Origin of the sequence: Citrobacter sp. Cf132, assembly GCF_030333885.1 — a bacterium.
Lineage (GTDB): Bacteria > Pseudomonadota > Gammaproteobacteria > Enterobacterales > Enterobacteriaceae > Citrobacter > Citrobacter freundii.
In genome coordinates this window covers 1-41,990 of record NZ_JAOWFA010000050.1, presented here as the reverse complement: position 1 = coordinate 41,990, position 41,990 = coordinate 1, and the positions used below count along the sequence as shown (strand labels likewise).

The 41,990-nt window shown below is 50.2% G+C and carries 41 protein-coding genes and 3 pseudogenes; 18 read left to right on the top strand and 26 right to left on the bottom strand.

The window, feature by feature from the left end; all coding sequences use genetic code 11:
- Positions 1-1,095, top strand: a pseudogene (locus tag OGV85_RS08750) (ISNCY-like element ISKpn21 family transposase); the annotation flags it as partial.
- On the opposite strand, the pseudogene OGV85_RS08745 reads toward OGV85_RS08750, so the two are convergent.
- Positions 1,091-1,841: pseudogene (locus OGV85_RS08745) on the bottom strand (hypothetical protein); the annotation flags it as partial. The pseudogenes OGV85_RS08750 and OGV85_RS08745 sit on opposite strands and share 5 nt — an antisense overlap.
- A gap of 84 nt (positions 1,842-1,925) precedes the next feature.
- Here OGV85_RS08745 and OGV85_RS08740 point away from each other — a divergent pair.
- Positions 1,926-2,225, top strand: a complete 300-nt coding sequence (locus OGV85_RS08740; protein WP_003032444.1) for a hypothetical protein — start codon at positions 1,926-1,928, stop codon at positions 2,223-2,225.
- Between the two features lie 35 nt (positions 2,226-2,260).
- Here OGV85_RS08740 and OGV85_RS08735 read toward each other — a convergent pair whose 3' ends face one another.
- On the bottom strand, positions 2,261-2,782 hold the full coding sequence (locus OGV85_RS08735) for a GNAT family N-acetyltransferase (RefSeq protein WP_003032443.1): 522 nt from the start codon (positions 2,780-2,782) through the stop codon (positions 2,261-2,263).
- A gap of 110 nt (positions 2,783-2,892) precedes the next feature.
- Between OGV85_RS08735 and tam the strand changes: the two genes are divergently transcribed.
- Both tam and OGV85_RS08725 read left to right on the top strand, forming a co-directional pair.
- Positions 2,893-3,651 carry a trans-aconitate 2-methyltransferase gene (gene tam / locus OGV85_RS08730; protein ID WP_003843653.1) on the top strand — a complete coding sequence of 253 codons (759 nt, stop codon included), beginning with the start codon at positions 2,893-2,895 and terminating at the stop codon, positions 3,649-3,651.
- A gap of 132 nt (positions 3,652-3,783) precedes the next feature.
- On the top strand, positions 3,784-4,161 hold the full coding sequence (locus OGV85_RS08725; protein WP_061548260.1) for a GFA family protein: 378 nt from the start codon (positions 3,784-3,786) through the stop codon (positions 4,159-4,161).
- Here the strand turns inward: OGV85_RS08725 and OGV85_RS08720 are convergent.
- The 7 genes from OGV85_RS08720 to sad all read right to left on the bottom strand — a co-directional run bounded on the left by OGV85_RS08720 (position 4,158) and on the right by sad (position 11,871).
- Positions 4,158-5,072, bottom strand: coding sequence for a bestrophin family protein (locus OGV85_RS08720; protein ID WP_048218940.1), 915 nt, complete (start codon positions 5,070-5,072; stop codon positions 4,158-4,160). The two genes, OGV85_RS08725 and OGV85_RS08720, sit on opposite strands and share 4 nt — an antisense overlap.
- Before the next feature lie 215 nt (positions 5,073-5,287).
- Positions 5,288-6,739: a tagaturonate reductase gene (locus OGV85_RS08715; RefSeq protein WP_048218941.1), complete on the bottom strand. Its 1,452-nt coding sequence runs from the start codon at positions 6,737-6,739 to the stop codon at positions 5,288-5,290.
- A gap of 106 nt (positions 6,740-6,845) precedes the next feature.
- A complete protein-coding gene (locus OGV85_RS08710) occupies positions 6,846-7,373 on the bottom strand; it encodes a GNAT family N-acetyltransferase (protein WP_048218942.1) in 528 nt (175 codons plus the stop codon).
- Positions 7,374-7,453: 80 nt separating this feature from the next.
- The gene (locus OGV85_RS08705; protein ID WP_061548259.1) at positions 7,454-7,813 is read right to left on the bottom strand and encodes a DUF4186 domain-containing protein; all 360 of its coding nucleotides are present in this window, start codon (positions 7,811-7,813) and stop codon (positions 7,454-7,456) included.
- Positions 7,813-8,739: a glutaminase B gene (gene glsB / locus OGV85_RS08700; protein ID WP_003032436.1), complete on the bottom strand. Its 927-nt coding sequence runs from the start codon at positions 8,737-8,739 to the stop codon at positions 7,813-7,815. Before glsB ends, OGV85_RS08705 begins: the two co-directional genes overlap by 1 nt.
- Positions 8,740-8,801: 62 nt before the next feature.
- On the bottom strand, positions 8,802-10,379 hold the full coding sequence (locus OGV85_RS08695) for a methyl-accepting chemotaxis protein (protein ID WP_061548258.1): 1,578 nt from the start codon (positions 10,377-10,379) through the stop codon (positions 8,802-8,804).
- Positions 10,380-10,482: 103 nt separating this feature from the next.
- Entirely contained in the window at positions 10,483-11,871 is a 1,389-nt protein-coding gene (gene sad, locus OGV85_RS08690) for a succinate-semialdehyde dehydrogenase (protein WP_048233721.1), read from the bottom strand.
- 103 nt (positions 11,872-11,974) lie between these two features.
- On the opposite strand from sad, the gene ptrR reads away from it, so the two are divergent.
- On the top strand, positions 11,975-12,850 hold the full coding sequence (gene ptrR / locus OGV85_RS08685) for a putrescine utilization regulator PtrR (RefSeq protein ID WP_061548257.1): 876 nt from the start codon (positions 11,975-11,977) through the stop codon (positions 12,848-12,850).
- Between the two features lie 222 nt (positions 12,851-13,072).
- Entirely contained in the window at positions 13,073-14,269 is a 1,197-nt protein-coding gene (locus tag OGV85_RS08680) for a sugar transporter (RefSeq protein WP_003032430.1), read from the top strand.
- Positions 14,270-14,305: 36 nt separating this feature from the next.
- Here the strand turns inward: OGV85_RS08680 and OGV85_RS08675 are convergent, their stop codons facing one another.
- Positions 14,306-14,971, bottom strand: coding sequence for a MarC family NAAT transporter (locus OGV85_RS08675; RefSeq protein ID WP_003032428.1), 666 nt, complete (start codon positions 14,969-14,971; stop codon positions 14,306-14,308).
- 257 nt (positions 14,972-15,228) lie between these two features.
- Here OGV85_RS08675 and marR point away from each other — a divergent pair, with 257 nt between their 5' ends.
- From marR to marB, 3 genes are read left to right on the top strand one after another with little or no spacing between them, the layout of a single operon-like run.
- On the top strand, positions 15,229-15,663 hold the full coding sequence (marR, locus tag OGV85_RS08670) for a multiple antibiotic resistance transcriptional regulator MarR (protein WP_003032426.1): 435 nt from the start codon (positions 15,229-15,231) through the stop codon (positions 15,661-15,663).
- 18 nt (positions 15,664-15,681) lie between these two features.
- Entirely contained in the window at positions 15,682-16,065 is a 384-nt protein-coding gene (gene marA / locus OGV85_RS08665) for an MDR efflux pump AcrAB transcriptional activator MarA (RefSeq protein ID WP_003032424.1), read from the top strand.
- 30 nt (positions 16,066-16,095) lie between these two features.
- Positions 16,096-16,314: a multiple antibiotic resistance protein MarB gene (gene marB, locus OGV85_RS08660; protein WP_003032422.1), complete on the top strand. Its 219-nt coding sequence runs from the start codon at positions 16,096-16,098 to the stop codon at positions 16,312-16,314.
- A gap of 30 nt (positions 16,315-16,344) precedes the next feature.
- Here marB and eamA read toward each other — a convergent pair whose 3' ends face one another.
- Entirely contained in the window at positions 16,345-17,244 is a 900-nt protein-coding gene (eamA, locus tag OGV85_RS08655) for an O-acetylserine/cysteine exporter (RefSeq protein ID WP_003032420.1), read from the bottom strand.
- A 198-nt stretch (positions 17,245-17,442) separates the two neighbouring features.
- Between eamA and ydeE the strand changes: the two genes are divergently transcribed.
- Positions 17,443-18,630 carry an efflux MFS transporter YdeE gene (gene ydeE, locus OGV85_RS08650; protein ID WP_032949271.1) on the top strand — a complete coding sequence of 396 codons (1,188 nt, stop codon included), beginning with the start codon at positions 17,443-17,445 and terminating at the stop codon, positions 18,628-18,630.
- A 43-nt stretch (positions 18,631-18,673) separates the two neighbouring features.
- Here ydeE and urtE read toward each other — a convergent pair whose 3' ends face one another.
- Genes urtE through urtA form a run of 5 tightly spaced genes read right to left on the bottom strand, consistent with a single transcriptional unit; the run spans position 18,674 to position 24,141 of the window.
- Positions 18,674-19,372: an urea ABC transporter ATP-binding subunit UrtE gene (gene urtE / locus OGV85_RS08645; RefSeq protein WP_003032416.1), complete on the bottom strand. Its 699-nt coding sequence runs from the start codon at positions 19,370-19,372 to the stop codon at positions 18,674-18,676.
- A 9-nt stretch (positions 19,373-19,381) separates the two neighbouring features.
- Entirely contained in the window at positions 19,382-20,179 is a 798-nt protein-coding gene (urtD, locus tag OGV85_RS08640; RefSeq protein WP_061548256.1) for an urea ABC transporter ATP-binding protein UrtD, read from the bottom strand.
- The gene (gene urtC / locus OGV85_RS08635) at positions 20,179-21,252 is read right to left on the bottom strand and encodes an urea ABC transporter permease subunit UrtC (protein ID WP_003843623.1); all 1,074 of its coding nucleotides are present in this window, start codon (positions 21,250-21,252) and stop codon (positions 20,179-20,181) included. The genes urtD and urtC overlap by 1 nt, the downstream gene beginning before the upstream one ends.
- Entirely contained in the window at positions 21,252-22,826 is a 1,575-nt protein-coding gene (gene urtB, locus OGV85_RS08630; RefSeq protein WP_061548254.1) for an urea ABC transporter permease subunit UrtB, read from the bottom strand. The genes urtC and urtB overlap by 1 nt, the downstream gene beginning before the upstream one ends.
- A gap of 43 nt (positions 22,827-22,869) precedes the next feature.
- A complete protein-coding gene (gene urtA, locus OGV85_RS08625) occupies positions 22,870-24,141 on the bottom strand; it encodes an urea ABC transporter substrate-binding protein (protein ID WP_061548253.1) in 1,272 nt (423 codons plus the stop codon).
- Positions 24,142-24,627: 486 nt separating this feature from the next.
- Here urtA and mgtS point away from each other — a divergent pair, with 486 nt between their 5' ends.
- The gene (mgtS, locus tag OGV85_RS08620; protein ID WP_003032406.1) at positions 24,628-24,723 is read left to right on the top strand and encodes a protein MgtS; all 96 of its coding nucleotides are present in this window, start codon (positions 24,628-24,630) and stop codon (positions 24,721-24,723) included.
- 283 nt (positions 24,724-25,006) lie between these two features.
- Here mgtS and OGV85_RS08615 read toward each other — a convergent pair whose 3' ends face one another.
- The 3 genes from OGV85_RS08615 to dcp all read right to left on the bottom strand — a co-directional run bounded on the left by OGV85_RS08615 (position 25,007) and on the right by dcp (position 28,683).
- Entirely contained in the window at positions 25,007-25,933 is a 927-nt protein-coding gene (locus OGV85_RS08615; protein ID WP_003032404.1) for a diguanylate cyclase, read from the bottom strand.
- A gap of 197 nt (positions 25,934-26,130) precedes the next feature.
- Positions 26,131-26,349: a hypothetical protein gene (locus tag OGV85_RS08610; protein ID WP_061548252.1), complete on the bottom strand. Its 219-nt coding sequence runs from the start codon at positions 26,347-26,349 to the stop codon at positions 26,131-26,133.
- A 288-nt stretch (positions 26,350-26,637) separates the two neighbouring features.
- Positions 26,638-28,683, bottom strand: a complete 2,046-nt coding sequence (gene dcp, locus OGV85_RS08605) for a peptidyl-dipeptidase Dcp (protein WP_286553416.1) — start codon at positions 28,681-28,683, stop codon at positions 26,638-26,640.
- Positions 28,684-28,820: 137 nt separating this feature from the next.
- On the opposite strand from dcp, the gene ydfG reads away from it, so the two are divergent.
- The 3 genes from ydfG to ydfZ all read left to right on the top strand — a co-directional run bounded on the left by ydfG (position 28,821) and on the right by ydfZ (position 30,723).
- Positions 28,821-29,567 (top strand): bifunctional NADP-dependent 3-hydroxy acid dehydrogenase/3-hydroxypropionate dehydrogenase YdfG, encoded by a 747-nt coding sequence (gene ydfG, locus OGV85_RS08600; RefSeq protein ID WP_003032398.1) that lies wholly within the window; start codon positions 28,821-28,823, stop codon positions 29,565-29,567.
- Between the two features lie 86 nt (positions 29,568-29,653).
- The gene (locus OGV85_RS08595; protein WP_003032396.1) at positions 29,654-30,340 is read left to right on the top strand and encodes a GntR family transcriptional regulator; all 687 of its coding nucleotides are present in this window, start codon (positions 29,654-29,656) and stop codon (positions 30,338-30,340) included.
- A gap of 179 nt (positions 30,341-30,519) precedes the next feature.
- Positions 30,520-30,723 (top strand): putative selenium delivery protein YdfZ, encoded by a 204-nt coding sequence (gene ydfZ, locus OGV85_RS08590; RefSeq protein ID WP_003032393.1) that lies wholly within the window; start codon positions 30,520-30,522, stop codon positions 30,721-30,723.
- Between the two features lie 75 nt (positions 30,724-30,798).
- On the opposite strand, the gene OGV85_RS08585 is transcribed toward ydfZ, so the two are convergent.
- The 5 genes from OGV85_RS08585 to OGV85_RS08565 all read right to left on the bottom strand — a co-directional run bounded on the left by OGV85_RS08585 (position 30,799) and on the right by OGV85_RS08565 (position 36,544).
- On the bottom strand, positions 30,799-32,265 hold the full coding sequence (locus tag OGV85_RS08585; RefSeq protein ID WP_061548250.1) for a mannitol dehydrogenase family protein: 1,467 nt from the start codon (positions 32,263-32,265) through the stop codon (positions 30,799-30,801).
- Positions 32,266-32,429: 164 nt separating this feature from the next.
- Positions 32,430-33,809: an MFS transporter gene (locus OGV85_RS08580; RefSeq protein ID WP_057063241.1), complete on the bottom strand. Its 1,380-nt coding sequence runs from the start codon at positions 33,807-33,809 to the stop codon at positions 32,430-32,432.
- Between the two features lie 52 nt (positions 33,810-33,861).
- Positions 33,862-34,881, bottom strand: coding sequence for a Zn-dependent oxidoreductase (locus tag OGV85_RS08575; protein ID WP_061548249.1), 1,020 nt, complete (start codon positions 34,879-34,881; stop codon positions 33,862-33,864).
- A 13-nt stretch (positions 34,882-34,894) separates the two neighbouring features.
- Positions 34,895-36,109, bottom strand: a complete 1,215-nt coding sequence (gene rspA / locus OGV85_RS08570; protein ID WP_003032386.1) for a starvation-sensing protein RspA — start codon at positions 36,107-36,109, stop codon at positions 34,895-34,897.
- A gap of 108 nt (positions 36,110-36,217) precedes the next feature.
- On the bottom strand, positions 36,218-36,544 hold the full coding sequence (locus OGV85_RS08565; RefSeq protein ID WP_286553413.1) for a YnfA family protein: 327 nt from the start codon (positions 36,542-36,544) through the stop codon (positions 36,218-36,220).
- Positions 36,545-36,697: 153 nt separating this feature from the next.
- Between OGV85_RS08565 and OGV85_RS08560 the strand changes: the two genes are divergently transcribed.
- A complete protein-coding gene (locus OGV85_RS08560; protein WP_003032382.1) occupies positions 36,698-37,039 on the top strand; it encodes a DUF1283 family protein in 342 nt (113 codons plus the stop codon).
- 35 nt (positions 37,040-37,074) lie between these two features.
- Complete coding sequence (gene speG / locus OGV85_RS08555) at positions 37,075-37,635, top strand: spermidine N1-acetyltransferase (protein WP_003032379.1); 561 nt, start codon at positions 37,075-37,077, stop codon at positions 37,633-37,635.
- Between the two features lie 7 nt (positions 37,636-37,642).
- Here the strand turns inward: speG and OGV85_RS08550 are convergent, their stop codons facing one another.
- Positions 37,643-38,353, bottom strand: coding sequence for a YnfC family lipoprotein (locus tag OGV85_RS08550; RefSeq protein WP_080971890.1), 711 nt, complete (start codon positions 38,351-38,353; stop codon positions 37,643-37,645).
- 102 nt (positions 38,354-38,455) lie between these two features.
- Here OGV85_RS08550 and OGV85_RS08545 point away from each other — a divergent pair, with 102 nt between their 5' ends.
- Positions 38,456-38,764: a DUF1161 domain-containing protein gene (locus tag OGV85_RS08545; protein ID WP_085951541.1), complete on the top strand. Its 309-nt coding sequence runs from the start codon at positions 38,456-38,458 to the stop codon at positions 38,762-38,764.
- Between the two features lie 148 nt (positions 38,765-38,912).
- A pseudogene (locus tag OGV85_RS08540) lies at positions 38,913-40,886 on the top strand (DMSO/selenate family reductase complex A subunit); the annotation flags it as partial.
- A gap of 6 nt (positions 40,887-40,892) precedes the next feature.
- On the opposite strand, the gene OGV85_RS08535 reads toward OGV85_RS08540, so the two are convergent.
- Positions 40,893-41,990 (bottom strand): IS30-like element IS30 family transposase (locus OGV85_RS08535; RefSeq protein WP_074526864.1); only part of this gene is annotated, 1,098 nt, incomplete at its 5' end.

Here is a 41,990-nt window from a genome sequence, read left to right as displayed (position 1 = left end):
GTCATTGAACGTCGCATCACAACGCGCCGTGCGGCCGAGCACCTCGGTATCAGCGACAGGCAATGCCGCAGACTTCTTGCCCGTTACCGTGAAGGCGGACCGCTTGGTATGGCCAGCAGACGATGTGGCATGCGTGGTAACCGCCAGTTGCCACCCGGGCTCGCAGATCAGGCTCTGGAACTGATCAAGACGCGTTATGCTGATTTCGGTCCGACTCTGGCGCGTGAAAAGCTCGAAGAACTCCACGGACTGTTTCTTGGCAAAGAAACTGTCCGGCGCATCATGGTGCGGGCTGGCTTATGGGTTCCCCGTAAACAACGTGCCGCAAGGATCCCTCAACCACGGTACCGGCGTCCGTGTACTGGTGAGCTGATACAAATAGATGGCTGTGATCACGACTGGTTTGAAGGCCGTGGCCCGGCCTGCACCGCGCTGGTCTATGTTGATGATGCAACCAGCAAACTGATGGAACTGTTGTTTGTTAAATCGGAGTCCACGTTTTCTTACTTCGAAGCCACGCGGCGCTATATCGATAAGCATGGTAAACCGCTGGCACTGTACAGCGATAAAGCCGGTGTTTTTCGTGTTAACAATAAACACGCCACAGGCGGAGACGGGCATACTCAGTTTGGGCGAGCCATGCATGAACTGAACATCCAGACTATCTGTGCAGAAACCAGTCCCGCCAAAGGGCGTGTAGAACGAGCTCACCTCACTTTACAGGATCGTCTGGTCAAAGAGCTGCGGTTACAGGGCATTTGTTCAATGGAGGCTGCAAATGACTTCGCTGAGGCCTATATGGCTGACTATAACCGCCGTTTTGGCAAAGTACCGCGACATGATTTTGACGTACACCGTGCTGTAGAACATGATGAGGACCTGGGGCTTATTTTCACTGTTCGTGAAAAACGTAAAGTCTCAAAATCGTTGACGATACAATATGATAAAATGTTGTACCTGATTGAAGACAGCGAACTGAGTCGCCGTGCAATAGGTAAATATATCGATGTGTATCACTATCCTGATGGCAGAAAAGAGCTGCGCCTGAACGGTACGCTACTTCCCTACTCTACCTACGACCGACTGTCAGAGGTTGCAGCACAAAGTTTGGAGACATGATCTGTACATTGAACTCATTGAAGACGTCCTGAATATTACTGTGCAGTTCGTTACGCGCATCAGCCAGCGGCACCTCCGGCAGTAAACATACCTGCAGTTCATATGCAATGTACCAGTCCATCAGACTCAACTGACGCACCAATGGCGGCTGAGAAAGATCGATTCCTTTCGCCCGTTTGGCCGCTAACTCCAACATTGCGTGCACTTGCCGCCACGGTGTGTCATAGCCAATGGTGACGCCAATTGTCAGGTTGACGCCGCCGTTTGCGCTTTGCGCACTTAGATTAGTAATTTTCCCGCTGACGACAACTGCATTTGGTCGCGCCGACTGTATCTGGATGGATCCCCGGCAATTGTAAACGCCCCGCTTCTACTTGGTTGAGCACAGCTTTAAGTAGTTTCAATATTACTACGGTGATAACGAAAATGATTAGCACGATCATTAACCCAGGAAGAGCCGAGACAATCGACAATGCTATATCGCGCACCACTCGAACAAACCAATCACCCAATGACTCTCCCCAAACGCGCGTCCAGGGAAACAGACTAAAGGTCCAGCTGAGCCAGACATACAGTGAGACGATACCCAAGAGGATCATCAATGCTGCAAACAGGCGTATAAGCCTTCCCGACTGGTTATAGCGGGTGACTGACTCGATTTGTAGAGGCTCACGCACATCGGCTTCGGTGAAATTGCGTAATGTATTGCGGATGCGTATCATCAGACAATGCCTAACAAAAACGACAAGATCATCCTGCGCTTTGTGTGCTTACTACTCTTTACCTGTACGCTAACGGGTTGCATATTGACACGCGTTTCCGACAGCGCACATGCCAAAGAGGTCGACAGTTTGAATGTTGTTGGTCTGAGTCTGGATGCCGCAAGAAAAAGAGCAACCGAAAAAGGTTTTGAATGCAGCGAATATAGCAACCTGAATACGGTTGTAACTGACGATGGTGAACATCGATGGCTGCAAACTGAGTGCAGCAAGAAGAGCGCAGAGATGTTTTGCCCGCAAATGCGTTTTGTGGTGCTTAATATCGATCCTAAAACGAATACCGTCATTGAGGTGGGTAAATACATCGATCAACACACATGCTTTTAAAGACTAAAAGGTATCTGCTCTAATAATCTGGTTAATTATCGACAAAGACGATACAGGACATGTTGTGCTAACCGATGATCTGACGGCAGCGCGGGATGAACAAACTCTTCTGCTTTATTCATACCAAGTCGTATCATCAGTTTCTCTGACGGTGTGTTCAGCACTGAAGTGAATGAAACCACCTCACTTAACGCCAGCTCTTCGAAAGCAAACGTCAGGCATGCTTCGGCGGCTTCCAATGCTACTCCCTGGTGCCAGTATGCTTTAGCAAGACGCCAGCCTATTTCAGTACAGGGTGAAAAATGAAATTTATCAGGTTGTGGATGCAACCCCACACAGCCCACAAACTGGTGTGTTTCTTTTAACTCTACGGCCCAAAATCCCCAGCCGCGCGCTGCAATACCTTCACTAAACCTATCGACCAGGTTATCGCTTTCAGCCTTCTGTAGCGGTGCCGGGAAAAAGCGCATCACGTCAGAATCGGCATTGAGTGCAGCAAAAGGGGCTCGGTCTTTAGCTTCCCACTGTCGTAATATCAACCTTGGTGTTTCCAGCATATTCCTGCCCTTATCATTCATTTTCGTATAATCTTCTAAAATAAGTGGATCATCGGCAAGGGTTTATATCGTCCTTTTCCGACTTTTCCTCTCATACTGGAGATTTATACATGGCCGACTGGAACCCTTCGCTTTATCTGCAATATGAAACTGAACGTTCAAGACCCGCAGCGGAATTACTCAGCCGTGTGGCGTTAGAAAATGTCCGCTCAGTTGTTGATCTTGGTTGTGGCCCTGGTAACAGTACGGCATTGCTGCATCAGCGCTGGCCCACGGCAAAGACAACAGGAGTCGATTCCTCTCCTGCTATGCTGAATGAAGCGCGCAACACGTTACCTGACTGTCATTTTATCGAAGCGGATATAAGTCTGTTTCACCCCGAGCATCCCGTGGATCTGCTTTATGCAAATGCGTCGTTACAGTGGGTACCCGATCACTATGAATTATTCCCGCACCTGGTCTCACAACTGAGTCACAATGGCGTTCTGGCCGTGCAAATGCCAGATAACTGGCTGGAGCCAACGCATGTATTGATGCGCGAAGTGGCTTATGAACAAGATTACCCAGACCGTGGCCGTGCTCCGCTTCCTGGCGTTCACGCCTACTATGATATTTTGACCGAAGCGGGTTGTGATGTAGATATCTGGCGTACAACGTATTATCACATTATGGATTCGCATCAGGCAATTATCGACTGGGTTAGCTCAACGGGCCTGCGCCCCTGGTTGCAGGATTTGAGCGAAAGCGAGCAACGTCATTACCTGGCGCGCTACCATGAACTGCTCCAGGAACAATATCCGTTGCAGGAGAACGGCAAAATTTTACTGGCATTTCCGCGATTGTTTATTGTTGCCAGACGCAATAGTTAAGCGTTTATCATCTGGCAGATCACAGGAATAAACTATCAGCCATGCGTACCCTCGCCTTTTTATCATTAGGATCTAGTGGCTATGTCTGGCTTCTGTTAGTGTCTTGCAACATGTTTCTGACGGAGGGTTGTTATGTCTAAAGTCTACATTGGTGGGTGTCTGTGTGGCTCGATCCGTTTCACAGCCAGCAGTCCTAATAATTCCCATACCTGCTCCTGCGATATATGCCGGAAACATACGGGCGCCCCTACCGTCGTCTGGATTGAGTTTGATGCAGAAAATGTAGAATGGACGGGAAAAGCCGGAAAACCGACAACCTGGCGCTCATCAGAAACGACCAGTCGGGCCTTTTGCTCTCAGTGCGGCAGTTCCGTGGGCGCCATCGATGACGCCCCGGTCATTGCGCTTTTAGCCGGTGCTTTTGACGATCCTAACGATGAAGACCTTGCACCGGAGTTTCATTCGTTTTCCGATATGCAGCCCGCGTGGTGGCAAAACGAACGTCGCTAAGTGAGTTGATAGTGCTTATCCGGCATATGTTTTGCTGGCACATTTGTTTCATCATTCATTTGCAGTAAATCGATTTCGATTGCATTGCAAATCGCATCCAGCGGCAGGTCATTGTTCTCAGTACCAAACGGATCTTCAAGTTCTTCCGCAAGCGTATCGAGCGAGATAAAAGTATAGGAAATAAGCACTGAAATAAACGGTGTCATGTAGTGCAGATCCACCACCAGGGCGAATGGCAGCATGATACAGAACAGGTACACCGTGCGATGAAGGATCAAAGTATAAGCAAACGGGACCGGAGTATTCGCAATCCGCTCGCAACCTGCCAATACTGCCGACATATCATTTAATCTGTTGTTTAAACTATGAAATAATATATCGGACAGCTGCCCATCACGTCTGCGCACGGCCAACCACTCCCCCATCAGCAACAAAATACGGTTTGCCGGGGATTGTGCGGCAAATACCGTTTGCAAATCTTTCTCGCTAAGATATTTCGCTAACGGCTTCGCCTGTGGGTTTCGACGTAACGTCATGCGTAAACAGTGAGCAAATGCAATTTGCAGACGCACAAACTGTCCCAGTTCTGCATCGTCAGGTAACGTGGTTTTTACCTCACGCAGAAGCGATCGGGAAGAAATCATCAACTGCCCCCACAGGTGTCGGGCTTCAACGTAACGTGAGTAGCAGGCGTTATTGCGAAAACCTAAAAAGATCGCTATCGCCACGCCGAGAATGCTGAACGGCGCAAGGGTAAACTTAATGCCCAGCATCGTATACCAGGGCAACATGATAATAACGGCGATGGAAAGCAGGAAGTTCAGCAGCAGACGTGAAAAAATCTTGGATAATACGGAACCGTGCCAGACGAATATCAGGCGCATCCAGTGTTGTTGGGGACGAACGATCATGGTTATCTTCGGGAAAATGTGAAATCCGTCACATTAGACGCGATAGCGATCAATGTTGCAAGTTAATCGCAACATTATCCAAACAACTTTTGCCCTGCTTAAAACGAAGCCGCACGGAAGTCACAGACTGGGTTTATGACATAAATAACACAGTATGTTGTAACTAACTTATATCCAGAAAAAACCCGGCCTGAGCCGGGTTGTCGGTAGTCGTTTTAGCACAGTGGCTTAACGGCTTCCCGCATACCTTTTGCCAGAATGGTATCCAGATCGGTAGAAACCTGTTCCACCAGTCCAGAAACTTGTGTCAGGTCTTGCTCCCAGTGTTCTTTAACACCCAGTACAGATTTGACCAACGCTTCGGTGCTTATCTGGCGATCGCGATGCTGGGACCACAGCTGTTGAAAACGTTCTATCCAGTGCGCATCATCCTGAACCGGATAAGACTCACCGTGACGCTCTCCACGATAGAAAGCAATCAATGCGGCAAGCGCAAACGTCAAACGCGCTGGCAGTTTACCGCTGGCCTGTTGCCCTGCCAGCAGTTGCGGCAATATACGGGTGCGGAATTTGGTCATGCCATTCAGGGCAATAGACAACAGCTGATGTTTTATATAGGGGTTGCAGAATCGACCGGTTACCGCGCTGGCAAAAGACGCCAGCTCATCACGAGGTAAATCCAGTACCGGAATGATCTCTTCATAAATAGCTTTTTCAACGAAGGCGCAAATTTCTGCGTCATTCATCGCCTCGCCTACGGTGTCCAACCCTGCCTGCCAGGCAACAGGAACCAGCGCAGTGTGAGCACCGTTGAGAATCGCCACTTTGCGCTCTTTGTACGGTTTGATGTCATCCACAATCAGGACATTCAGCGGATACTTATCCAGACGTAGTTCTGCGGCTAATGACTTCGGCCCCTGAATGACAAACAGATAGAAATGTTCTGCCGTGTCGAGGAACGCATCATGATAGCCCAGTTCAGCTTCGAGCTTAGCTACCTCATCACGCGGATAGCCGGTAACAATACGGTCCACCAGCGTAGAGCAAAATGCATTGGCCTGATCCAGCCACTGAATAAACGCTTCCGGCAGCGTCCATTCCTGAGCGTAGCGCAGAACCAGTTCACGCAGCGCATCACCGTTATAATCAATCAGTTCGCAAGGGATGATAATCCAGCCTTTATCCAATGCGCCGTTAAAATAGCTGAAGCGTTCGAACAGCAAACGCGTCAGTTTAGCCGGATAACTTACCGCTGGCGCGTCGTCAAACTTATCGCCCGCGTGGTAACTGATACCTGCTTCCGTGGTGTTAGAGAACACAAAACGCATATCAGGATTATGTGCCAGCTTCAGGAACTCATCGTATTCGCTATAGACGCTGATTTCACGGTTAACTGAACGAATTAGACGAGCATCGCTGACAGCCTCGCCCTTCTCATTCAAACCACGAATGATAGTAGTATAGAGGCCATCCTGCGTACTCAGCGATGGCGGGAAGGTACTTTCGATAGGACGAACAATGACCACACCAGCGTTCAGATCGGTATGTTCGTTCAGCAGATCAACCTGCCAGTCTACAAAGGCGCGCAGGAAGTTTCCTTCACCAAACTGAATAATGCGTTCAGGATACTGAGCACCGGGGAAATCGCGACGATTTAGTGTTTGCACAATGGGTTCCCTTTATGATTAGTCATACAACCTGATTGAATTGGTCCAATAGGTTAGCAAACTTTAATACATTGAAACCCTGTTTTGATCAATCCCCGGCGACAAATTAGAGCGTTTTATAGAAAAGTGTGGTCCCGGTCAGCGTCCCATCGGGCATTTGGGCATAGTCAGGTATCACCCCTACCTTTTTCCACCCGCAATTGTGGTAGAACAACTCCGCGCCACTGCCCGTCGCCGTATCAAGCACCAGCAGCGTTTTACCTTGTTGACGCGCGCAACTTTCCAGTTCGTTCATCAATTCACGAGCCAGGCCACCGCGTCGCGCTGAGGGGTGAACCAGCAGTTTGGCAACATCAGCACGATGAGGTTGATTTTCAGGTTGATCGATAATGAGTTGGACGGTACCGACAAGCGTCCCCTGCGCGTTCTGCGTACCAAGAACGATCCGTTCTCCGCGAGAAACACTTTGCGCGACGTTCATCCAGAAAGGCTCTGATTTTTCGCGATTAAAGGGCAGCATAAAACTGATGGAGGCGCCGTCATTGACGCACCGTTCAAGAACATCGCTGAGCTCGTCGATTCGCGACAGAATCTGTGCAGCGCTCAGCACAAAGCAGTGTTTGCCGGAAGCCATGGTTTCTCCTTAGATTGACCCCTTCATACTGCTTTTAACAATTACACAACACAAGGGGTCATATCATAGGATAATGTTATCTATGGCTTGTTCATCTGAAGTACTAACCAGTGATAAATAACCGTGACAACGTAACGTTTTTGTTCATCGTTTAGCGCTATGCCCTGAGGTATATCATGCCATTTCGCCAGACACCCTCGACAGCACGTTGCCGTAGCATGTTGAGCGATAAATACCGGGTGACCACGCATGGGAGTCTGTTTACCATCATTGGCGGGAAACGCAGGTGCCAGTCGTTTAGCAATAAAATCCGCAGCATGTTGTTCGATAACCGGCGCCCCTTTATCCAGACAATACTGCCTTTCTTTCTGACCAAGACGAAACCGCGAGCGAAACGTTGATTTCGCCAGCCGGGCAAAAAGAGGATCGAGCGTATTCATCAGTAAACCGAACGCCCCAGCTGTTGTGTTAATTGCTCCAGCACGGCGATACCGGCCAGTGAATTTCCCGCCGGGTCCAGTTCCGGACTCCAGACAGCAATCGCCATCTCGTGAGGCACGATCGCCACGATGCCGCCACCCACACCAGATTTCGCCGGAAGCCCGACCCGCCAGGCAAACTCCCCTGCGTTCTGATACATGCCGCTGGTCGCCATTAGCGCATTGATCTGCCTGGCCTGCATCGGCGTCACCACGGGTTCCGCAAGATGAAAGGCATGTCCTTGATTTGCCAAAAAGACAAAGGTTCGCGCCAACTCCACACAGCTCATTTTCAGCGCGCAGTAGTGAAAGTAATTTTGCAAAACGGTGGTCACGTCATGGTGAAAATTGCCGAAGGATTTCATCAGCCAGGCAATAGCGGCATTACGCGCCGAGTGCTCAAACTCTGATCGCGCGACCGTCGCATCATAAGCGATATCCGAAACACCGCTTAACGCCCGTACCACTTCCAGCATCCGTTGACGCGGTGCGCTTAGACGCCCTTGCAACATATCGCAAACCACCAGCGCCCCGGCGTTAATAAAGGGATTGCGAGGGATACCCTGCTCCATTTCCAACTGCACCAGGGAGTTAAAAGGATGGCCAGAAGGATCTTTGCCGACACGCTGCCAAATCTCCTCTTCCTGATAGTGACGCATTGCTACGACCAGGCTGAGCACCTTTGAAATCGACTGAATAGAAAAACGTTCTTGCGCATCTCCCGCCTGATAGTGCTGTCCATCAACGGTACAGATAGCAATACCCAGTTTTGAACCGTCGACAGAGGCTAATGCCGGAATATAATCAGCGACTTTACCCTGACCAATCAGCGGACGAACCTGCTGCACAATGGTCTCTAAAATTGAATTGTCCATGGCCCTGGCCACAACATGCTCCTTGCTCGCAGGTATGAAAGGCCTGCGAGTATAACAGAGCTGAATACGCAGCGTCAGGCCGGAAGGCGGAATCTGGCCACGGCCTGCATAAGCTGGCGGGATTCATGGTGTAGCTGCAAGGAAGAGTCAGATGCAGCATTCACCAGTTCGCTGGTTTGCCGGGCTTCGCCGTTCAGGACATGCAGCTTTCGAGTCAACTGGTGAATATTGTTCCCTTGATTTAAAGTTGCAGTCGAAATGTCGTTCAGCAACGCACCAAGATTCTCAACCAGTGCGATAACCTGCTGCAAATTCTTATCCAGCCCGTTAACCGCGTGAAAGCCCTCTTCAATGCCCTGTAACGAGTGTTTAATCAGTGTCTGAATGTTTTGCGTAGACTGACCGCTTTTTCGCGCCAGCAGCCCAACTTCTTTCGCAACCACGGCAAACCCACGCCCTTGCTCCCCAGCATGTGCTGCCTCGATTGCCGCGTTAAGAGCCAGGATATTTGTCTGAAATGCAATGTTGTCGATAAGCGTTGTAATCCCTCGCATTTCAGACGAACGTGTCACAATCGCCTGCATTGACGTATTTACCGTCGCCATCATTCGGTCCCCGCCTGCCGCAACATCTCGCGCCTGCACAGCGCGTTGATTCGCCAGTTCAGCAAAGCCACTGTTATCCTCAACATGCATTTCCAGCAACGAAATATGCGATGTCACGCTGCTTAACTCTTCACTTTGTTTCGCCGACTGCTGATATAGCTGTTTATTGTTCTGCGCAAGTTCGTTGATATTTTCTACCATTGCAGTGGTGGCATCGTTCACCTGCTGCACCAGCGCGCAGAGACCTTGCTGCATTGCAGCAATACGCGAACTTAATTGCGTCACTTCCCGGTTAAACTGACTTACCTGCGGGGCCGGGCGAGACAGGTCCCCCGCTGCTAAAATATCGATATGATCGATCAGCCGTCGCAGTGGCATAATCACCCAACGGGACATACTGCGCCAGACCAGAAAGGCGATAACCACCAGCACGAGAGGAATAAACAAAAATAGATTCTGTAAACGCTCAAGACTGGTCAACAGCTGCTGACGCCCAGCTTCCGCATGTCGCCCACTGTGCTGCTGAAAGCGCGCGTAATTAGCGTTAAAGTCCGTCTGAAAGGCCTGCACGGGTACGGCAAAAAACGCATCAATGGAACCTGACTGCATCAGCCCATCCGCCTGCTCCTGAATACCGCTATAAAAACGCTGATAGCTCTCCGTTAGATCCGGATCCGGCTGCGGTTTCATATCCCGCCAGGCATCCCATGCACTTTTTGACTGCGCCAGCGCCCGGTATGCCTCTTCCATTAACGGACGCCAACTCCCGTCCGAACCGGTGGCGGCATCCTGCATAAAATAAATTCCCGCACGGTTAAGTAAATCGCTGGCAGATAATAACGCCACCCGCGCTTCATCAACCTTCGCCTGCTGTATAAGCGCGAGTTGATTACGTCCTTCATTATGCTGTGCGCCGCTGACTGAGGCCGAAAGCATTAAGGAGGACGCGACCTGCAAAACAGAGAACAGCGCAATAATGCAAAAAATGCCGGTTAACAGACCAAACTGACGGGGAATAAGACGACGGAAAATTTGCGTTATGTTCATATTACTCTTCTGTATCAAAGCGTTAGACGCGAGTGTACGGAGAGTAAATGACAGAAAAATTGCAGAAATAAGACAGGTGCCTCCAGCGGAGACACCTACACCATCAAAGGCGGTTTTTCCAGACGGTCTGCACGTTACAAAACTCATGCAGACCAAAGTGCGAAAGCTCTCGGCCAAAACCACTTTTCTTCACACCGCCAAAGGCAACGCGGGCATCGCTGGCACTGTAACCATTGATGAATACGCCACCACACTCCAAGCGCGACGCCATCTTCTGCGCCAGCACTTCATCCGCAGTAAACACCGTGGCAGATAAGCCGAAATCACTGTCATTCGCCAGCGCTAAGGCATGTTCCGCATTCTTCGCCACAGTAATTGCCGCAACCGGACCAAACAGCTCCTGGCGGAACGCCGTCATCTCTGGAGTAACATCGCCCAGTACCGTCACGGCATAGTAATTACCATGTCCCGCAATTTTTTCCCCGCCGAGAAGTAACCGCGCCCCTTCGGCAAGGGTGGCTTCAACCTGCTGGTGCAGCTCTTCACGCAGATCAAATCGCGCCATCGGCCCCAGATCGTTTTCTTCGTTCAGCGGATCGCCCATTTTGAGCGCGCTCGCAGCGGCCACAAAGCGTGAAGTAAATTCTGCCGCTATCCCTTCTTCGATAATAAAGCGTTTGGCTGCCGCACAAACCTGCCCGGTGTTCTGATAACGCCCGGTGACCGCCGCCTTAACGGCCAGATCGAGGTCTGCATCATTAAGGACAATAAACGGATCGGAGCCCCCCAGTTCAAGAACGCATTTTTTCAACGCGGCCCCCGCCTGGGCGCCAATCGCCGCACCAGCACGAACACTACCCGTCACCGTTACCGCCGTGATACGCGGGTCATTGATCATCTGACTGACCCCTGCGTTATCGGCATTCACCCAACCATAAACCCCCGCGGGTACACCCGCATCAGCGAAAACCTGCGCAATAATTGCAGCACAGCCGGTTACGTTAGGCGCATGCTTTAACAGGTAACCATTTCCGGCCAACAGAATCGGGACGGCACCTCGCATTACCTGCCAGAGTGGGAAGTTCCACGGCATGATCGCCAGAATAGTTCCTACCGGACGATACTCAATCACCGCCTGGTTGTTCTCCACCAGCGTGGGTTCCGGACTGAGCATCGCCGGTCCATGCTCGGCGTACCAGTCACACAACGCAGCTGACTTAGCGACTTCAGCACGCGCCTGCTTAATGGGTTTACCCATTTCACGTGAGATACACTGCGCCATCTCTTCCGCACGATGGCGCAGTGCTTGCCCAATATGGCGCAGCATTTGCGCACGGTCCTCAACGGAAGTGTGTTTCCATTCGCTATAGCCATTCGCTGCAAGGTTCAGCGCATGATCAATCTCTTCCACGCTGGCCCACGGCGTCGCCGTCAGTCTTTCACCGCTGGTAGGGTCAATGGAAATCGCATGTGTTGCTGCTGTGATAGTCATTAAGTGCCTCTCTTTATCGCAGGGTATGGTTATATCATGAGCATATTTACTCTTTCTGAAAAATGAATAATATTAACCATACCATTCACGAATAGAGAAAATTATGGATCTGACGCAGCTGGAAATGTTTAATGCCGTCGCGGAGACTGGCAGTATTACGCAGGCCTCTGCGAAGGTTCATCGCGTGCCATCTAATCTCACCACCCGTATACGTCAGCTTGAAGCCGACCTGGGCGTTGATCTGTTTATTCGTGAAAACCAGCGTCTGCGGCTTTCCCCATCCGGGCACAACTTTTTGCGCTACAGCCAGCGGATCCTAGCGCTGGTTGAGGAAGCCAGGATGGTCGTCGCCGGGGATGAGCCGCAAGGACTCTTCTCTCTCGGCTCGCTTGAAAGTACAGCAGCAGTACGCATCCCCGCCACGCTGGCTGAATATAACCAGCGTTACCCCAAAATTCAGTTCGCGTTAGCGACGGGTCCTTCAGGCACAATGCTGGACGGCGTGCTCGACGGAACATTGAACGCTGCCTTTGTCGATGGCCCAATTACCCATCCAGGCCTTGAAGGAATGCCGGTCTACCGTGAAGAGATGATGATTGTCACTCCTAACGGTCATCCCCCCATTCAGCGGGCCAGCGACGTCAACGGTTGCAGTATTTACGCCTTTCGCGCCAACTGTTCCTATCGCCGCCATTTTGAAAGCTGGTTTCATGCCGATCGCGCCATGCCCGGCACCATTCACGAAATGGAGTCATATCACGGTATGCTGGCCTGCGTCATTGCCGGAGCGGGTATCGCACTGATCCCGCGTTCGATGCTGGAGAGCATGCCTGGGCATCATCAGGTAAACGCCTGGCCGCTAAGCGAGAACTGGCGCTGGCTGAATACATGGCTGGTCTGGCGCAGAGGTGCAATGACGCGGCAACTGGAAGCGTTTATTGAGGTGTTGAACCCTCAGTTATCACAAAGCCCGGAGTAACTGGCGATCCTCAAAGAACATGAATAACTGTATATCCGGGTGAAGTCATACCCCCGGAATTTCATTATTATTGAAATACTTAAAAATATGAGGAATGTTCGGCAGCAAATTATAGCGCCCTGCCAATGAAATGAGATCCGCATCACAAAATGATTGTATTTTCGCCAGCAAACGTTTTAAGATCGTGGCCTTACCTTTTCGCAGCTAATCCTCTTATTTGATATGACAACAGACACTGTTTCCCGCAAGGTCGCGTGGCTACGGGTAGTTACGCTTGCCATTGCCGGTTTTATTTTCAATACCACAGAGTTTGTCCCTGTCGGTTTGCTTTCCGACATCGCACAAAGCTTCAATATGCAGACCGCTCAGGTCGGGATCATGCTGACGATCTACGCCTGGGTTGTTGCCCTGATGTCGCTCCCCTTCATGTTACTTACCAGTCAGGTGGAGCGCCGAAAACTTCTGATCTGTCTGTTTGTTGTGTTTATCGCCAGCCATGTGCTCTCTTTCCTGGCATGGAATTTTACCGTGTTGGTAATTAGCCGTATTGGTATTGCCTTTGCGCACGCTATTTTCTGGTCGATCACCGCATCGCTGGCAATTCGCCTGGCTCCTGCCGGGAAACGTGCACAGGCTCTCAGCCTGATTGCCACTGGCACTGCGCTGGCGATGGTATTGGGGCTGCCCATCGGGCGTATCGTCGGTCAGTATTTTGGCTGGCGCACGACCTTCTTCGCCATCGGTATGGGGGCGTTAGTTACCCTGCTTTGCCTGATTAAGCTCCTGCCCAAACTACCCAGTGAGCACTCCGGCTCTTTAAAAAGCCTGCCCGTGTTATTCCATCGCCCGGCATTGATGAGTCTGTATCTACTGACGGTGATTGTGGTCACCGCGCATTATACGGCCTACAGCTATATCGAGCCGTTCGTGCAGACCGTCGCGGGCCTGAGCGCAAATTTTGCTACTGTCTTATTGCTGGTTCTGGGTGGTGCGGGAATTGTCGGTAGCGTCATTTTCGGTAAGCTGGGTAATCTGCATGCGTCCGTACTGATTAGCAGTGCCATTGCCCTGTTGACGATATGCCTGGTACTGTTACTTCCCGCCGCTGACAGCGAAATGCACCTTGCCATCCTGAGTATTTTCTGGGGCGTCGCCATCATGCTGATAGGCCTGGGTATGCAGGTGAAAGTGCTGGCACTTGCTCCGGATGCGACTGACGTCGCAATGGCGCTGTTCTCCGGAATCTTTAATATCGGTATTGGCGCTGGCGCACTGGTAGGTAATCAGGTGAGTTTGCACTGGTCGATGTCTACGATTGGTTACGTCGGCGCAGTGCCTGCCGTTGCCGCGTTGATATGGTCGGTGATTATCTTTCGTAAATGGCCGGTATCACTGGAAGAACAGCCTCAGCATTCATAAAAAATATGCCCGGTAAATATTACCGGGCATAGTGTTTTAAGCGTAGGTTTTGATAATTTCCAGCACGCCGTTAATAATAAACTGCACGCCCATACACACCAGCAGGAAGCCCATCAAACGAGAAATCGCTTCGATACCACCTTTACCGACCAGCCGCATGATCCCCCCGGAACTGCGCAAACAGCCCCACAGGATAATCCCGACAACCGCAAAAATAATCGGCGGCGCGATCATTATCACCCAGTCCGGAAATTCGGAGCCATGACGCACGGTTGACGCGGAGCTGATGATCATCGCAATCGTCCCCGGACCGGCAGTGCTTGGCATAGCCAGCGGTACAAAAGCGATATTGGCCGTCGGTTCGTCTTCCAGCTCTTCAGACTTGCTTCTCGCTTCCGGAGAATCATGCGCCTTCTGCTGTGGAAACAGCATCCGGAAGCCGATAAACGCAACGATTAACCCACCCGCAATACGTAACCCGGGAATCGAAATCCCGAACGTATTCATTACCACCTGCCCGGCGTAGTACGCCACCATCATAATGGCAAATACATAGACAGATGCCATGAGTGACTGACGGTTACGCTCTGCGCTGTTCATATTGCCGGCTAGGCCAAGGAACAACGCCACGGTGGTTAACGGGTTTGCCAACGGTAACAGGACTACCAGCCCCAGTCCTATTGCTTTAAACAAGTCCATCATAATGTCATCTTTCCTGTGCGTTAATCGTCAGCGGCAAGTATACGGTGAAATCCGCGAGATAAGCCATTTTCGTGATGTAAGGATTCATTTTTCATCCGCACGTATAAACCATAATTATCAAACCGTTAAAATTCCACTTGCCAGGTATTGAGTCTGATGATTTAGCAAAACGTGGCATTTGCGGATCCATTCGTTTGACTTATATTTGCCTAAGCAATAATATCAGCCGTGACTAACTACTTGCCAGGGCAACCATTGTGAAAAACACCAGTGATCTGTTTAACGAAATCATCCCACTGGGTCGTTTGATCTATATGGTTAATCAGAAAAAAGATCGTTTGCTAAACGACTATCTGTCACCGCTGGATATCACGGCATCGCAGTTCAAGGTGCTCTGCTCCATCCGTTGCGCGGTGTGCATCACCCCTGTCGAATTGAAAAAAGTGCTGTCTGTCGACCTTGGCGCCCTGACGCGGATGCTGGACAGACTGGCCTGTAAAGGCTGGATAGAAAGGCTTCCGAATCCACATGATAAGCGTGGCGTGCTGGTGAAACTCACCGATCATGGCGCAGCAATTTGCGAGCAGTGTCATCAATTAGTAGGGCAAGACCTGCACCAGGAACTAACAAAAAACTTAACGGCGGATGAAGTAGCCACACTTGAGCACTTGCTTAAGAGAATCCTGCCGTAAACAGAAAGAGGTATGACGATGTCCAGACGCAATACTGACACAATCACTATTCATAGCATTTTGGACTGGATCGAAAATAACCTTGAATCGCCGCTCTCGCTGGAAAAAGTGTCTGAGCGTTCAGGTTACTCCAAATGGCACCTGCAACGGATGTTTAAAAAAGAAACCGGTCATTCACTGGGTCAATACATTCGCAGCCGTAAAATGACTGAAATAGCGCAAAAATTAAAAGAGAGTAACGAGCCCATTCTTTATCTGGCAGAGCGTTACGGTTTTGAGTCTCAGCAGACGCTGACCCGGACATTCAAAAATTATTTTGATGTTCCGCCGCACAAATACCGTATGACGAATATGCATGGCGAATCGCGCTATTTGCTTCCACTCAATCAATGTAATTGCTAATCGCCAGTTAACGACGTAACCGAGGAAATCATGAAACTTCTGTCTTATGCGATGCTGGCCCTGCTGTTTGTTGTTTCGGGTCAGAGCATGGCGGAACAGACCGCGCAACCTGCCACACAGAACAGTCGCGACGCGATGATTATGCCCCCTGCGCACGATCAGTCCCCGTTCGATTTTAATCATATGGGTGCAGGCAGCGACAAGTCCGACGAATTAGGTGTGCCTTATTACAATCTGCGCAACCTGTAATTATATTGCCCCGCAACCGCGGGGCTTTTTTTAGCCCCTCACCGACGCAATTTTACGCAACCGAAAACCAAACACATTGATATACAGCCCAGCCATGATCAGTAGCGCGCCAAGTAGCTGTAATCCGCTAAGCGTTTCGTCCAGCAGTACGGCCGCACTCGCCAGACCGACAACCGGCACCAACAGCGATAGCGGCGCTACCCGCCAGGTCTCATAGCGTCCGAGTAACGAACCCCAGATGCCATAACCCACAATGGTCGCCACAAACGCCAGATACACCAGTGACAGAATGGTCGTCAAATCTATCGCCACCAGACTTTGGGTAATTTGCGCTGGACCATCGAGAAGTAATGAGGCCAGGAAGAACGGAACAATGGGGATTAACGCGCTCCATACCACCAACGACATAACGGCCGGACGCGATGTATGCTGCATGATTTTTTTGTTAAAAATATTGCCGCAGGCCCAGCTTAGCGCCGCCGCCAGCGTCAGCATAAAACCGAGCATGCCAACATGCTGACCGTTCAGACTGGCTTCAATCAGTACCAGCACACCAAATACCGCCAGCGCAATTCCTACCAGCTGTTTACCCTGCAGACGTTCGCCAAAGGCGAATGCCCCCAGAATGATGGTGAAAAACGCCTGAGCCTGTAATACCAGAGAAGCTAACCCGGCAGGCATACCAAATTTGATGGCGCTGAAGAGAAACGCGAACTGTCCAAAACTAATTGTCAGGCCGTAGCCGAGTAAAAGCGAAAGCGGAATTTTCGGGCGGGCAACAAAAAAAATCGCCGGGAACGCCACCAACAAAAAGCGTAACCCTGCCAACATCAACGGCGGCATATTGTGCAAACCCACTTTAATGACAACAAAGTTCAGTCCCCAAACCACAACGACCAGTAACGCCAATAACCCGTCTTTACGCGACATACCACCGCCCCTGCAAATATTAAATTTTTGTAAACAAGTTAAAGTAACGGAAATCGTTGTACCGTAACAGATCATTAATTCAGGTAGGCCACACAGGGCATTTTCGGACAACTTATTGGGTGTACATCACACTTTTAGCATGCTATTTGTTTCTGATATCTAAAAAAAACATAACAACATGCATTGTCGGGCAGGAAAATGAATATCTCTCTGAGAAGGTCCACTCTCGCGTTACTTGCGTCATCTTTGTTATTAACCATTGGTCGTGGCGCCACGCTGCCATTTATGACGATTTACCTCAGTCGACAGTATCAACTGAGCGTCGACCTGATCGGTTATGCGATGACGGTTGCACTGACCATAGGCGTCGTCTTCAGCCTTGGCTTTGGTATTCTGGCCGACAAGTTCGATAAAAAACGCTATATGTTGCTGGCTATCTGCGGCTTTGCCTCCGGCTTTATTGCTATTCCGCTGGTGCATAACGTCGTGATAGTGGTTTTGCTCTTTGCCCTGATCAACTGCGCCTACTCCGTCTTCGCCACGGTGCTGAAAGCCTGGTTTGCCGATAACTTGTCTGCGACCAACAAAACGAAAATTTTCTCACTTAACTATACCGTGCTGAACATCGGCTGGACCGTTGGTCCGCCGCTGGGCACGCTGCTGGTTATGCAAAGCATTAACCTGCCGTTCTGGCTAGCTGCCGCCTGTTCTGCGCTACCTCTGGTGTTTATCCAGACGTGGGTAAAACGTTCACCGGCAACCGCAGAAAGTGTAAATGCCGCTGTTTGGTCCCCTTCAGTACTGCTGCGCGACAGAGCATTATTCTGGTTTACGCTGTCAGCATTTTTGGCATCATTCGTTGGCGGCGCCTTTGCATCCTGTATTTCGCAATACGTTATGGTGGTTGCAAACGGCGATTTTGCCGAGAAAGTGGTGGCAGTCGTCCTGCCCGTCAACGCCGCCATCGTAGTATCACTGCAGTACGCACTTGGTCGCAGGCTCACCGCCACGAATATCCGCCCGTTAATGACAATGGGTACAGTCTTCTTTGTCGTTGGCCTGGTCGGTTTCGCTTTCTCCGGCAACAGTCTGTTGTTATGGGGAATTTCTGCTGCCTTTTTCACTATCGGCGAAGTCATTTACGCACCGGGTGAATACATGCTTATCGACAACATCGCGCCAGCAGGCATGAAAGCCAGCTATTTTTCTGCCCAGTCGTTAGGCTGGCTTGGCGCAGCGGTTAACCCATTAGTCAGCGGCGTCATTTTAACCACATTGCCATCATGGTCGCTGTTTGTGGCGCTGATAGTGGCGATCGTTCTTGCCTGGGCGCTAATGATAAAAGGCATGCGCGCCAAACCCTGGGGCCAGACGGCGGTCTGCTAGTTATTATGTTCGCGACAGAGCCACAGTCGCTCTGTCGCATACCTCAGATAGCAACCAGTCCCCGAACGCCCTCGGCCTCCATATTTTTACCGTCGCCGCTTTGAATAATGCTGCCCCGCGACATCAACAGGTATTTGTCGGCGAGCTGCTCGGCAAAATCATAGAACTGCTCCACCAGCAAAATGGCCATATCGCCGCGATGCGCCAGTTGGGAAATCACCTGACCAATCTCTTTAATCACCGACGGCTGGATCCCCTCGGTAGGCTCATCAAGGATCAACAATTGTGGGCGACTTGCCAGTGCTCGTCCAATCGCCAGTTGCTGCTGCTGCCCGCCGGACAAATCTCCGCCCCGCCGATGCTTCATTTCCTGTAAAACCGGAAAGAGCGCGTAAATATCATCCGGCACATGTCGTGCCTCCGGTGCTGAAAAACGGGAAAGGCCGAGCAGCAGATTCTCTTCTACCGTCAAACGCGGAAAAATATCACGCCCCTGCGGGACATACGCCACACCGGCCCTGACCCGCTGATGCGGCTTCCAGTGAGTGACATTTTTCTCCTGCCAGAGCACGCTTCCGCTGCGGGCCGGAATAAGCCCCATCAGACACTTAAGTAGCGTTGTTTTCCCCACGCCGTTACGCCCCAGCAGACATGTCACCTCACCGATACGCGCTTCAAAGTTCACCCCGCGCAGAATATGACTGCCGCCATAATATTGATTCAGTTCTTTCACCTGCAGCATCTGCACTCCTTAACGCCCGAGATAAACTTCAATAACCTGCTCGTTGGCCTGCACTTCACGAAGGCTCCCCTGAGCCAGGACACGTCCTTGATGTAATACTGTAACTCGATCGGCAATGGTTTCGACAAATCCCATATCGTGCTCAACAACCATCAGAGAGTGCTTACCGGCAAGCTGGCGAAACAGCTCCGCCGTGTATTCCGTTTCCGCATCCGTCATCCCCGCCGCGGGTTCATCCAGTAGCAGTAAATGCGGCTCCTGTACCAGCAGCATGCCAATTTCGAGAAACTGTTTTTGCCCATGCGAAAGCAGACCGGCGCGGCGGGCCCGCTCATTACCCAGCCGCAACAGCGCCAGTACTTCATCAATACGATCCCGCTGTTCGCCTGAGAGTCGTGCCCGTAGAGAACCCCAGACAGATTTATCATTTTTCAGCGCCAGCTCCAGGTTATCTTCCACCGTTAATGCTTCAAATACCGTGGGCTTTTGAAATTTCCGTCCAATCCCCTGACGTGCAATGGCAATGGGATCCAGCGTCGTTAAGTCGGTCGACTGATCGTATATCGCACGACCACTTTGCGGCCTGGTTTTGCCGGTAATGACATCCATTAACGTCGTTTTTCCGGCGCCGTTGGGCCCGATGATGCAACGCAGTTCCCCAACCCCAATATTGAGCGTGAGATCGGTTAGCGCCTGAAAGCCATCGAAGTTAACGTTAATTTTTTCCAGCTGTAGCACCGGATCAGTCTGGTTGCGAAACCGATCCCCCGGCATCTGGCGAGTAAATAGCCCTTCATCTGGCTGCATTATTTGTCTCCCTTGCGAAACAGACCAATTACACCTCGGGGTAAAAACAGCGTAACGCCAATAAAGATCAGGCCAAGAAACAGCTGCCAGTATTCCGGCATGATGACGGTAAACAGGCTTTTCGCGCCATTCACCAACACGGCGCCGAATACCGGGCCGATCAGGGTTCCACGTCCGCCGAGGGCAACCCAAATCGCCGCTTCAATCGAGTTGGTCGGCGACATTTCGCTAGGGTTAATGATCCCCACCTGCGGAACATACAGCGCTCCTGCCAGGCCGCACAGTACAGCGGAAAGCGTCCACACCAGTAACTTGAAACCTTTCGGATCGTAACCACAGAACATCAGACGGTTCTCTGCATCGCGCACGGCAGTCAGAATACGGCCGAACTTACTGCGGGCCAGCGCCTGTCCCAGCCATAATGCCAGCACCAGCAGCATGACCGTCGCCAGAAACAGCGCGATACGGGTTGAGGTGGCGGTTACCGGGAATCCCAGAATGGTGGTAAAGCCGGTAAAACCGTTATTTCCCCCAAAACCCGTTTCGTTGCGAAAAAACAGCAGCATTCCTGCGAAAGTCAGGGCCTGGGTCATGATGGAGAAATAGACCCCTTTGATTTTTGACCGAAAGGCAAACCAACCAAATACCAGTGCCAGCAGGCCAGGAACCAGAACGACCAGCAGTAGCGCCCAGATAAAATGTTGCGTCCCCCACCAAAACCACGGCAGCTCGCTCCACGACAGGAATGACATGAAGGCCGGTAATCCTTCGCCAGAGGCCTGGCGCATCAGGTACATTCCCATCGCATACCCTCCCAGCGCAAAGAAAATACCGTGTCCCAGCGAGAGCATGCCGGCATAGCCCCACACAAGATCCAGCGCGACCGCCACAATGGCATAACAGAGAATTTTCCCGGCCAGCGTTAGCGTCCACACCGATATAGCCAGCGGATGGTCCGCAGGTAACAGTGCAAGAAACGGCAGAATAATCAACGCCAGCAGCAACCCCAGCCCCAGGATGCGCGTCGCGCGTGGCGCTTTACGCGCCAGCGTTAATGTCATTGGCATCGTCATCAGTCAATAACCCTCCCTTTTAGCGCGAACAGCCCCTGCGGACGCTTCTGAATAAACAGAATAATCAGCACCAGAATCATGATTTTGCCTAGAACTGCCCCCACCTGAGGCTCCAGAATTTTATTGAAGATCCCCAGTCCAAACGCCGCGGCCACGCTCCCTGCGAGTTGTCCCACGCCGCCCAGCACCACAACCAGAAACGAATCGATAATGTAGCTTTGCCCCAATTCGGGTCCTACGTTGCCCAACTGCGAGAGCGCTACGCCCCCCAGCCCGGCAATGCCTGAACCAAGGCCAAAGGCCAGCATATCGACTCGTCCGGTAGGTACGCCGCAGCAGGCCGCCATATTGCGATTTTGCGTCACGGCACGTACGCGCAGCCCCAGACGCGTTTTATTCAACAACAGCCAGGTGAAAAACAGCACCAGAATGGCAAAGCCAAGCACCACAATTCGGTTCCACGGTAAAATCAGATTGGCATAAACCTGAATCCCCCCTGAAAGCCATGCCGGATTGGCGACTTCCAGGTTTTGCGCGCCGAAGGACATACGCACCAACTGGATGAGCATCAGGCTGATCCCCCAGGTCGCCAGCAGCGTTTCGAGAGGACGCCCGTATAAATGGCGGATCACCCCGCGCTCAAGCAGCATTCCTACCGCTGCGGTAAGTAAAAAGGCAACCGGCAGCGCAATAACCGGATACCAGGCTAGCCATTGCGGGAAAAACTGGCTCATCAGTTGTTGTACCATCCAGGTACAGTAAGCCCCGAGCATTAACATCTCGCCATGCGCCATATTAATGACGCCGAGTAATCCATAGGTTATAGCCAGACCCAATGCCGCCAGCAGCAAAATTGAGCCCAGCGACAGCCCCATAAAGGCCTGTCCAAGAAGATCGCCAATCTTCATGCGATGCGCGATGGAATTCAGGCTTTCGCCAGCGGCAGCACGCACGCGGGTATCGGGTTCATGTTCAGCCTGGGTGAATGGTTGCAGGCGCGCCTGAGTTTCAGGATCATTTGACGACCCTAATAGTTCGATTGCCTGACGTCTGACCTCCGGCGAGGAACTGTTCAGCTGCAGATTTGCCAGTGCAATAGCCAGCGCGGATTTCACATCACCATTTGACTCCTGAGCCAGTCGTTGCTGTAAAAACGGCAGCATATCCGGCTGTGCCTCACGCTGTAATGTACGAGCTGCATCTAACCTTGTCGTGACACTGTCACTTAAAAGCTGATGGACAGCCAACGCTCCTGCCACCAGATTACGCAGGCGGTTAGTCAGGCGAATTTTTTTTAGCTCGCCGTTTGGGATTGTCGCTGTTCCTAACGGTTGTGCGTGCGAGCCGTTCATGATGAAGGTATTTTTCGCGTTATCAGTCAGCAGATTCTCCTCGCGCAACGCGCTGAGCAGCGGGATGCGCTGAACATCGGGATTCACCGCCCATTGTTCAAGCAAGGCGGCCTGCTGAGTTCGATTTGCGGCTGTAAAAGTATCGGCATCTGATGCCTGCGCTATCCACGGCAAAAACCACGTCAGCAACAACACACCACGAATAAAGCGCATAACTTTCATGAGCATTCTCCAGAGCGTTACCCTCCCGCAGGAGGGCACACGATCAGTTGCTGGCGGTTTTCACAGGCTGTGCAGATTTTTTATCATTACCAGCGATGTACGGACTCCATGGCTGGGCGCGGACTGGCTCATCGGTTTGCCATACCACGTTAAACTGGCCATTGCCCTCAATCTCGCCAATCATGACGGGTTTATGCAGGTGATGGTTGGTCGCATCCATGGTCAGGGTAAAGCCTGATGGCGCAGCGAAGGATTGCCCCGCCATTGCAGCGCGAACTTTATCCACATCAGTCGTTCCGGCTTTTTCTACCGCCTGCGCCCACATATGGAGGCCAACATACGTAGCTTCCATGGGGTCGTTTGTCACCACCGATTCAGCATTTGGTAATTTGTGCGCTTTGGCATACGCCCGGTAATCCGCGACAAACTTCTTGTTGGCAGCGTTATCGACGGACTCAAAGTAGTTCCAGGCTGCAAGGTTGCCCACCAGCGGTTTGGTATCAATACCGCGTAACTCCTCCTCACCCACGGAGAATGCCACCACAGGAACATCGGTGGCTTTCAGGCCCTGGTTGGCCAACTCTTTATAGAATGGAACGTTAGAATCGCCGTTGATGGTTGATACCACCGCCGTTTTCCCCCCTGCGGCGAATTTTTTAATACTGGCGACAATGGTCTGGTAATCGCTGTGTCCGAATGGGGTGTACACCTCTTCGATGTCTTTATCGGCAACTCCTTTTGAGTGCAAAAAGGCGCGTAAAATTTTGTTGGTCGTGCGTGGATAAACATAATCCGTGCCCAGCAGGAAGAAGCGTTTCGCGCTGCCGCCGTCCTCACTCATCAGATACTCAACCGCAGGGATCGCCTGCTGGTTGGGGGCTGCGCCGGTATAGAAGACGTTAGGCGACATCTCCTCACCTTCATATTGCACTGGGTAAAACAGCAGACCGTTCAATTCTTCAAATACTGGTAGAACCGATTTACGCGAAACCGATGTCCAGCAGCCAAACACTGCCGCTACCTTGTCCTGACTCAGCAGCTGCCTTGCTTTTTCAGCAAATAAGGGCCAGTTCGAGGCCGGGTCAACCACCACCGGTTCCAGCTTTTTACCCAACACACCGCCCTGAGCATTAATTTCATCGATGGCCATCAACGCCACATCTTTTAGCGGCGTTTCGGATATGGCCATCGTGCCGGATAAAGAATGCATGATGCCAACCTTGATGGTGTCGGCTGCCTGAACGCTAAAACTCACGCCCATTGCTACAACAGAGGCAGAAAGTGCAAAAGCTTTTAAAAATGTACGACGCTGCATAGTTTCACTCCTGAAATTAAACTTGCTGAAAGCTCCGGTGCAGCCGGGCAGACAAAACGGTGCAAATTAAAGGTGTTCATAAGTGATAAGGCAAAAACGATGCCAGATATTAAAACATCATATAAAATCAATAAATTAGCATCTCGAGCACAAAAATCAGTATTACATTTTCCCACCAAACGGGTTAATCAAAGGAAAAATTGAACCACCATGAGACAACTCTGCATTATAAACGTGCAACAATCTGTGTCAGCAGCACACTGTCATAGCAGCGTCTCAGGGTTTAAAAACAGGATTATTTGTGCGCAGATAAATGTGTCTCGTCACTATTATTTATTTTATTCGACGTGATCATGTCAAAAATTTACTTTTCAGCCGAAATAATCACACAGTTCAGCCTTTGTTTAAGATTGAATTGCTACTATAGTCATAAGCGAGGTGAACTTAAGGTAAGAGAGGAAACTCACAGATAAAGGAGCATTTACTATGCTGGGTAATATGAATATTTTTATGGCTGTTCTGGGAATTATTTTATTTTCCGGTTTCCTGGCCGCGTATTTTAGCCACAGATGGGATGATTGATGAACGGAGATAGTCCTGCACCGACCCGGCCCCTTGTTGCGTAGCTGCACAAGGGGCCATTTTTTTGCCCAAATCGCGCTCGTGGTACCTTTTTCCTGATTTACAGATAAAAAAAACCGCCGGATAAACCAGCGGTAAATGCTTGCATGGATAGATTTGTGTTTTGCTTTTATACGCTATCTGGCAATTCCCTGCGAAGATAACGGATAGTCAGCTAACCTATCATCAACAACCCCAATGAAAGTTAAACGAAACGCAACTACCTCAAAGCGTTTTCGAAAACTCACGCACTGAGGGGATACGAGGTCCCGTCATTGGTGTCCACCAACGCGATCTGCTCATTTTCATCCATAAACATACAGCGATTTCTGCCGGTCTGTTTCCCCTGATACATCGCCCTGTCAGCCCGACCAAGCGCGGTATCCAGCGTTTCACCCGGTTGGACTCGGGTTATGCCTGCCGTCACCGTGATACCGATCTCTCCATCAGCGTAGGGAATTTTTTTCTGCCCAATCAGACGACAAAGTCTCAAACCCGCCTGGCATGCCTGCTCGTCCGTTTTTGTTCTGATGATGATAATGAACTCTTCTCCACCGTAGCGGTACGCCACCTCATCATATCGCGTCCATGACAATAAATTTGATGCCAGAGCCCGCAATACAATGTCACCAACCAAATGGCCGTAGGTATCGTTAACGTATTTAAAACGATCGATATCTAACAACAATATATAGAGATTAAGCGGTTCGGCATCGAGCAACTGCCGATCAAAAGACTCATCGAGCATTCTTCTGCCAGGTAAACCTGTTAATACATCGATATTACTGCGGATATTCAATAAATATATTTTGTAGTCCATTACAGATGAGGTAAATGCCAGCAGCGCGTCCTGGAAACTGTCGAAATGCCATGGATGGCTACGTTTCTCCACTATAGCCAATAGCAACTCCTTGCCTAATAAATGCATCTTTTCGTGGGTGGCATTTATCTTGCTTACGTAACTACAATCATCCTCATTGTACCGCGATTGATTATTAAGCCACTGTCCAAATCGACAAACACAATGCGAATTTTCACCCATAATATCCGGCTGAGTAACATCTAAAGACACCACGCAGCGGAACATTGTCACTAACCATTTGTAGTGGGCATCAATGGACTTGTTCAACTCAATCAAAATTGTATCTATTTCCTTCGTATTTCTCATCATCACGTTCTCCCTCCCTGTTCGAGCGTTTCTGATGGAATTATCTTAACGATAAAAAAGAAAATTTATGTAAATTTTTTAATAGTAATTAATAAGCCGCGATTAACAATAGCATTGCGCTATGCCACTGGTCGCGGCATAGCGAGTATCGCCGACTCAGTTCATACCTGGCTCAAATTGGTCGCGGTTCATTGAGCCTTTTATTTTCGCGGATAGATAAAAACCGATAAGAAAGCTGATGTGTATGCCTTAAGCTTTTTATAGCTATGAATATCCAGTGTCAGTGATGCTACCGTCAGAGTTGTTACGGTCAGGATAAAAATTACAATATCCTCTGCTGTCGCCAGTGGCCAATTCTCAAAGTAGGTTTGCAGACTGTTAAAGACGATTTTATCAACAAGTTCTGTACGTTCAGGCATGTTTAAGACCTCTATGAAGTTCAACGTTTTGGAACAATGATTGTCGCACAGAGTAAAAGTAACTTTTTCCGGTAAGGACGTTAAATTGCAGGGTTCTTTTCTTAGATAATTCAAATAAACGGGCATCACATCCGGTTGTTGATGCGCGAAGCGACAGTAAGCAGTAGGCCGGATGGCGCTTCGCTATCCGGCCTACTGCGTAATTCCCTTTTCATCACAATGATGAATTTATCGGCATCATTATGATTAACTAAGCTGAATTGAGGACTTTCCCCCTCTGAACAAACCTTACGCGCTCAAACCACGATGTTCCAGCATCGGCTCCATTTTTGGATCTCGTCCGCTCCACTGACGATAGAGTTCAGCTAAATCAGTGCTATTTCCGCGGGACAAAATCGCTTCGCGGAATTTCTGCCCGTTTTCACGAGTTAATCCGCCCTGCTCTACAAACCACTGATAGCCGTCATCGGCCAGCATTTGCGTCCACAGATAGGCGTAATAACCCGCGGCATAACCGCCGCCGAAGATATGGGCAAAATAACTGCTGCGATATCGTGGCGGCACGGCCTTGAGATCCAAACCTTCTGCTGCCAGCGCCTGTTGTTCAAATTGATCGACCGAAAGAGATAACGCGCTATTTTCCAGACCGTGCCAGCGCATATCCAGCAATGCAGCACTGAGCAGTTCGGTCATGTCGTAACCTTTGTTAAACAGGCTGGCCTGCTGCATTTTATCTCGCAACGCCTGCGGCATTTGCTCCCCAGTAACAACATGACGAGCAAAACGGGCAAAGACCTGCGGATGACTCGCCCAGTGTTCGTTAATCTGCGAAGGAAATTCAACAAAATCACGCGGAGTGTTGGTCCCTGAAAGCGTGGCGTAACGCTGAGTGGCGAACAGACCGTGCAACGTGTGCCCAAACTCATGAAATAACGTAATAACATCATCCCACAATAACAATGCAGGCTGACCTTTTGCCGGTTTTTGATAATTACACACGTTGTAAATAACCGGCCGGGTTTCATTGAGTTGCGATTGCTCAACAAAATTGCCCATCCAGGCACCACCGCTTTTCGATTCCCGGGCAAAGAAATCGCCGTAAAATAACGCCAGACCTACGCCATCGTGATCAAATATTTCCCATACCCTAACATCCGGGTGATAAACAGGAATGTCAAACCGTTCTATAAATTTTATGCCAAAGAGTTGATTGGCCGTCCAGAAAACGCCCTCGTTCAGCACCGTAACAAGGGCAAAGTAAGGTTTGAGCTGCGCCTCATCCAGAGCATATTTCTCACGACGAACCTGCTCAGCATAAAATGCCCAGTCCCAGGCCTCGACGTTAAATTGCCCCTGTTCGTGATTGATAACATTCTGGATTTCGGCCTGTTCATCTAGTGCCCGAGCTCGCGCGGCAGGAACAATCGCCCGCATGAAATTCAGTGCAGCTTCCGGTGTTTTTGCCATCTGGTCGGCAATTTTCCATGCAGCGTAATTGGCAAAACCGAGTAGTTTCGCCTGCTGCATCCGGATCTCGACCAGTCGCTGAATAATAGCCCGAGTATCGTTAGCGTCATTGTTTTCTGCTCTCTTCCATGCGCGGGTGAACAGACTTTCACGTGTATGGCGATCGCGTAACGCCGCAAGCGCCGGTTGCTGAGTCGTGTTCAATAGCGGGATAACCCAACGCGCGTCGAGCCCTTTCTCCCTTGCAGCTTCAGCGGCAACGGCAATTTCCTCAGCGCTGAGTCCCTCCAGGTAACGTGCATCATCCACCACCAGAGCAGCAGACTTGTTCGCTGCCAGCAGCCGTTGGTTAAACTGGCTGGTCAGCGTGGCGGACTCTGTATTGAGCGCTTTAAGGTTCGCTTTATCAGTCTCATTCAGACATGCGCCGGCCAGTACAAAACGCTGGTGGATGACCTCCAGCAAGCGTAATGATTCGCTTTCCAGCCCCAGAGAACCTCGCCGTTGCCAGACAGCTTCAACGCGTGAAAAGAGTGCTTCATTGAGATAGATATCATTGGCAAGGCTCGCCAGTTCTGCGGAAAACTCTTCGTCAAGGTGCTGTAGTTCATCGTTGGTGTGCGCCGCCGTCATCGCGAAGAAAACGCTGGTTACGCGTGTCAACAAAACGCCGCTTTGTTCAAGCGCCAGCAACGTATTGGCAAAATCAGGGGCTAGCGGGTTTTGCACAATCGCCTCGATCTCTGCACGTTTTTGCCGCACGCCTTCATCGAACGCTGGGCGATAGTGCTGCACCTCTATCTGATCAAACTGCGGGGCCTGATACGGCAACGTGCTGTGACGTAAAAAAGGATTCGTTAACGACATTTTTCACTCCTGAAAACGATTTGTTTACCAGAGTAGACTTCACAGGAATCAACCGCAATCGCGTTACGCAGGAATAGCTCTGAACGGAAATGACGTGCTATGGTAGTACTACATAAAAAGCGTTGAGGAACAGTGAGATGATCGTTTTAGTAACCGGAGCAACCGCAGGTTTTGGTGAGTGCATTACGCGTCGTTTTATTGAGAATGGGCATAAAGTTATTGCCACCGGACGCCGCCAGGAGCGCCTGCAGGAACTGAAAGAGGAATTGGGTGACCGCCTCTATACCGCGCAACTGGACGTACGTAATCGTGCATCAATTGAAGAGATGCTGGACGCCCTCCCTGCTGAATGGCGCAATATTGATGTTCTGGTCAACAACGCAGGTCTGGCGCTGGGCCTTGAGCCTGCCCATAAGGCCAGCGTTGAAGACTGGGAAAATATGATCGACACCAACAACAAGGGGCTGGTTTATATGACCCGTGCCGTTCTGCCAGGCATGGTTGAACGCAACCGCGGTCATATTATCAATATCGGTTCTACAGCGGGCAGTTGGCCATACGCTGGCGGTAACGTCTACGGTGCGACCAAAGCATTTGTTCGCCAGTTTAGCCTGAATTTACGTACTGATTTACACGGCACTGCCATTCGCGTTACCGACATCGAACCGGGTCTGGTTGGCGGTACGGAATTCTCTAATGTCCGTTTCAAAGGTGATGATGCCAAAGCTGAAAAAGCCTACGAAAATACCACGGCGCTGACCCCGCAAGATGTCACAGAAGCGGTATGGTGGGTGGCTTCTTTACCGGCTCATGTCAATATCAACACCCTTGAAATGATGCCTGTCACACAGTCTTTTGCCGGGCTGAGTATTCATCGGAGCTAATTTATCTGCCCGGCCTTGCGCCGGGTATAGATAGCCTGAAAGAAGTGATAAAATAACTGGGTTAACTCTCTAAAAAGTAAGAATGAATGACCGTAGAAACGCAGCTCAACCCTACACAGCCAGTAAATCAACAGATTTACCGTATTCTTCGCCGTGATATCGTGCATTGTCTGATCGCACCCGGTACACCGCTGTCTGAGAAAGAGGTTTCCGTACGCTTTAATGTGTCACGCCAGCCGGTACGAGAAGCATTCATCAAACTGGCAGAAAACGGTCTGATTCAGATCCGCCCACAGCGTGGCAGCTATGTGAACAAGATTTCGCTGTCGCAGGTGCAAAATGGTTGTTTTGTCCGCCAGGCGATTGAATGTGCCGTGGTACGCCGCGCCGCATCGCTGATCAACGACCAGCAGTGCTATCAGCTTGAACAAAATTTGCATCAGCAGCGCATCGCAATTGACCGAAAACAGATCAATGATTTCTTCCAGCTTGATGATGAGTTTCATCAGAAACTGGCTTTAATCGCCGAGTGCCAACTCGCCTGGGATACCGTTGAGAATATAAAGGCTACAATTGACCGCGTTCGTTATATGAGCCTGGATCATATTTCCCCGCCTGAAATGCTGTTACGCCAGCATCACGATATCTTTGCCGCCCTTGAGAAACATGATGGCGATGCGGTCGAGCGCGCAATGATGCTCCATCTCCAGGAAATTGGTGAGTCCGTTCAGCTTATTCGTCAGGAAAATAGCGACTGGTTCAGTGAAGATTAATACTACGCTCGCCTCACACCGGGGTGAGTTTCTCCTCTCCTTCATAACTGCATAAAAAAAGCTGTGATTTTGATCGAAAACAAAAAAAATCCTTAACGAGAAGCGTATTTATATTGCGCCCGTTACGTGGGACTAAAAGCCCACGGGCTTTGACGGTAAGTTGGAAAGGAGAAAACACCATGAAAACATACGATCGTAACCGTAACGCAATCACCACTGGCAGCCGCGTCATGATCAGCGACACCGGGCTCACAGGCCGCATTACAGCGATAGATACCGATGGCCTGACCGCTGAGCAGATTCGCCGCGGAAAAACAGTGGAAATCGAAGGGTGTGAAGGCAAATATGCCCCCCTCGAGCTGATTCGTTTAGGCATGAACTAATTGGTGTGAATGCCAGAAAACACAGCGCCATCTGGCCCTTTGAAAGCCAGATGGCGACATAAAGCATAATCTTCGTTACTTCAGTTTTGCTGCATGCTTCGCAACCGTCGCCTTCGCCCCTTCAGCCAGTAAAGCAAGATATGCTTGTGTAACCTGGTTTTTGAACACTTCAACCTGCGGCAGTTCACGACCAAAGATTGCATCGATCGCCAGCAGCGCCCGAACGCGCTCTTCGCCCTCGTTACTGCTACGCACCGCATTCTGGATCACGGGCAACAGCGGATCGCTAATTTCAATCGCCTGGCCTTGCTCATCCACACCGCCGACGTAGCGCATCCAGCCCGCCACACCCAGCGCCAGTAAATCAAAGTGACTGCCGTTTACAATGTGCCAACGAACGGAATCAAGCATACGCTGCGGCAATTTTTGGCTTCCGTCCATAGCGATCTGCCAGGTACGATGACGCAGTGCCGGGTTGCTGTAACGCTCAATTAACAGATCGGCATAACGCTGTAGATCAACACCTTTTACTTTCAGCGTGGGTGCTTGTTCCTGCAACATCAGCGCACGAGCAGCAAGACGATAGTTTTCATCGTCCATACAATCATTAATGTGTTGATAACCGGCCAGATAACCAAGATAAGCCAGGAAAGAGTGGCTGCCGTTGAGCATGCGCAGTTTCATCTCTTCAAACGGAATGACATCTGCCACCAGCTCCGCTCCTGCCTTCTCCCATTCAGGGCGACCGGAAACAAAGTTATCTTCGATAACCCACTGACGGAAAGGCTCACATGCCACACCTGCCGGGTCGCGTACGCCAGTGATGTGTTCAATTTTGTCCAGAGTCTCTGGGGTAACTGCCGGGACAATTCGGTCAACCATTGTCGACGGGAACGTCACATGTTGTTCGATCCACGCAGCCAGTTCTTCATCCACCGCTCTGGCATACGCGGTGACAACATTACGCATTACATGACCGTTTTCAGGCATGTTGTCGCAGGACATCACAGTAAAGGCGGCTAAACCTGCCGCTTTGCGGCGTGCCAAAGCCTCAACCACTACGCCTGGCGCAGTTTTTGGCTGTTTTGGGTTTTGCAGATCGGCGGCAATCATTGGATTGTCTAACATCAGTTCACCGGTCGCCGGGGAATGGCAGTATCCTTTCTCCGTTATGGTCAGGGAAACGATCGCGACTTGTGGTTCACACATCGCTGCCAGTACGCTTTCCAGACCATCAACCTGTGCATGCAATGCATTTTTCACCACGCCCACGACTCTCGCAGTCCAGGCATCAGCAGACATCTCTGCAACGGTATACAGATTATCTTGCTGTTTCAGATCGAAAATCTGCTGCTCGCCGCCAATCAGATTCACTTCGCAGTAGCCCCAGTCACTGCCGTGGTCTGCAGCCAAAATGTCAGCGTAAACCCCCTGATGTGCGCGGTGAAACGCGCCAAACCCCAGATGAACAATACGCGGAACCAGTTTTGTACGATCGTAGTCAGGAAGTGCAGCCTTTGCCGCTAAGAGCTTGTTTTGCATGGTATGGCCTACTTATAAATGAAATCAGGACTGTTCCAGAGTAACGCCTGTATGGTTGTATGTTTTGATTTGCATTAAGCTTTTTATGATTGGTATGACATCATATAAAGGTGTGTAATAGCATGGACAGCGTATGAGACATCCGTCCATGCTAGTGTCTGGTATCAGTTTGTCTGAGTCACCGAGCAACGAACCTTCTCGGCTTTATTCACCTCGGCAGCATCCTCAAGCACGCTCAGGTCGCGATCTTTCACTTCTGGCATCAGCAACGCGGAAATCAGACCGATCAGTGAGTAGGCGATGACCATCACCAGAATTGGCCACCAGGAATTGGTCATGTTGCAGAAAATACCCGCCAGAACCGGACCAAAACCAACGGCAACTAACCCGCCCGCCTCTTTTGAAATCGCCATTCGCGTAAACCGGTTACGGGCACCGAACATTTCCGCCATAGTAATATTTTCGAGAGCAAATAATCCCAATACGGCAAAGTTATGAATAACAATCAGTGCCGTCATAATGACACCCGGGCTATACGTTTTATCCACTACAATTGACAACATCGGGTAAGCCAAAATAATTGCCGAGATATTCAGGATAATATAAGGCAAACGACGACCAAATTTATCAGACAACCAACCAAGCAACGGTATTGTAATAAAGCCCAGTACCGAACTGATCATTAAGGCATCAGTGGGGATAGATTTATCAAATAACAGCGTTTGCACTAAATAACCGGCAAGGAAGGTTTGGATTAACCCTGAGTTACCCGCCTGTCCAAAACGTAGGCCGGTTGCCAGCCAGAAAGATTTACTGGTAAACATCGCCCCCAGCGTGTTTTCTGACGAATTATTTAATGCCGGAGCGTTTTCTTCATCATTCACTTTCTCAAATACCGGGCTTTCTTTGAGATTCATACGTAACCAGATGGCAAAGATCATCACCACGACACTCGCCAGGAACGGAATACGCCAACCCCAGGCTAATAACTCCTCACGGTCGAGAACAAAGAACATCACTGCCCAGATGGCCGTTGCGCTAAGGGTTCCACAGTTGGTTCCCATGGCAACAAGTGAGGAAATAATGCCACGTTTACCTTTTGGCGCGTACTCAGCAAGCATCGTGCCTGCGCCGGAGATTTCAGCCCCTGCACCAAGCCCTTGCACGATACGCAGCGTCACCAGCAGAACAGGCGCAAAGATACCAATTTGTGCATATGTTGGTAGCACGCCAATTAAGGTCGTACAAATTCCCATCATGGTGATGGTAATAAACAGCACTTTTTTACGCCCAATGCTGTCACCCATTTTGCCAAATATAAATGCGCCAACGATACGAGCAATATATCCTGCACCGTATGTACCCATCGCTAAAATAAGCGCCATGGCGGCAGACTGTTCCGGGAAAAATATTTCATGGAATACCAGTGCGGCACCCAGAGAATATAACTGAAAATCCATAAATTCGAGCGCAGTACCCAACCATCCGGATACGGCAGCTCTGACCAGATCTTTCGTGGACCTTTCGTGTTTTTCTTGATTCATATTGGCTATCTCTAAGAGGTAAGATGCGTACCACTTACTCGCAGTTTTTATATTATTCAGTGAATGTGAGTAAGACTTTGCAGCAGTGCTGCTGATCTTTCTCAAACAATTCAATTGCGTCTGTAACGTGGTGATAGTCAAAAGTGTGAGTAATAAGTTGATTAGGATCGATGAGTCCATTGACCAACCAGTCAATCACAACCGGGAATTTGTTCGCATTTAATCTTGAGGAATAAATGGACAGTTCTTTACCGGTAATACCTTGTTGAATAATCTGACAAGGATCGCTGGAGAAGCCCATCAGAACAATTCGCGCGGCTGGCGATGCCAGCGTGATAGCCTCCTGTAAAATGGATGGATGGCAAGCTGCATCCACGATGAGGGTCGGTTTTAGCCCGTTTTCTACCAGAAACTCTTGCAACGAGTGCTGACTATTATTGATGGCCCAGTCTGCACCACACTGCTTCGCCATGGCCAGGCGTTCATCGATTCTGTCAGCAATCACTACGGTTTTAACCTTATAGACACGCTTAAGCGCCTGTACAGTGGTCAGTCCCATAGGCCCTGCGCCATAAATCAGCGCAATATCGTTTTCTGTCGGATTAATTTGCCCGGTTACATTTGCGGCGATGGTAAATGGTTCGACCATAACGGCATGCTCATCCGGCACAGTATCGGGGATCGTCCAGGCGTTTTTCGCCGGCACGACAGCGTACTCGCTGAAACCGCCATCGCGATGTACGCCCAGCACCACCAGCGATGTACAAACGTTAGGTTTACCAATGGAACAGGGATAACAATGTCCACAGCTGATGACCGGATCAACGGACACCCGCTCGCCTATTCGCGAATGGTCAACGCCGTCACCTACCGCCTCGATCACACCATAAAACTCGTGGCCAATTACGCGCGGGTATTGTGCAAATGGATTATGACCGCGGTAAATATGGCTGTCTGAACCACAAATTCCCGCCAGTTTCACTTTTACCCTGACCTCACCTGCTGAGGGTTCTGGCACCGGTCGTTCGGCGATAATCAGCGTATTCGGTTTTTCAATCACGATACTTTTCATAGCAAATCACTCCTTACCAGTTCCACAGCGTGCCATCTTCCAGGCGAGCAACAGGCAGATATGCAGGGTCATACGGATATTTCGCCGCCAGTTTTTCGTCAAACTCGATCCCAAGGCCGGGTTTGTCTCCTGGGTGCATATAGCCGTTATCAAATGTCCAGTTATGTGGGAACACTTCCAGCATCTGCTCGGAATAGCCCATATATTCCTGTACGCCGAAGTTCGGTACCCACAGATCAAAATGCAGCGCGGCGGCCATGCACACAGGCGATAGATCGGAAGGTCCATGTGAACCGGTACGTACCTGATACAGCGACGCGAAATCAGCAATCCGGCGCATACCGGTGATACCACCCGCATGGGTGATGGTGGTGCGGATATAGTCGATCAGTTGTTCTTCAATAAGCTGTTTACAGTCCCAGATGCTGTTGAACACTTCCCCTACCGCAATCGGCGTGACCGTATGCTGGCGGATCAGGCGGAAGCACTCCTGGTTTTCTGCTGGGGTAGGGTCTTCCATCCAGAACAGACGATATTGCTCAATGCTTTTGCCAAAACGGGCCGCTTCAATTGGCGTCAGACGGTGATGCATGTCGTGCAGAAGATGTTCGTTGAAACCGAATTTATCGCGCACGGCTTCAAACAGTTTTGGCGTGAAATCGAGGTATTTCTCCGTTGACCACAACTGCTCTTCCGGCCATTGCCCTTTGGTGGCAGGTTCGTAAGCCAATCCTTTGCCTTTAGACATACCGTAAGTGGTTTTCATGCCCGGTACGCCACACTGTACGCGAATCGCTTTAAAACCCATTTCTTTATGACGCGCATAATCTTCCAGTACGTCATCAACGGTATGGCCTGTGGTGTGGCAATAAACCATAACTCCTTCACGAGAAGCACCGCCGAGTAACTGGTACAACGGCATATTGGCTGCTTTCGCTTTGATGTCCCACAATGCCATATCCACTGCGGAAATCGCCGACATGGTGACCGGCCCACGACGCCAGTACGCGCCTTTGTAGAAAAACTGCCAGATATCCTCAATACGATGCGCATCGCGACCAATAAGCTGCGGACACACGTGATCTTTCAGATACGACGCCACGGACAGCTCGCGTCCATTTAACGTGGCATCTCCCAGCCCGGTGATCCCATCTTCTGTCGTAATTTTCAACGTCACAAAATTACGCCCAGGACAGGTAACAAAAACATCAGCCCCAACAATCTTCATTTCTTATTCCCTACATCTGTTCTTGTGATGCAGGAAATTTACTCAACTGAGCTACTACCATACAAGTATAAAGATCAAAAAAGCACTGCTTGATCACAAAAAAAGGCGCTATGCGCGCCCCCATCCAGCCACAATGATCAACATGCCGCACAACGCCACCAGCGCGCCATACCAGTCATACAAACTGAGTTTTACACCATCGACAATGCGTAGCCATAACAGCGCGGTCACCACGTAAACACCGCCATAGGCTGCGTATACACGCCCGCTGGCTGCCGGATGCAGTGTCAGCAACCAGACGAATAAAGCCAGTGACACCCCCGCGGGTATCAGTAACCAGGCTGTAGCCCCTCGCTTAAGCCAAAGCCAGGGTAAAAAGCAGCCAATGATTTCGCATAACGCGGTGACGAAAAAAAGAAATGTGGTCTTAAGCATTGATGTTATTCAGTTACCTTCGGTTTAACTATGATACGACAGAATCTCGTTAGCGTATCCATATCCACCGGGTGGGTATGCCCGCAAACCGGAATAGTGTAGAATTTAACCCTGTTTTATCGTTTTTACCCTTTCCCATAAAAGGAATTCGCCATGAAAATTACACTGACCAAACGCCTGTGCCTGACGGCTATGCTGACGCTGGCTGCGGCTGTGTACACCTCTTCCGCATTTGCTGAAACCAGTAAACTGGTCATTGAATCCGGGGACAGTGCGCAAAGTCGTCAACAAGCAGCAATGGAAAAGGAACAATGGAACGATACGCGTCAGCTTCGCCAGAAAGTCAACAAACGTGCAGAGAAAGAGTGGGACAAAGCCGATACAGCCTTTGATAGCCGTGATAAATGCGAACAGAGCGCTAATATTAATGCGTACTGGGAACCTAACACATTGCGCTGCCTTGACCGCCGTACTGGCCGCACCGTTGCCCCATAATCATTGCACTTTGAAGGATATTGAAAGGATACGATATGACTAGCGCCCTCAGTGTTAAGTTGCGCCCGCTGGAGCGTGAAGATTTACGATTCGTCCATCAGCTTGATAATAACGCCAGCGTAATGCGTTACTGGTTTGAAGAACCTTACGAAGCGTTTGTTGAGCTGTCAGACCTGTATGACAAACACATTCACGACCAAAGCGAACGTCGCTTTGTGGTGGAATGCGACGGTGAAAAAGCCGGACTCGTGGAACTGGTTGAAATTAACCATGTGCACCGACGGGCGGAATTCCAGATCATTATTTCCCCTGATTATCAGGGCAAAGGTCTGGCTTCCCGGGCTGCTAAGCTGGCGATGGATTACGGCTTTACCGTACTCAATTTATATAAGCTGTATCTGATCGTTGATAAAGAGAACGAAAAAGCTATCCACATCTACCGTAAACTTGGCTTTATGGTCGAAGGCGAGCTGATTCATGAATTCTTTATCAACGGCCAATACCGCAACACTATCCGTATGTGTATCTTCCAGCAGCAGTATCTGGCAGAACACAAAACGTCAGGTCCAAACCTGCTGCAACCTACAGCTCAATAAAGCCTGACTAATAGTACGCGATGGTGTTTTCAATTGAGTAATGGTGTTCAACTGCCGGCTTCACGCTCTCGTCAACGATAACGAGCTGGCAGTTGACCGGATTTGCGTATTCATCGTATTTGCACGTTTGTTTGACGTGGCCTACCGGATGATTGTTGAGCAGGCTCACCGCGGTGTAATCCAGCTTCTTCAACGGGTCGACCGACGGTTTGGCATCAACCTGTAAGGTATTGTCCTTATTGACGGTTGTTTTACCCAGCGGGTAGCCTTCCGCATCATAGCGATATTCCACCTTCATCTCTTTCCCCGTGGCAGAAACGACAAAACCGTTATCGTCGGTATCCCACACCACTCCTGCCGCAGGCAGTTCCGCCAGTTGGCATTTGCCCTGTAAACGGATCCGTTTTTCCAGCGTTTCGGCATCCCGGTAGTAGTTTGCATCCAGGACCAGCGCCATACCGGTATTGTTTTCAATATCGTGCAGTTCAAGCGTATCGAAACAACCTTCCTGTGACAGCGTACCAACGACACGCTTAGTAACCTCACCTTTATCATTGAGCAGCGTCTGGCTGAAATCTTTCACCGGCCCACGCAGCGGGTCGAAATCAAATTCATTGGAAAAACTGGCCATTTCCGGCGTAAAGGAAACCAGCCCTTTGGCGTTATCACACCCAACCAGCACGACGCACAGGAAACCTAACAGGGTCTGTTTCTTCACATTTTTCACCGGGATAAGAAGATAATTCTCAATCATATTAGCAAATACAGTTATTTACACCAGAAATGCTAATCTTAGTTTAAGTCGATCATAAAAGAGCTGATGATGAAATACATACCAGGAATTGCCGCGATCATATTGGTAGTCGCTTCCCCGCAGGTTCTGGCGGCACCCGCGTCATGCGAACGCGTAAAAAGCGATATCGAACAGCGCATCATCAATAATGGTGTTGCTGAATCCAGCTTCACGCTGAATATTGTCCCCAACGATCAGGCCGATCAACCTGACTCACTGGTAGTCGGACATTGTGCAAATGATACGCACAAAATTCTCTATACCCGGACCAACAGCGGCAACGCCCCCGCCAATAGCACATCTGCACAAGACGGACACGTCGCCGAACCGCAATAAATCTCACCCTCCGTGCGCGGAGGGTTACTCCAGTTTGATATGCATTAAGATGACATACTCATAAATGGGTAAACTCACTCCATTATTAGCATGCTATTAATTTCGCTGTAGAGATTAATATATAGCGATAACTATAATGGAGTGAGTTATGTCTGATATTGAGCAATATGGAGGCATCAGCCGCAGGACGTTAGTGAAATCCTCGGCTATCGGTTCGCTGGCGCTTGCCGCAGGCGGGCTGTCATTACCTTTTGGAATGCGCACCGCCGCCGCTGCGGTACAACAGGCGATACAACCGGCTGAAGAGAAAGTGGTTTGGGGCGCGTGTTCCGTAAACTGCGGCAGCCGTTGTGCCCTGCAACTCCACGTCAAAGATGACGAAGTCGTATGGGTGGAGTCCGATACGACCGGAGACGATCTTTATGGTCAGCACCAGGTTCGTGCCTGTCTGCGTGGGCGTTCAATCCGCCGACGGATCAATCATCCGGATCGCCTGAATTATCCGATGAAGCGCGTAGGCAAACGTGGTGAGGGAAAATTCGAACGTATAACCTGGCAGGAAGCGCTGGATACCATCAGTGACAGTTTAAAAAATACCGTGGAGAAATACGGTAATGAAGCTGTTTATATTAATTACACCTCAGGCATTGTAGGCGGCAACATTACGCGCTCCTCTCCTTACGCCTCGCTGGTCGCTCGCCTGATGAACTGCTATGGCGGTTTCCTGAGCCATTACGGCACTTACAGCACCGCACAAATCGCGGCAGCAATGCCTTATACCTACGGCTCAAATGACGGCAACAGCACATCCGACATCGAAAACACGAAACTGGTAGTAATGTTTGGCAATAATCCTGCCGAAACGCGCATGAGCGGCGGCGGAATAACGTACTTCCTTGAGCAGGCCCGGGAGCGATCTAATGCCCGGATGATCGTCATTGATCCGCGCTATACCGATACCGCTGCGGGTCGTGAAGATGAGTGGATCCCTATCCGCCCAGGAACCGATGCCGCACTCGTGGCGGGACTTGCCTGGGTTATGATTAACGAAAATCTTGTCGACCAGGCGTTCCTCGACACATATTGCATTGGTTATGACGAGAAAACCCTACCCGCCGACGCCCCCGCTAACGGACATTACAAGGCCTATATACTTGGCAACGGCGATGACGGTATCGCTAAAACGCCCAAATGGGCCTCGCATGTCACCGGGATCCCCGCCGATCGCATTATCAAACTGGCTCGGGAAATCGGCAGCACAAAACCGGCATATATTTGTCAGGGTTGGGGTCCGCAACGTCAGGCTAACGGCGAACTGACCTCACGCGCGATCGCGATGTTGCCTATCCTGACCGGCAACGTTGGCATCAACGGCGGCAATAGCGGTGCACGAGAATCAACCTACACCATCACGATTGAACGCATGCCGCTGCCGGAGAATCCCATCAAGACCCAGATATCCTGCTTTAGCTGGACCGACGCCATCGCTCGTGGCCCGGAAATGACCGCAACCCGCGATGGCGTGCGCGGGAAAGATAAGCTCGATGTACCGATTAAATTTATCTGGAACTACGCGGGCAACACCATTACTAATCAGCACTCAGATATCAATAAAACGCATGAGATCCTTCAGGATGATACGAAATGCGAAATGATAGTGGTCATCGAAAACTTCATGACATCCTCGGCCAAATATGCCGATATTCTGCTGCCGGACCTAATGACCGTCGAACAGGAAGACATTATTCCTAACGACTATGCGGGCAACATGGGATACCTCATTTTTATTCAACCCGCGACGTCACCGAAGTTCGAGCGTAAACCGATCTACTGGATAATGAGCGAAGTCGCCAAACGCCTTGGCAATGATATCTATCAACGCTTTACGGAGGGCCGTACTCAGGAACAGTGGCTCCAGTATTTGTATGCAAAAATGCTGGCCAAAGACCCCGCGCTGCCTTCCTATGACGAGCTGAAAAAAATGGGGATCTATAAACGTAAAGACCCTAACGGGCATTTTGTCGCTTATAAAAAATTCCGCGACGATCCGCAGGCCAATCCGCTCAAAACACCGTCCGGAAAGATTGAAATTTATTCCAGTCGACTGGCGAAAATAGCCAGTGTAGATTCAATCTGTCAATGCAACACCCCTTTCAATTATCTCTTTCGGTGTTTTGAACTTCAGTGTCTTTCTCGGTCTGTTGTTTAGCTGAGCAGCAACCAGATCTAGTTCATGTTGAGTATATTGGGCAAGACATGTCTTTTTAGGAAAGTACTGCCGAATTAGCCCATTTGTGTTCTCATTTGTTCCCCGCTGCCAAGGACTCTGAGGATCGCAGAAGTAAACTTTAACGCCGGTGCTGACAGTAAATTCTAGATGTCTGGCCAGTTCCATTCCTCTGTCCCATGTCAGTGATTTTCTGAGTTCTGACGGTAAACTCAGGAATTTGTCGGTAAGAGCCTGATTTACTGAGACAGAATCTTTGCCCCTGAGTCTAAGGATGATCGTATAACGTGATTTTCGGTCTACAAGTGTGGCTATATGAGAGTTTTTTGTACCTGAGACTAAATCGCCCTCCCAATGCCCCAGAGAGCGTCTGTTATCGATATTTCGGGAACGTTCGTGAATTGGTGTTCCGTTCACTATGTTAATCGTACCTCTTTCGCCTTTGCGGGTATGACGCCTGCCATGGCGAAGGCTATGCGACCGTCGCAGATGCTGTATATTCAGGTGGTGTAGCGCTTCACGGCTACGAAAGTACAGCGTTTTATAAATTGTCTCAGGTGATATTCGCAGCGTTTTTTGACGTGGTTTTGTTCGCCTTAACCATCCTGATATTTGCTCTGGAGACCATTTCATCTCCAGCTTTTCCAGAACAAGCTTTCGCAATGGTAAATTTTGATCCAGTAAGCACGGTTTTGGCCTTTTCGCCATTCTGTTGGCTCGGTTATTAGCATCAACAGCTTTGTAATAGCGTCTGCCCCGATTACGCTGAACTTCACGTGAGATCGTCGAAGGACTGCGATTCAGCGCAGTAGCTATCGCACGAATGCTCATTTTGGCTGACAAACCAGCTCGTATCTCCTCGCGCTCAGACAGTGTCAGGTGAGCTACAGCCCGCTTACGCTCATGGGGTTTTATGCCGCCAGTATCCCTTAACATAGTGAAGATCGTTCCGGGTTTTGAACCCAGGATATTCGCTATTTCACTGAAGCCTGTTCCGTT

Bases quoted from the DNA above. Each gene is read 5' to 3' on its own strand.
- sad (WP_048233721.1), bottom strand. From the start codon at position 11,871: ATGACTATCACAGCAGCAACACATGCGATTTCCATTGACCCTACCAGC.
- OGV85_RS08705 (WP_061548259.1), bottom strand. From the start codon at position 7,813: ATGAATACGCTCGATCCTCTTTTTGCCCGGCTGGCGAAATCAACGTTT.
- speG (WP_003032379.1), top strand. From the start codon at position 37,075: ATGACTAGCGCCCTCAGTGTTAAGTTGCGCCCGCTGGAGCGTGAAGAT.
- OGV85_RS08610 (WP_061548252.1), bottom strand. From the start codon at position 26,349: ATGCCTGAACGTACAGAACTTGTTGATAAAATCGTCTTTAACAGTCTG.
- OGV85_RS08675 (WP_003032428.1), bottom strand. From the start codon at position 14,971: ATGATGGACTTGTTTAAAGCAATAGGACTGGGGCTGGTAGTCCTGTTA.
- OGV85_RS08615 (WP_003032404.1), bottom strand. From the start codon at position 25,933: ATGATGAGAAATACGAAGGAAATAGATACAATTTTGATTGAGTTGAAC.
- OGV85_RS08720 (WP_048218940.1), bottom strand. From the start codon at position 5,072: ATGATCGTTCGTCCCCAACAACACTGGATGCGCCTGATATTCGTCTGG.
- urtB (WP_061548254.1), bottom strand. From the start codon at position 22,826: ATGAAAGTTATGCGCTTTATTCGTGGTGTGTTGTTGCTGACGTGGTTT.
- ydeE (WP_032949271.1), top strand. From the start codon at position 17,443: ATGAATATCTCTCTGAGAAGGTCCACTCTCGCGTTACTTGCGTCATCT.
- OGV85_RS08725 (WP_061548260.1), top strand. From the start codon at position 3,784: ATGTCTAAAGTCTACATTGGTGGGTGTCTGTGTGGCTCGATCCGTTTC.
- ydfG (WP_003032398.1), top strand. From the start codon at position 28,821: ATGATCGTTTTAGTAACCGGAGCAACCGCAGGTTTTGGTGAGTGCATT.
- ydfZ (WP_003032393.1), top strand. From the start codon at position 30,520: ATGAAAACATACGATCGTAACCGTAACGCAATCACCACTGGCAGCCGC.
- OGV85_RS08680 (WP_003032430.1), top strand. From the start codon at position 13,073: ATGACAACAGACACTGTTTCCCGCAAGGTCGCGTGGCTACGGGTAGTT.
- urtC (WP_003843623.1), bottom strand. From the start codon at position 21,252: ATGACGATGCCAATGACATTAACGCTGGCGCGTAAAGCGCCACGCGCG.
- OGV85_RS08565 (WP_286553413.1), bottom strand. From the start codon at position 36,544: ATGCTTAAGACCACATTTCTTTTTTTCGTCACCGCGTTATGCGAAATC.
- OGV85_RS08575 (WP_061548249.1), bottom strand. From the start codon at position 34,881: ATGAAAAGTATCGTGATTGAAAAACCGAATACGCTGATTATCGCCGAA.
- OGV85_RS08545 (WP_085951541.1), top strand. From the start codon at position 38,456: ATGATGAAATACATACCAGGAATTGCCGCGATCATATTGGTAGTCGCT.
- OGV85_RS08560 (WP_003032382.1), top strand. From the start codon at position 36,698: ATGAAAATTACACTGACCAAACGCCTGTGCCTGACGGCTATGCTGACG.
- urtA (WP_061548253.1), bottom strand. From the start codon at position 24,141: ATGCAGCGTCGTACATTTTTAAAAGCTTTTGCACTTTCTGCCTCTGTT.
- OGV85_RS08580 (WP_057063241.1), bottom strand. From the start codon at position 33,809: ATGAATCAAGAAAAACACGAAAGGTCCACGAAAGATCTGGTCAGAGCT.
- rspA (WP_003032386.1), bottom strand. From the start codon at position 36,109: ATGAAGATTGTTGGGGCTGATGTTTTTGTTACCTGTCCTGGGCGTAAT.
- OGV85_RS08710 (WP_048218942.1), bottom strand. From the start codon at position 7,373: ATGGCTTCCGGCAAACACTGCTTTGTGCTGAGCGCTGCACAGATTCTG.
- mgtS (WP_003032406.1), top strand. From the start codon at position 24,628: ATGCTGGGTAATATGAATATTTTTATGGCTGTTCTGGGAATTATTTTA.
- dcp (WP_286553416.1), bottom strand. From the start codon at position 28,683: ATGTCGTTAACGAATCCTTTTTTACGTCACAGCACGTTGCCGTATCAG.
- urtD (WP_061548256.1), bottom strand. From the start codon at position 20,179: ATGCAGCCAGATGAAGGGCTATTTACTCGCCAGATGCCGGGGGATCGG.
- tam (WP_003843653.1), top strand. From the start codon at position 2,893: ATGGCCGACTGGAACCCTTCGCTTTATCTGCAATATGAAACTGAACGT.
- OGV85_RS08585 (WP_061548250.1), bottom strand. From the start codon at position 32,265: ATGCAAAACAAGCTCTTAGCGGCAAAGGCTGCACTTCCTGACTACGAT.
- ptrR (WP_061548257.1), top strand. From the start codon at position 11,975: ATGGATCTGACGCAGCTGGAAATGTTTAATGCCGTCGCGGAGACTGGC.
- eamA (WP_003032420.1), bottom strand. From the start codon at position 17,244: ATGTCGCGTAAAGACGGGTTATTGGCGTTACTGGTCGTTGTGGTTTGG.
- urtE (WP_003032416.1), bottom strand. From the start codon at position 19,372: ATGCTGCAGGTGAAAGAACTGAATCAATATTATGGCGGCAGTCATATT.
- OGV85_RS08695 (WP_061548258.1), bottom strand. From the start codon at position 10,379: ATGAACATAACGCAAATTTTCCGTCGTCTTATTCCCCGTCAGTTTGGT.
- marA (WP_003032424.1), top strand. From the start codon at position 15,682: ATGTCCAGACGCAATACTGACACAATCACTATTCATAGCATTTTGGAC.
- marB (WP_003032422.1), top strand. From the start codon at position 16,096: ATGAAACTTCTGTCTTATGCGATGCTGGCCCTGCTGTTTGTTGTTTCG.
- OGV85_RS08595 (WP_003032396.1), top strand. From the start codon at position 29,654: ATGACCGTAGAAACGCAGCTCAACCCTACACAGCCAGTAAATCAACAG.
- OGV85_RS08735 (WP_003032443.1), bottom strand. From the start codon at position 2,782: ATGCTGGAAACACCAAGGTTGATATTACGACAGTGGGAAGCTAAAGAC.